The 57,671-nt window shown below is 62.0% G+C and carries 46 protein-coding genes and 1 tRNA gene (2 of these 47 cut by a window edge); 25 read left to right on the top strand and 22 right to left on the bottom strand.

The window, feature by feature from the left end; translation table 11 throughout:
- Window positions 1-839: the 5' portion of an APC family permease gene (locus tag LVY65_RS12730; protein WP_235068627.1), read on the bottom strand. The gene continues 511 nt to the left of window position 1, outside the view; only the first 839 of its 1,350 coding nucleotides appear in the window; the start codon lies at window positions 837-839; its stop codon lies off the left edge, out of view.
- Between the two features lie 138 nt (window positions 840-977).
- Between LVY65_RS12730 and LVY65_RS12725 the strand changes: the two genes are divergently transcribed.
- A complete protein-coding gene (locus LVY65_RS12725; RefSeq protein ID WP_235068626.1) occupies window positions 978-2,147 on the top strand; it encodes a DmpA family aminopeptidase in 1,170 nt (389 codons plus the stop codon).
- Window positions 2,148-2,161: 14 nt separating this feature from the next.
- On the opposite strand, the gene LVY65_RS12720 is transcribed toward LVY65_RS12725, so the two are convergent.
- The 7 genes from LVY65_RS12720 to LVY65_RS12690 are packed head-to-tail and all read right to left on the bottom strand — an operon-like array spanning window position 2,162 to window position 12,627.
- Entirely contained in the window at window positions 2,162-4,198 is a 2,037-nt protein-coding gene (locus LVY65_RS12720) for a S9 family peptidase (RefSeq protein WP_235068625.1), read from the bottom strand.
- Window positions 4,195-6,741: a CehA/McbA family metallohydrolase gene (locus LVY65_RS13400; RefSeq protein ID WP_235068624.1), complete on the bottom strand. Its 2,547-nt coding sequence runs from the start codon at window positions 6,739-6,741 to the stop codon at window positions 4,195-4,197. Before LVY65_RS13400 ends, LVY65_RS12720 begins: the two co-directional genes overlap by 4 nt.
- Window positions 6,742-6,745: 4 nt before the next feature.
- Window positions 6,746-8,095, bottom strand: coding sequence for an acetyl ornithine aminotransferase family protein (locus LVY65_RS12710; protein ID WP_235068623.1), 1,350 nt, complete (start codon window positions 8,093-8,095; stop codon window positions 6,746-6,748).
- Complete coding sequence (locus LVY65_RS12705) at window positions 8,092-8,877, bottom strand: CoA-transferase subunit beta (protein ID WP_235068622.1); 786 nt, start codon at window positions 8,875-8,877, stop codon at window positions 8,092-8,094. The genes LVY65_RS12710 and LVY65_RS12705 overlap by 4 nt, the downstream gene beginning before the upstream one ends.
- Window positions 8,874-9,719, bottom strand: a complete 846-nt coding sequence (locus LVY65_RS12700) for a CoA transferase subunit A (protein ID WP_235068621.1) — start codon at window positions 9,717-9,719, stop codon at window positions 8,874-8,876. The genes LVY65_RS12705 and LVY65_RS12700 overlap by 4 nt, the downstream gene beginning before the upstream one ends.
- A 4-nt stretch (window positions 9,720-9,723) precedes the next feature.
- The gene (locus tag LVY65_RS12695; RefSeq protein ID WP_235068620.1) at window positions 9,724-11,292 is read right to left on the bottom strand and encodes an aldehyde dehydrogenase family protein; all 1,569 of its coding nucleotides are present in this window, start codon (window positions 11,290-11,292) and stop codon (window positions 9,724-9,726) included.
- 6 nt (window positions 11,293-11,298) lie between these two features.
- Window positions 11,299-12,627 carry an aminotransferase class III-fold pyridoxal phosphate-dependent enzyme gene (locus LVY65_RS12690; RefSeq protein WP_235068619.1) on the bottom strand — a complete coding sequence of 443 codons (1,329 nt, stop codon included), beginning with the start codon at window positions 12,625-12,627 and terminating at the stop codon, window positions 11,299-11,301.
- Window positions 12,628-12,723: 96 nt separating this feature from the next.
- On the opposite strand from LVY65_RS12690, the gene LVY65_RS12685 reads away from it, so the two are divergent.
- The 4 genes from LVY65_RS12685 to rfbA all read left to right on the top strand — a co-directional run bounded on the left by LVY65_RS12685 (window position 12,724) and on the right by rfbA (window position 16,134).
- On the top strand, window positions 12,724-13,542 hold the full coding sequence (locus LVY65_RS12685) for an IclR family transcriptional regulator domain-containing protein (protein ID WP_235068618.1): 819 nt from the start codon (window positions 12,724-12,726) through the stop codon (window positions 13,540-13,542).
- A 119-nt stretch (window positions 13,543-13,661) separates the two neighbouring features.
- Window positions 13,662-14,237 (top strand): dTDP-4-dehydrorhamnose 3,5-epimerase, encoded by a 576-nt coding sequence (gene rfbC / locus LVY65_RS12680; protein WP_235068617.1) that lies wholly within the window; start codon window positions 13,662-13,664, stop codon window positions 14,235-14,237.
- Complete coding sequence (gene rfbB / locus LVY65_RS12675; protein WP_235068616.1) at window positions 14,228-15,268, top strand: dTDP-glucose 4,6-dehydratase; 1,041 nt, start codon at window positions 14,228-14,230, stop codon at window positions 15,266-15,268. Before rfbC ends, rfbB begins: the two co-directional genes overlap by 10 nt.
- On the top strand, window positions 15,265-16,134 hold the full coding sequence (rfbA, locus tag LVY65_RS12670) for a glucose-1-phosphate thymidylyltransferase RfbA (protein ID WP_235068615.1): 870 nt from the start codon (window positions 15,265-15,267) through the stop codon (window positions 16,132-16,134). Before rfbB ends, rfbA begins: the two co-directional genes overlap by 4 nt.
- Before the next feature lie 30 nt (window positions 16,135-16,164).
- Here rfbA and LVY65_RS12665 read toward each other — a convergent pair whose 3' ends face one another.
- Both LVY65_RS12665 and LVY65_RS12660 read right to left on the bottom strand, forming a co-directional pair.
- Window positions 16,165-17,184: a histone deacetylase family protein gene (locus LVY65_RS12665; protein WP_235068614.1), complete on the bottom strand. Its 1,020-nt coding sequence runs from the start codon at window positions 17,182-17,184 to the stop codon at window positions 16,165-16,167.
- Window positions 17,185-17,204: 20 nt separating this feature from the next.
- The gene (locus LVY65_RS12660; protein WP_235068613.1) at window positions 17,205-17,852 is read right to left on the bottom strand and encodes a helix-turn-helix domain-containing protein; all 648 of its coding nucleotides are present in this window, start codon (window positions 17,850-17,852) and stop codon (window positions 17,205-17,207) included.
- Here LVY65_RS12660 and LVY65_RS12655 point away from each other — a divergent pair.
- From LVY65_RS12655 to LVY65_RS12620, 8 genes are all read left to right on the top strand, one after another.
- Window positions 17,851-19,971 (top strand): serine hydrolase domain-containing protein, encoded by a 2,121-nt coding sequence (locus LVY65_RS12655; protein ID WP_235068612.1) that lies wholly within the window; start codon window positions 17,851-17,853, stop codon window positions 19,969-19,971. The genes LVY65_RS12660 and LVY65_RS12655 overlap by 2 nt on opposite strands.
- Window positions 19,971-20,981: a dipeptide epimerase gene (locus LVY65_RS12650; protein ID WP_235068611.1), complete on the top strand. Its 1,011-nt coding sequence runs from the start codon at window positions 19,971-19,973 to the stop codon at window positions 20,979-20,981. The genes LVY65_RS12655 and LVY65_RS12650 overlap by 1 nt, the downstream gene beginning before the upstream one ends.
- Window positions 20,978-22,234, top strand: coding sequence for a peptide MFS transporter (locus LVY65_RS12645; RefSeq protein WP_235068610.1), 1,257 nt, complete (start codon window positions 20,978-20,980; stop codon window positions 22,232-22,234). The genes LVY65_RS12650 and LVY65_RS12645 overlap by 4 nt, the downstream gene beginning before the upstream one ends.
- 149 nt (window positions 22,235-22,383) lie before the next feature.
- On the top strand, window positions 22,384-24,708 hold the full coding sequence (locus tag LVY65_RS12640; RefSeq protein WP_235068609.1) for a TonB-dependent receptor: 2,325 nt from the start codon (window positions 22,384-22,386) through the stop codon (window positions 24,706-24,708).
- A 29-nt stretch (window positions 24,709-24,737) separates the two neighbouring features.
- Entirely contained in the window at window positions 24,738-25,778 is a 1,041-nt protein-coding gene (locus tag LVY65_RS12635; protein ID WP_235068608.1) for a DUF1611 domain-containing protein, read from the top strand.
- A gap of 4 nt (window positions 25,779-25,782) precedes the next feature.
- A complete protein-coding gene (locus LVY65_RS12630; protein WP_235068607.1) occupies window positions 25,783-26,910 on the top strand; it encodes a YkvI family membrane protein in 1,128 nt (375 codons plus the stop codon).
- Window positions 26,907-28,484: a serine hydrolase gene (locus LVY65_RS12625; protein WP_235068606.1), complete on the top strand. Its 1,578-nt coding sequence runs from the start codon at window positions 26,907-26,909 to the stop codon at window positions 28,482-28,484. Before LVY65_RS12630 ends, LVY65_RS12625 begins: the two co-directional genes overlap by 4 nt.
- A gap of 23 nt (window positions 28,485-28,507) precedes the next feature.
- Window positions 28,508-30,247: an N-acyl-D-amino-acid deacylase family protein gene (locus tag LVY65_RS12620; RefSeq protein ID WP_235068605.1), complete on the top strand. Its 1,740-nt coding sequence runs from the start codon at window positions 28,508-28,510 to the stop codon at window positions 30,245-30,247.
- Between the two features lie 26 nt (window positions 30,248-30,273).
- Here the strand turns inward: LVY65_RS12620 and LVY65_RS12615 are convergent.
- A tRNA-Thr gene (locus LVY65_RS12615) sits at window positions 30,274-30,349 on the bottom strand.
- A 161-nt stretch (window positions 30,350-30,510) separates the two neighbouring features.
- Here LVY65_RS12615 and LVY65_RS12610 point away from each other — a divergent pair.
- From LVY65_RS12610 to LVY65_RS12600, 3 genes are all read left to right on the top strand, one after another.
- Window positions 30,511-31,857 (top strand): PAS domain-containing protein, encoded by a 1,347-nt coding sequence (locus LVY65_RS12610; protein WP_235068604.1) that lies wholly within the window; start codon window positions 30,511-30,513, stop codon window positions 31,855-31,857.
- A gap of 96 nt (window positions 31,858-31,953) precedes the next feature.
- The gene (locus LVY65_RS12605) at window positions 31,954-36,603 is read left to right on the top strand and encodes an NAD-glutamate dehydrogenase (protein WP_235068603.1); all 4,650 of its coding nucleotides are present in this window, start codon (window positions 31,954-31,956) and stop codon (window positions 36,601-36,603) included.
- The gene (locus LVY65_RS12600) at window positions 36,603-37,448 is read left to right on the top strand and encodes an ATP-grasp domain-containing protein (protein WP_235068602.1); all 846 of its coding nucleotides are present in this window, start codon (window positions 36,603-36,605) and stop codon (window positions 37,446-37,448) included. The genes LVY65_RS12605 and LVY65_RS12600 overlap by 1 nt, the downstream gene beginning before the upstream one ends.
- Here the strand turns inward: LVY65_RS12600 and LVY65_RS12595 are convergent.
- Genes LVY65_RS12595 through LVY65_RS12575 form a run of 5 tightly spaced genes read right to left on the bottom strand, consistent with a single transcriptional unit; the run spans window position 37,429 to window position 43,222 of the window.
- The gene (locus LVY65_RS12595; RefSeq protein WP_235068601.1) at window positions 37,429-37,662 is read right to left on the bottom strand and encodes a ribbon-helix-helix domain-containing protein; all 234 of its coding nucleotides are present in this window, start codon (window positions 37,660-37,662) and stop codon (window positions 37,429-37,431) included. The genes LVY65_RS12600 and LVY65_RS12595 overlap by 20 nt on opposite strands.
- Window positions 37,662-38,384 carry an acetoacetyl-CoA reductase gene (phbB, locus tag LVY65_RS12590; protein ID WP_235068600.1) on the bottom strand — a complete coding sequence of 241 codons (723 nt, stop codon included), beginning with the start codon at window positions 38,382-38,384 and terminating at the stop codon, window positions 37,662-37,664. The genes LVY65_RS12595 and phbB overlap by 1 nt, the downstream gene beginning before the upstream one ends.
- A 34-nt stretch (window positions 38,385-38,418) precedes the next feature.
- On the bottom strand, window positions 38,419-39,426 hold the full coding sequence (gene hemH, locus LVY65_RS12585) for a ferrochelatase (protein WP_235068599.1): 1,008 nt from the start codon (window positions 39,424-39,426) through the stop codon (window positions 38,419-38,421).
- The gene (locus LVY65_RS12580) at window positions 39,423-41,552 is read right to left on the bottom strand and encodes a molybdopterin cofactor-binding domain-containing protein (protein WP_235068598.1); all 2,130 of its coding nucleotides are present in this window, start codon (window positions 41,550-41,552) and stop codon (window positions 39,423-39,425) included. Before LVY65_RS12580 ends, hemH begins: the two co-directional genes overlap by 4 nt.
- Window positions 41,552-43,222 carry a class I adenylate-forming enzyme family protein gene (locus LVY65_RS12575; protein WP_235068597.1) on the bottom strand — a complete coding sequence of 557 codons (1,671 nt, stop codon included), beginning with the start codon at window positions 43,220-43,222 and terminating at the stop codon, window positions 41,552-41,554. Before LVY65_RS12575 ends, LVY65_RS12580 begins: the two co-directional genes overlap by 1 nt.
- Before the next feature lie 62 nt (window positions 43,223-43,284).
- Here LVY65_RS12575 and lgt point away from each other — a divergent pair, with 62 nt between their 5' ends.
- From lgt to LVY65_RS12550, 5 genes are read left to right on the top strand one after another with little or no spacing between them, the layout of a single operon-like run.
- The gene (gene lgt, locus LVY65_RS12570; RefSeq protein ID WP_235068596.1) at window positions 43,285-44,175 is read left to right on the top strand and encodes a prolipoprotein diacylglyceryl transferase; all 891 of its coding nucleotides are present in this window, start codon (window positions 43,285-43,287) and stop codon (window positions 44,173-44,175) included.
- Window positions 44,172-45,152, top strand: coding sequence for a class I SAM-dependent methyltransferase (locus LVY65_RS12565; protein WP_235068595.1), 981 nt, complete (start codon window positions 44,172-44,174; stop codon window positions 45,150-45,152). The genes lgt and LVY65_RS12565 overlap by 4 nt, the downstream gene beginning before the upstream one ends.
- Entirely contained in the window at window positions 45,149-45,658 is a 510-nt protein-coding gene (locus tag LVY65_RS12560; protein ID WP_235068594.1) for a GNAT family N-acetyltransferase, read from the top strand. Before LVY65_RS12565 ends, LVY65_RS12560 begins: the two co-directional genes overlap by 4 nt.
- Window positions 45,655-46,419 (top strand): peptidoglycan editing factor PgeF, encoded by a 765-nt coding sequence (pgeF, locus tag LVY65_RS12555; RefSeq protein WP_235068593.1) that lies wholly within the window; start codon window positions 45,655-45,657, stop codon window positions 46,417-46,419. The genes LVY65_RS12560 and pgeF overlap by 4 nt, the downstream gene beginning before the upstream one ends.
- A 47-nt stretch (window positions 46,420-46,466) precedes the next feature.
- Complete coding sequence (locus tag LVY65_RS12550; RefSeq protein WP_235068592.1) at window positions 46,467-47,750, top strand: cystathionine gamma-synthase family protein; 1,284 nt, start codon at window positions 46,467-46,469, stop codon at window positions 47,748-47,750.
- On the opposite strand, the gene LVY65_RS12545 is transcribed toward LVY65_RS12550, so the two are convergent.
- From LVY65_RS12545 to LVY65_RS12535, 3 genes are read right to left on the bottom strand one after another with little or no spacing between them, the layout of a single operon-like run.
- Window positions 47,747-48,412 (bottom strand): HAD family hydrolase, encoded by a 666-nt coding sequence (locus LVY65_RS12545; protein WP_235068591.1) that lies wholly within the window; start codon window positions 48,410-48,412, stop codon window positions 47,747-47,749. The two genes, LVY65_RS12550 and LVY65_RS12545, sit on opposite strands and share 4 nt — an antisense overlap.
- Window positions 48,409-49,176, bottom strand: a complete 768-nt coding sequence (locus LVY65_RS12540) for an NTP transferase domain-containing protein (RefSeq protein ID WP_235068590.1) — start codon at window positions 49,174-49,176, stop codon at window positions 48,409-48,411. Before LVY65_RS12540 ends, LVY65_RS12545 begins: the two co-directional genes overlap by 4 nt.
- Complete coding sequence (locus LVY65_RS12535) at window positions 49,173-50,228, bottom strand: CDP-alcohol phosphatidyltransferase family protein (protein WP_235068589.1); 1,056 nt, start codon at window positions 50,226-50,228, stop codon at window positions 49,173-49,175. The genes LVY65_RS12540 and LVY65_RS12535 overlap by 4 nt, the downstream gene beginning before the upstream one ends.
- 169 nt (window positions 50,229-50,397) lie before the next feature.
- Here LVY65_RS12535 and LVY65_RS12530 point away from each other — a divergent pair, with 169 nt between their 5' ends.
- The 4 genes from LVY65_RS12530 to LVY65_RS12515 are packed head-to-tail and all read left to right on the top strand — an operon-like array spanning window position 50,398 to window position 53,820.
- A complete protein-coding gene (locus LVY65_RS12530; RefSeq protein WP_235068588.1) occupies window positions 50,398-51,501 on the top strand; it encodes an MlaE family lipid ABC transporter permease subunit in 1,104 nt (367 codons plus the stop codon).
- Window positions 51,498-52,277: an ABC transporter ATP-binding protein gene (locus tag LVY65_RS12525; RefSeq protein ID WP_235068587.1), complete on the top strand. Its 780-nt coding sequence runs from the start codon at window positions 51,498-51,500 to the stop codon at window positions 52,275-52,277. Before LVY65_RS12530 ends, LVY65_RS12525 begins: the two co-directional genes overlap by 4 nt.
- Window positions 52,278-52,282: 5 nt before the next feature.
- Window positions 52,283-53,236 carry an MlaD family protein gene (locus tag LVY65_RS12520; protein ID WP_235068586.1) on the top strand — a complete coding sequence of 318 codons (954 nt, stop codon included), beginning with the start codon at window positions 52,283-52,285 and terminating at the stop codon, window positions 53,234-53,236.
- The gene (locus LVY65_RS12515; protein ID WP_235068585.1) at window positions 53,233-53,820 is read left to right on the top strand and encodes an ABC-type transport auxiliary lipoprotein family protein; all 588 of its coding nucleotides are present in this window, start codon (window positions 53,233-53,235) and stop codon (window positions 53,818-53,820) included. Before LVY65_RS12520 ends, LVY65_RS12515 begins: the two co-directional genes overlap by 4 nt.
- Before the next feature lie 34 nt (window positions 53,821-53,854).
- On the opposite strand, the gene pepN is transcribed toward LVY65_RS12515, so the two are convergent.
- The 3 genes in view from pepN to LVY65_RS12500 are tightly spaced (at most 10 nt apart) and all read right to left on the bottom strand, a layout consistent with a single transcriptional unit that may run on beyond the window.
- A complete protein-coding gene (gene pepN / locus LVY65_RS12510) occupies window positions 53,855-56,458 on the bottom strand; it encodes an aminopeptidase N (protein WP_235068584.1) in 2,604 nt (867 codons plus the stop codon).
- A gap of 10 nt (window positions 56,459-56,468) precedes the next feature.
- Window positions 56,469-57,401, bottom strand: coding sequence for a DMT family transporter (locus LVY65_RS12505; protein WP_235068583.1), 933 nt, complete (start codon window positions 57,399-57,401; stop codon window positions 56,469-56,471).
- Window positions 57,398-57,671, bottom strand: partial view of a threonine aldolase family protein gene (locus LVY65_RS12500; protein WP_235068582.1) — the final stretch only. It continues 728 nt past the right edge of the window; the window shows 274 of its 1,002 coding nt (coding positions 729-1,002); its start codon lies off the right edge, out of view; the stop codon is at window positions 57,398-57,400. The genes LVY65_RS12505 and LVY65_RS12500 overlap by 4 nt, the downstream gene beginning before the upstream one ends.

Genomic DNA, 57,671 nt, shown 5'->3' with positions numbered 1-57,671 from the left:
CGGTTCAGCAAGTCGACGAAGGGCGCGGTTGATTTGGCCAGCTCCGCTTGCGGGATGAGCAGCATCGGAATGGCTGAAACCGTAATATAGATGACTGCAGTGAGCACTGTGCCTGCCAGCGTTGCGCGAGGGATCGTGCGGCCCGGATCGCGGACCCGACCGGCCGGTACGCTGGCGGACTCAAAACCGAGCATCGCGAACAGTGCGATCGTGGATGCCGCCATCACCTGCGGCAGCGCGATCGGCGTTGCCGGCAAGTTGCGCACATAGGCGGTAGGTTCGCTGACGAGCAGCCAAATGCCGAGAATGATGACGGCCGCCATCGGCAGCAGCTTGAGCGTGGTCATCAGGATCTGCACCGGGCCGCTTGCACGCACACCGAGCAGGTTGATGGCAACAAATAGCCAGAGGAGGCTGAGTGCTGACAGCCATGGGGGCGCGACAGTTGCAAGCCCCGGCACGACGGCGTGGAGATAGCCAACGACGCCTACCGCGATTGTTGCGTTGGTGATCCACAGCGACAGCCAGTAGCACCAGATCGCAAGGAACGCCGGGCGGTCCCCGAGAGTGCGGCGAATGTAGCCATAGGGGCCATCGGCGTCGGGAAAGATCGTGGCCAACCGAGCGAACGCCCGGGCAAGCACCAGGCAACCGGCGACGGTCACGCCCCAGCCAAGCAAGGCGTTCAAGCCAAAGGGAGCAAGCACTGACGGCAAAAGGAAGATACCGATGCCGATGGTGTTGCCGACCACAAGGGCCGTGCAGGTCCAGAAACCCAGAAGGCGCTGCTGGGTCACCCCGTCACCCGCCGTACCGCTGGATTGAGGGGGTCTCGGCATATCTGTCTATCCTTCAAAGTTCTGATTTCGATACCGCTAGCCAAGGCTGAACCAGTTGTCCGTCTTTCCGGGCTGGATTCAACATTGTTCGTCGCTTAACCCACGTTGATCAAACTCTTGAGGCTGGGGCGCAACGACATGATGAAAGCCATTCTTGCCGCGGCCTTGCTGGCTAGTTCTGTTTGCGCCCAGGCTTCGCCGCGCGCGCGCGATCTCGGCGTACCGTTCGACGGCACGCCCGGCCCGCTCAACGCCATCACGGACGTCGCGGGCGTTACGGTCGGCCAGGTCACGCTGATCGGCGATGTTGCCGGCGAACCGTCCAAAGGTCGCAAGATCCGCACGGGTGTCACCGCCATCCTGCCGCGCGGGCGTGACAGCCTGAATACGCCCGCATTCGGGGCATGGTTTGCGCTGAACGGCAATGGGGAGATGACTGGCACGGCCTGGCTTGAAGAATCCGGGCAGTTGGAGGGGCCGGTGCTGCTCACCAACACGCACAGCGTTGGTGTCGTTCGGGACGCCGCAATCGCCTGGCGCGTCCGCGAGGGCGGCGCCGACGCCAGCGGTTACTGGTGGTCTTTGCCGGTAGTAGCCGAGACCTGGGACGGCCATCTCAACGACATCAACGGCTTCCATGTTCGTCCCGAACATGTTCAGCAGGCGCTCTCCGGAGCCAAGGGTGGCCCGGTTGCCGAAGGCAATGTCGGCGGCGGCACCGGCATGATTTGCCATGAATTCAAATGCGGCATCGGCACCGCTTCGCGGCGGGTTGCTGACGGCACCAACAGCAGCTTTACGGTGGGAGTATTGGTGCAAGCCAACTACGGGTTGCGCGACAGCCTGCGCATTGCTGGGGTGCCTGTCGGCCAGCACATCCGGAACGACCGCGTCTACAGCGAACCCGACCCGAAGGCGGCGGACACCGGCTCGATCATCATCGTGGTCGCAACCGACGCGCCTTTGCTTCCTCACCAGCTCAAGCGGCTGGCCAAGCGGGCGGGGATGGGGCTGGCTCGCATGGGCAGCTATGCCGGCAATGGATCGGGCGACATTTTCATCGCTTTCTCTACTGCCAACCGCGATGGGCTGACCGGAGCTGCGAAGGGGCGAGCGGAATTCCTCGGCAATGACGGGTTGGATCCCTATTTTGCCGCTACGGTTCAAGCGACTGAGGAAGCGATCGTGAACGCGATGGTCGCGGCGCGCGACATGGTGGGGACCGAAGGTCATTACGCCAAGGCTATTCCCCATGACGAGTTGATTGCCTTGCTCAAACGCTACGGCCGCTATGCGCCGCCGCGCTGATTCAAGGGTCCGTTTCAAGGCGTCGTTTCCGCGATAGTCCCGGCCTGCGGTTCGCCCGGCTTGAGGAAACGGTCGTACCAGCCGAGCAGGCGCTGCATGCGGTCGTGCAAATAGCTTGGCACGGTCAAGGGGTGGTTCTCGCCCGGGTAGATCACAAGCCGGGTTGGAATGCCACGCGAGCGCAATGCCTGATACATTTGCTCGGTTCCGAGGCAGGGCACGTTGAAATCCTTCTCCTCGCAATAAAAGAGCGTCGGTGTGGATATCAGGTCGGCGTGGAGGAACGGATAGCTGGCGCGATCATAGGCTTCGCGATTGGCCCAGGGAGTGCCCAGCTCCAACTCATATTCACGCGTGTATTGGTCGTAGCCATACATGCCGAGCATGTTTGCGGAACCAGCGCCACTGACCGCCGCCTTGAAGCGCTGATCGCGGGCGATGACATAGTTGGTCAGGATCGACCCGTAGCTGCGTCCGCCAATCCCGAGCCGGGCCGGGTCGGCGACACCCAGTTGGACAACATGGTCGACCGCAGCCAACACGTCCTCGACGTCCTTGTTGCCCCAGTCGGCGTAGATTGCCCGGGCGAAGTCGAACCCGCGGCCGGAGCTGCCGCGCGGATTGGCGGCGACAATGGCAAAGCCCCTGGCCGCATAGGCTTGCCAGTCGGGCATGAATTCATCGCTGAATTGATAAACCGGTCCGCCGTGGATCCTCAGGATCGTTGGGTAGCGCCGCCCCGGCTTGTAATCGATCGGCTTGACCAGGAAGCCTTCGATCCTGGTTCCGTCCGCGCTATTGAATTCGATGTGCTCGATCGGGGCAAGGCGCTTGGTCTTGAGCCAATCGTTATGATCGGTAAGCGCACGCGGGCCATCAGGCCCGATCGCGGATAGCTCGGGCGGATGCAGAGCGTCGCCGCCTAGCACGGCAATTCTCCCATCGGCCGCGACTGAAAAGTCGATGTCGAAGCGCCGCCCCTGGGTCAGCGGCGAAACGGTGCCGTCCTTGATGTTGATCCGCGACAGTTGTGTCACCCGATTTTGCTCGACCAGGGCGAGCACATAGCGACCATCTGGCGACCAGCGGGGCTTATAGAAATTGCGATCGATCGGGGCTGGCAGGCTTTCCTTGCCGCTTGCCACATCGACGAGCGCTAGCTGCCAGGGCGCATAGTAGATCCACTTGTCCTCGCCACTCTTCAAATAGGCGATGGTCTTGCCGTCGGGACTCCATGTTGGCCGCGATTCCCAATAGGGATCGAGATCCGATCCAGGAAAGCGGGTCAGCTGCCGCTCCTTCGCTCCGGCTTCGGATGCGATCAGATAGATGTCGTAGTTGAGTGTCCGGTCCGGATCGCTGCCGCGTTTAGTGACATAGGCGATCTGGCGGCCGTCCGGTGACCAGGAAGGCAGCTGCTCGTCATGGTTGCCCGGCGTCAGCAGCTCTGCCTTTTTTGAGGCGAGATCGAACAGATAGAGATGCTTCCGGCGCGAAGTCAGGTAGCCGGTGAAGTCTTCCTTGAACTGATAACGGTCGGTAACGATTGGCGGCGGGTTCTTGGGCTTTTTCGCGCCCTTGGGTCGTTCGGGATCCCACGCAATGATCGCAAGCCGCTGGCCGTCCGGCGCCCAGACGAAATCCTCTACGCCTTCGGGGAAGTCGGTGACTTGGCTCGGTGCACCGCCCGAGATGCCCATGATCCAGACCTGAGTCTTGGCGTCGTCACCAACGCGGTCGGAAAGAAAGGCAATGCTCTTGCGGTCGGGACTCCATTGCGGGTGCGTTTCATTCGTGTCCGGTGTCTGCGTAAGGGGTTTCCGCTCTTTCCCGTCCCAATTAACCCGCCACAAGTCAGACTGCTTCTCGTCGGCATCGACGTTGGTCGTCGTAACGGTGTAGGCGAGCCAGCGGCCGTCGGGCGATGCTTCGGGTTCGGTTACGTCAGCGAGCCGCGCCAGGTCGTCGGGGCCAAAGCGATTGTTGGCTGACTCCGCAAGGGCGGGAGATGCGAGCGTCGCCGCAAACAGCATGGCGGTCCGGAGTCTCACTTGTCCCCAACCTTTTCGGCGCGAGCAAGGCCGCGATAGCGATCTAGCGCATGCCGGAAATAGGCTAGCGTCTCCTCGCGTTCGCGCGGCGTATTATAGTCGTTGCGCGCTGCCGCTTCGCCAATCACTCGCTCTAGCCAAGTTACGAAATAGGCTGCGTCCGCGGAAGCGGTCGCTGGGCTGCCCGGCAGGTCCAGATAGATCGGGCTGGTGGTGGCGTAAGGGTAAATGTCGAGCACTTGCGGGTCCGCGCCGTCGTTCCATGCGCGAAGCAGCAACCAGCCGCCGGAGTCTATTTCCAGCTCGCCTTCCGCATCCAGCGTTCGGCGATCGCCCGACAAGCGGAAGCTTTTCACAACCTGCCCGTTGCGTACCAACTCCAGATGATCGACCGCTACCGGCGAGCGCAGTGCAATCCGGTAGGGGATTTTGCCGGGAGCTTTCGGGGCAAGGCTATCTCCGGGCCGCTTTCCATCCAGTTCCAGTCCAAGCAGCGGGCCATTGGTTGCGAAGCTGCGCCCCGCCTTAAGCGCATCGCGCGCCGCCTGAGGGGTTGCCGAACCGCCTGTATCGAGGAACACGCGATTCATTCCGACTGGCCCGCGTAGCGACGCATAATTGGCCATGGCATCAGTGCCCGCCCCGGCAGGCAGGTGAAAGCCCAGGTTGAGCAGGCGGTACCACACATTTGCGGTCGCCTTATGATCTGAGAAACCAACGATCTCGATATAGTCGACCTTGCCCGCGGCGACGTCGGCCGGAAGGGCGTTGGTAAGCGATTTTTCTTTTGCCGGATCGATCTCCCAGTCGAACGGGTGCACATAGCCGACCAGCGCTCCCTGCTGGTGCGCTAGATCGGCGATGACGCCGTTATGGGGATAGGGGCTGGCGAGAGCAGTGTGCTGATAGGCCGAGAAGTCGGGCGTCAGCAGGTGGTCTGAAAGATGGAGCAGCCCCAAATGCCCCCAATAGCTGGTATGATATTCCTGCGATTGGAGGATCAGCGCGTCATTGCCGCCATCGGGGTCAGGATCGGACCGAAAATAGCCGATATCCGGGACTCGCTCCTCCTTGTTGACGATCGTGTTGTAGACGATGTCCAGGTCCTCGGCTCGCGCCTGTTTCGCCAGATTTGATGGTGTGTTGCGGTAAGCGCCTCCGTAATTCATATGAACATGGAGGTCGGCGCTGCGCCAGCGCCCGAATGACGCCGGGAGGTCGTTTGGCTTGAGCGCGACCGGTAGTCGTAAATCGGCGCCGGCGGCCAACTTCACCGTCTTGCGCCAAGGTAGATAGCGAAAGCCGTGCTGCACCCAGATTGCCGTTTCGCCGGCCGGCACATTCAGCGTGCACGGCGAGGCGCATTCGAAATAGCGCGCTTCGGACTGCTGTAACGCACGATCGAAGCCGTCGTCGGCCTGCATCCAAGCCGACTCAGGCGCGGCCGCGCGCTTGTCACTGCCAACAACCGCCACCCGTGCCGAAACGCTCAGTCCTCGGTCGTCGCGGATGTCCAGCGTCAGCCGGGCTTGAGCAACTTTATAGCGCCGCTGCTGCGCGGCAATTGGCGTTTGCGCACCGCCAACCACATCCTGGACGATCAGGCCGGTATTGCCATGTTCGTTGCTGATGTAGGCGATGCGCGTGCCGTCCGGAGACCAGCGTGCGTTGCTGCGATCATATTCGCCGAAGGTCAGCGGCAGCGGAGCGGCGCCTTCTGGAGTGGTCAGCCACAATTGGCGCCACTGGCGGCCGTGGTAACTGGCGAACAATATGCGTCGACCGTCCGGTGACGGCTCGGGCCGGGCGGTCCATGACGTCTCTTCGCTGAGAAGCTTGCGACGATCGCTGGGATCGATGACCGATACCGACCAGATGTCGCCGGTGCCCCAGGCAACTTCATTGTTGCTGACATATGTGATGCGCTGACCGTCAGGCGTCCATGCCGGGTTTATCGCGTGGTCGAAGGCCGAATAATAATAGCGCGAAATGGCACTCTTGCGCTCACCTAGCAACGGGCGCGCGTTGGCCAAGCCAGCGGGCCCGATGTCGGCGATGAACAGGTTGAAGTGGCCCGTGCCCTGGGTTGAAACCCAAGCAATGCGCTTGCCGTCGGGCGAAATCCGGGGTTCGACATTGACCGCGCCGCCCGACGTCAGCTGCTGTTCCCGGCCGCTGGCAAGATCCAGTCGCCAAAGCTCGAGCGCATTGCCATCGTAGCGGCTGAATACCAAACTCTGCCCGTCGGCGGCGACGTCAGGCTGATAGTCATAAGCGCCGACGGCATGAGTCAATTCCACTGCCTCGCCCGACCCGATCGCCTGGCGCCACAAGGATCCCGCCATGCTGTAGATCAGTTCGCGGCCGCTGGGCATGAAGGCGACGCTCGACGGGCCCGTCGTCACCTGGGGCAGGTAAAGTTCACGCCAATAATAGCTGTGCGGAAGGTCGACCTGCTTGAACACCGGCTCGCGACCGGCCTCGGCCGTGCCGGTCAGGGCGAGCAGCGTCGCCGCAAGGATCGAAATCGTCCCCCCGCGCACCAACCTAGCCCTTCGGTCCGGCAATGGCCTCGTCCAGCGCCGATCGCAGATAGGACATCGCCTCGTCGACTTCGTCCTTGCTCAGGCTGAGCGGCGGCATGAACCGCACTGTGCTGACGCCGCACGACAGTAGCAGCAGGCCATGGTGGAACGCACGGGTGATCAGCGTGTCGCAAAGCGCCTTGGCAGGCGAGCCATCGGCCTCGACCAACTCCATGCCGATCATCAGTCCGCGGCCACGCACTTCCCCGATGCACGGGTAGTCGTTGGCGAGATCGCGCAGCCGGTTCATGAAATAAGCGCCGACGCTCTCCGCGTTAGCGGCATATTCGCTTTCGACCAGGTCGAGCGTCGCGATTGCCGCGGCGCAGGTGATCGGGTTGCCTCCAAAAGTGTTGCCATGGGCGCCGCGCTTCCATTGTTGCATTAGTCGCTTCTTGGCGACCACCGCCCCGATTGGGAGTCCCGAGCCGAGGCCCTTGGCGAGAGTCATGATGTCGGGAGCAACGCCCTCATGCTGGCAAGCGAACATTCTCCCAGTGCGCCCGACTCCTGACTGCACCTCGTCGAAGATAAGCAGGATTCCGTGCTCATCGCACAGCTTACGCAACCCGGCGAGAAAGCCGGGTGGCGGGACCAGATAGCCGCCTTCGCCCTGAATCGGTTCGATCAGGATGGCCGCGACGTCCGACGGAGGTACGCTACGCTCGAACAGCATGCGGATATAATCGAGCACGGCTTCGCCCTGGTCCGCGCCCGCAAACAGCGGCCGGAACGGGTCGGGGAACGGCACGTGCGTCACCCCCGGCATGGTCTGCCCAAAGCCCTTTTGCTGGGTATATTTGCTGGAGGTGAAGGCGAGCGATCCCATGCTGCGTCCGTGGAAGCCGCCAAGGAAGCCGATAAAGCGCGGCCGGCCGGTCACGTAACGGGCGAGTTTGATCGCCCCTTCGACCGCTTCGGTGCCCGACTGGCAAAGGAAGCTCATCGCCGGTTCGCCCATCGGCGCCAACCGGGCAAGGCGCTCGGCCAGTGCGATCATCCGTTCATGCCAATAATCGCTTGAGATGTGCAGGAAATCCCCGGTGGCGTCTCGCACCGCTTCAACAACCTTTGGGTGGGCATGGCCGGTCGCGCAGACGGCAATCCCGGCAGCGAAATCGAGGAAGCGGTTGCCGTCGACGTCCCACACCTCGGTCCCGCGCCCATGCGACATGACGAACGGATAATCGCGCGGATAGGATGGCGAGATCACCTCGGCGTCGCGCGCAATCATCGCTCGAGCCTTGGGGCCGGGCAGTTCGGTCATGATGTGGGGGTGCACGATAAATCCTTGTGTTGCAGTCTGGGTCATGCCGGAAGCTCCACTGGGCGACGGTGCGCTTCGGAAGTGCGTTCGTTAAGCGCACGCAGCGTCGCCAGTTCGTTTGGGGTCGGTGGGTCGAGAATTTCCAACTCATCGGCGAGGGCAAGCTGCCAGCCGACCGCGGCGCGCGCCGCTTCGACGGTGGTATCGGGGAATAGCGCGGTCAGGGTAAGCTCGCGGCTGTCTTCGGCAGGGGTGAGGATACCGAAATCGGTGACGACCGCTTTGGGGCCTCCGCCACGCGCCGAAGTTGCTTCGCGCGCGCTACCGCCGCCCAGGAAACCCGCGCTGGTGTAGAAATCGAGCTTGCTGACAAAGCTGCGGGGGCTAGCTTTCATAACGACGAAAGTCTGCCGTGCATGGGCGGCGATTTCCGGTGCGCCGCCAGCCCCGGGCAGGCGCGTGTGCGGGGCATCATATGGGCCGATTACGGTGCTGTTGAGGTTGCCGAAGCGGTCGATCTGTGCGGCGCCAAGGAAACCGACGTCGACCCGTCCTCCTTGCAGGTAATAGCTGAATATCTCAGGTAGCGGCACGACGCAGGCGGCAGTCTCGGCCAGCTCGCCGTCGCCGATCGACAGCGGCAGCACATCGGGGCGCGTCCCGATCGTCCCCGATTCATAAATCAGCACGATGTCCGGGGCATAGGTCAGCCGGGCGAGATTGCACGCTGCGCTGGGAAGGCCAATGCCGACAAAGCAAACGCAGCCGTCCCACAACATGCGCGCCGCCGCGATGGTCATCATCTCGTCGCGGGTCCAGCCGGTCATGCCGCTTCGCCCAGGCTTGCGAGAAACGATTTGTGATCGGGGCGGGCAAGAACGTGCCGTTCCATCCATTCGGTAAAGCTCGCACGGTCGCGGGCGATCGCATCCCACTGCTGGTAAAAGGAGTTGTCGCGGGCATAACAGCCTTGCGCGTACGACGGATAGGCTCCGCCGGGGCAATGCACGACCGCGCTGACCAGCCAGTGGGGCAGTACGACGGAGTTCATTGCCGGTGGCAGCTCGTCGACGATTTCTTCGACCGTGACCACCAGCGCGGTAGCGGCCAGCGCTGCCTCGCGCTGGGCGCCGACAATGCCGTGGATGGCGACATTGCCCTTTCGATCGGCGCGCTGCGCATGGAGGATGGTGACGTCGGGATTTATTGCTGGAACGGTTGCCAGCTCTTCGCCGGTGTAAGGACAGGTGATGCTACGGATCGCAGGATTGACGGTCACAAGGTCGGCGCCGACATAGCCGCGCAGTACGCCGAAAGGCAGCCGCGCCGCCCCGGCACAATAGGCTGCGGCCATTCCGGCATGGCTGTGTTCGTCAAGCTCGAGCGGCCGCGGCCAACCATGCTCGACCGCGTCGCGAAGTCGATGCAATGAGCCAACGCCCGGATTGCCGCCCCATGAGAAGGTCAGCCTGGCCGCGCAGCCCATCCCGATCATCTGGTCGTAAATCAGGTCCGGCGTCATCCGGATGAGGTGAAGGTCGCGGCGCTGCTGGCGGATGATCTCATGGCCGGCAGCGAAGGGAATCAGGTGGGTAAAGCCCTCAAGCGCGACCCGCGCACCGCTCGGAACGAAGCGCTCGACGGCTTGCCGGAGTGAAAGATGCTCCATTGCCTTACTCGACGACCGTGCGCGATTGCTCTCGCATATACTGGGCGAGGTAATAGAAAGACGCGATCGCTTTGCCGGTCGAGCCCGAACCCTTCCACCCGCCGAACGGCTGGTAACCCGGCCAGGCGCCGGTGGTCGCTCCCTGGGCGCGGTTGGCGTAGGTTACGCCAGCCTCGATATTGTCGTGGAACCAGGCAACGTCCTCGTTCGATCCGTAGATGCCGGCGGTAAGGCCCATTTCGGAATCATTGGCCAGCCGCATAGCTTCGTCACGCCCGGAGACGCGGTGCAACATCAGGATCGGCAGGAACATCTCATGCTTCCATAGCGAATGCCCGACCGGGGCCTCGGCCAGCACCGGCTCGACATAATAGCCGCGCGCCAGGTCGCCGTCGGTCAATTGTCGGCCGCCAGAAAGAAAAGTTGCTCCGTCATCGCGGAGTTGCCCAACATAATCCGCATAAGCATCATAGGCTCTGCGGTTGACCACTGGCCCAAGCCAATTTTCGCGAAGGCAAGGATCGCCGATGCAAACCCCTGCCATCTGCTGCTGCAGCTTCTCGATCAACACATCGGTTATGTTTTCGTCGACATAGAGCCGCGACAATGCCGAGCATTTCTGCCCACCCATCCCGTAGGCCGAGCGGACGATGCCGGTGGCGGCGCGATCCAGGTCGGCGCTGCCGGTGACGATACAGGCGTTTTTGCCGCCCATCTCGGCGATGCACGGCCGTGGGTAGGTGCCGCCGGCCATTTTGCGAACTAGCTCCATGCCGACAGGCACGGATCCGGTGAAGGTGATGCCGGCAGTGCGGCGATCGCCAACCATCGCCTCACCGACATCGGCGCCCGAGCCCGAAAGATAGTTGAACACGCCCGGCGGAAGGCCGGCGTCGCGGACGCAATCGGCCAGAAGCCGCCCTGCCCAGGGCGTATCGCTGGCGCATTTCACGACCACCGTGTTTCCGGTGACCAATGCCGCGGCAACTGGACCTCCCGCTAGGGCCAGCGGAAAGTTGAACGGAGCGATTACAGCCCACACGCCATAAGGTCGCATCGTGCTGCGATTGTGCGATTTGACGCCGTCGAGCGGGTCGTCGGGAAGCACCCGGTCATAGCCCCCGGCGCCCTCGAAATCGTCGGCATAATGACGGAAGAAATCGACCGTCTCCTGCGCCTCGCCGAGAGCCTCCATGCGGTTCTTGCCGACTTCCAACGTCAGCGCCGCCGCGATCTCGTAGACGCGCTCCTCCATAACGTCGCCAATCCGGCGGACCAGTCGCGCGCGCTCAGTCGTCGGGGTTGCCCGCCACGCAGGGAAGGCTGCCTGCGCCGCCGCCATTGCCGCCTCGACGTCGAAAGCGTTGGCTAGGGCGAAATCGCCGAGATGCATGTCGGTGTCGATCGGGCTGACCCTGTCTGCATGATGGCTTGCGTCGCGGTCGGCGCCGTCGATGAACAGGGCATGCCGGCTACCCAGGGCTGCACGCACCGTTTTCATCGCGGCCTCGAAGCGCTCGTGCATCGCTTCGGGCGGGTTGAACATCGTGGCGTATGTCAGGCGGAAGCTCATGGTGGTTCACTTGGCAGGCGGGAAGAATCGGGCGAGCAGGCGATCGAGCAGCGAGAGCGCATCGGCGAGCTCGGCTTCTGTGATTACCAAGGGCGGCGCGATGAGGATCAGATTGCCGCGCGTGGCCAGCGATACGCCCTCGCCGAGCGCCGCATCCACCAAAGCCTTCAACTGCTGCGGCTGCTGCGGCCAGGGTGCCAGCGGTGCGCGAGTGGCGCGGTCTGCGGCCAGCTCGACCACCGCGAACAGGCCGTGCCCGCCGCGCACATCGCCGATAACCAGGTGGCGCTGTTTCAACCGTTCAAGTTCGGAGAGCAGGCCGGCGCCCATCGCGCGCGACCGTTCGATCAACCCCTCTTCCTCATAGGCGGCGATGGCTGCAATCCCGGTCGCGCAGGCTAGTGGATGGCCGCAATAGGTCAGGCCCGCATAAAGCATCTCATGCTCAAGCCGGTCGGCTACCGCGGATGACATCACCACCGCGCCGAGTGGAACGGCTGCGCCGGTCAGGCCTTTTGCCAATGTCATCAAGTCCGGGCGGCCCGCCTCGCCATGGCGCTGCCAGGCAAACCATTCGCCACAGCGCCCGAAGCCGCTCATTACCTCATCGGCGATCAGCAACACGTCTCGCTCTGCGGTATGCCGGCGCAATGCCGGCCAATAGCTGTCGGGGGCGACCATGCCGTTGGTGCCGGCGTCCGGCTCCATCAGCACGGCTGCCACCCGACCGGCCCCGCTCTCGTCGATGCATCTCCCCAGCGCATCGGCTACCCGGAGGCCGAACTCATCATCTCCCTCGTCTTCATGCTGGTCGCGATAGGCATAAGGTGGCTGAACATGGCGCACACCCATCGCCTCGGCGTCGACCTGCCAGTTCGTGCGGCTGTCACCCGAGAGCGCCATGCCCATGTAGCTCGCCCCATGGTAGGAGCGTTCGCGGGTTAAGATCAGGCCCTTAGGCTTGGCCGCCGCCTGTCGAGCGAACTTGACCGCATGCTCGTTGGCGTCGGCCCCGCCGAGGCTGAAGAACACTCGGCCACCCTCGAAGCCCGACAAGTCCAACAGGCGACGTGCGAGCTCGGCCCGCGGCTCGGCTCCCCACGCATTGGCAATGTAGCACAATCGTTCCGCCTGCTCGCGGATCGCCGCAACGACACGCGGATGCTGATGGCCAAGATTGCTGCATTCAGCTTGGCTGCTGAGATCGAGGATCGAGCGGCCGTCCGCGAGGATGAATCGCGCCCCTTCGCCGCCGACCACCGTCGGCGCGTCCCAATCGGCTTGCACGCACCAGCTGTGCAGCACGTCTCGCCGTTCCGACGAATCCAGATCCACTCCCCTTGAAAATGTGCGATAATCGCACGGTTGACCGTATTACGCACAATGCTAGGATTACCAATATTTTCTGTCAACGCCGCTTCAGCATTGAAAATGACCGACGAAAAAAACGACAAGGGCTTTGAAAGCAGTCCCGACTACGTGCAGTCGCTGGCCCGAGGCCTGGCGGTCCTGCGCACATTTGATCGCGACATGCCGCGCATGAGCCTTGCCGCCGTTGCAGCGCGATCCGGCTTGTCGCGCGCTGCCGCCCGGCGGTTGGTATTGACGCTGGAGCACTTGGGCTACGTCCGGGCCGACGGCCGGGACTATACGCTGACGCCGCGGGTGCTGGAACTGGGCTATGGCTTTCTCGGCTCGCTCAAACTGGGCGACCTGGCTCAGCCGCTGATGGAGGAGCTGTCCCACCGCGTCGATGAGAGCTGCTCCATGACCGTGCTCGATGGTCAGTCGATCGTATATGTTGCCCGCGTCCCCGTCCGAAAGGTGATGACGGTGTCGTTGGGGGTCGGCGCGCAGCTGCCCGCCTATTGTTCATCGATGGGCCGCGCTTTGCTCGCCGGACTTGACGATGCCCAGCTAAATAACTGGTTGAAAGCCTGCAAACCTGTCCGTCGCACGGAATATACCATCACCGACCGATCTCAGTTGCGCCGGGCCATCGATGAGGTTCGCACTCAGGGTTTCGCCTATGTCGAACAGGAACTTGAACGCGGCCTATGCTCGATCGCGGTTCCGGTCCGAAACCGCGAGGGTCGTGTCGCAGCGGCGCTTAATATCGGGATGCGTTTCGATGCCGAAGCTCGAACCCGCGCAATAGACGTGCTGGCGCCGGCGCTGCGGGAAACGGCGGTCGCCATCGAGCAGCGCACGCCACCTGACTGGCTGCCCGCAGTGACAGGGACGCAGTGAATCGCAAAACTGCCCATTGAATCGGACAAGAAATCGGAAAAGGATGGGTGTGGGTTGGCCAGCCTGGCTCACCGCAGGGTCGTGCGAGCTGAAAGGCTGGCAGGCAAGTTGGGACGCACATGAAATTTCGAGCATTTGATCTCGAGGGGCCGCTCGAAATTCTTCCCCGCAAGATCGAAGATGAACGCGGCTATTTTTGCGAAACGTTTCGCCAGTCAATATTTGTGGAAAAAGTGGGTCCGGTCGCCTTTGTCCAGGACAATGAATCGTTCAACATCGCTGCGGGAACGATCCGGGGAATTCATTTCCAGATTGATCCGTCCGCCCAAGGAAAGCTGATTCACTGTACAGCCGGTCGCATCCTCGACATCGCCGTGGACCTGCGAAGCGGCAGTTCGACCTATGGCCAGTGGATCGGTACCGAGCTGACTGCCGCCCTCGGGAATCAGCTGTGGATTCCGGTCGGGTTCGGGCATGCCTATTGCACTCTCGAGCCTAATTCGATCGTCAGCTATAGAGTGACGGCCTACTATGACGCCGCAGCGGATAAGGGCGTGGCGTGGGACGATCCGGATATCGCCATCGACTGGCCGGCCATCGCTGACCCGTCGACTCTGTCCCGAAAGGACCTCCAGCAACCGTCCCTCGCGGACCTCCCGTCGTATTTTTCGAAGGCGGCATATTCATGCGGGTGATTGTGACTGGCGGGGCAGGGTTCATCGGCTCAGCGCTCGTTCGCCACCTTGTCCTCGACAAGGGCTACGACGTCCTCAACATCGACGCACTGACCTATGCGGGCAACCTCGCCTCGCTCCATGAGGTCGAGGACAAGCCGAACTACCGTTTCGTCAAGGCCGACATCTGCGATCGGGAGGAGATGGCGCGTCGCTTCGCCGAATTTGCGCCCGACCGAGTGATGCATCTTGCTGCCGAAAGTCACGTCGACCGGTCCATCACCGGCGCCGACGAGTTCATTCGCACCAACGTGCTCGGAACCTTCACGCTGCTAGAGGTAGCGCGTCATTACTGGAATGCGCTTGTGAACGGGCCGAGGCAGGCCTTCCGCTTCCTTCACGTGTCGACCGACGAAGTGTACGGATCGCTGGGGGCCGACGGACTCTTTTCCGAAGAGACACCTTACGACCCGAGCTCGCCTTATTCAGCTTCGAAAGCCGCATCGGATCACCTCGCAAAGGCGTGGCATCGCACTTACGGCTTGCCGGTCGTGGTATCGAACTGTTCCAACAATTACGGGCCGTACCATTTCCCGGAAAAGCTGATCCCGCTCACGATCCTGAACGCTCTTTGCGGCCAGCCGTTGCCGGTCTACGGCAGGGGTGAACAGGTCCGCGACTGGTTGTTCGTCGAAGATCATGCTCGCGCTCTCGATCTGATTGCGGAGCGCGGCGAGCCCGGCGAGACTTACAATGTCGGCGGCCGTAACGAGCGGACTAACATCGACGTCGTTGGCCGAATCTGCGACATTCTCGACCGGCTCGTTCCAAAAGGTCGTCCTCATCGTGAGCTGATCGAGTTCGTCCCCGATCGGCCCGGCCATGATGCGCGCTATGCGATTGACGCGACGAAACTTGAGACGGAGCTTGGGTGGCGCGCCAGCAACGACTTCGACAGTGGAATCGAGAAGACCGTCGCCTGGTACCTCGAAAACGAGTGGTGGTGGCGGCCCCTGCGGCCCGACGAAGACAAAGGTATCGAGCGACTATGAAGGGGATCATACTTGCCGGCGGCAGTGGCACGCGTCTCTATCCGATGACGCTCGCCGCGTCGAAGCAGCTGATGCCGGTCTATGACAAGCCGATGATCTACTATCCGCTCAGCACGTTGATGCTGGCGGGGATTCGCGACATCCTGATAATCACGACTCCACAAGAATCTGGCGGATTTCACCGTCTGCTTGGCGACGGTTCCCAGTGGGGAATCAGCCTGTCATACGCCGTGCAGCCCGAACCCAAAGGGTTAGCCCAGGCCTTTATCATCGGGGCGGATTTCGTATCGGGAGGGCCCAGTTGCCTTATCCTGGGCGACAATATCTTCTTCGGCCACGGCCTTTCCGAGCTGCTGGGTCAGGCTCGGTCGCGCGCGGAAGGGGCGACGGTGTTCGCCTATCAGGTGAAAGATCCGGGGCGATATGGCGTCGTCGCCTTCGACAGCCAAAGACGGGCCATCAGTATCGACGAAAAGCCGTCTGATCCCAAGTCCAATTGGGCAGTCACGGGACTCTATTTCTACGACGGCAAGGTCGTCGACATCGCCGCCAATATACAACCGTCGGCGCGCGGCGAACTCGAGATCACGGACGTCAATCGCGCCTACCTGGAAAGCGGCAGCTTGTCAGTCGAGCTAATGGGTAGGGGCTTCGCCTGGCTGGATACTGGCACGCCGGACAGCCTACTCGACGCGAGCGAATTCGTTGCCACGCTGGAAAGGCGCCAAGGCATGAAGATCGCTTGCCCCGAAGAGATTGCTTGGCGCGAAGGCTTCATCGACGATGCTCAACTGGAGCTCGCAACGGATCGCTTGGGTAAGGGCGAATATGCCGATTATCTTCGGCGCCTGGCTCGATATGGCTGACGGCGTTCGGCAGGATCAAATGCTGGACGGCTAGGCACTTAAGCCAGCCAAAAAGGCTTCAACGTTCAGTCCAAGCGCGTCGACGGCGTAGCCGCCTTCCATGATGACTAGGATGGGTAGTTCGAGTGAAGCAACGCGGGCGGCGATTTTGGGATAATCATCCTTCCGCAGCCGAAAGTAAGAGATAGGATCATCCTCGAACGTATCGGCTCCAAATGACAGGACGATCAGGTCTGCCTGGTGCGCCGCAATGGCATTCAACGCCACGCCCAGGGCTTCTTGGTATCCCATGACATCCGTTCCGCGTGGAAGCGGAAGGTTCAGCGTTTTGCCCTCGCCCGTTCCTTCGCCTCGCTCGTCCGCATGCCCCCAAAAGAAGGGATAGTCGGTCACCGGATCGGCGTGGATGGATGCGAAGAATATGTCCGGGTCATCGTAAAAGATGTCCTGCGTCCCGTTGCCGTGATGATAGTCAAGATCGAGGATCGCGACGCGCCGCCCTTGCCGGCGGGCTCGCTGAGCTGCAATCGCGGCATTGTTCAGGTAACAATAGCCGCCGCAATAGTCGCGGCCGGCATGGTGCCCCGGCGGCCGGCACAGGGCGAAACTTGTACTCGCCTCACCGTCGAGCAGCGCAGCCAGCGCCGTAAGTGCCGTTTGTGCGCTCCAGTAGCTGGCCACCCAAGTGCCCTCTGCGATAGGCGTCGCGGCATCAAAGCTGTAGCGGCCAAGCTTGGCGTCAATTCGATCCAGCTTGAGCTCCCGCCGGCGAACAACTGGCCAGGTGTAGCCGATTGCATCGCCCTCCCGGCCCGCGGCTATCCATTCCGAATGGGCAATGCGCAGGAAGTCGACATAGCCGCCATCATGCACGTCCAGCAGCGGGCCGAGCCCGAAATCCCTCGCCGGATTCAGGTTGGCCAGGCCGGCCGCGATCGTCCCGGCCCGGGATGATTTCTCGGCGTAAGTAGCCCAGCCGCCATTATGCAGCTCTTGGTGCGGCTCATGCGCGTACTGGCGCTCGTCAAAATAGGATGGAATCGATTTCATGCTCACCCAGACCGGAAGCTTTAGAGGCTTTGGCTGCTGGTCGCCTGTTGCCCTTCATGGATGGACATGAGCGACTGCAACAATTCCTCGTCGGCGCTCGACATTACGGCCAGGACAACCGCCTCGTCGCATCCCTCGGAAGCCAAATAGGCATGACCCATGCTGGAATCGATGTAGATCGACTGGCCTACCTCCAGAGTCACCGCATCATAATATTCGGTGTTGACGGTAACCCTTCCGCTTAGGACGTAGATGAACTCCTCGCCGGCGTGGCGGGCCATTTCACCGAACTCCTCCGATGTCTTCGCCCGGATCTTGGAGATGACCGGAATCATGCGCTTTCGGCGAAGGTCGGTGCATAAATAATAATAATCGTAATTGCGCGTCTCGACGCGTACCGCGTGGTCGATGTCGCACAGGCTCCGGCGCGCCGTAATCGCGGCCGGCGCGTCATCGGTCGATTCGGCGAACAATTCCGACATTCGCATGCCGAGACGTTGGGCGACCTGATAAAGCTTGTCGTATGTCAGCGTCAGCCGGTCATGCTCGACCTTGGAAAGTGTCGAAACCGGAATTCCGCTTTTTTCACTCATCTGCTTCAGCGTCCAGCCTTCGCGATTGCGTACGCCGCGGAGCAACGCGCCCAAGGTCGGAGCGGATGACGGCATGTGGAGCGAATCCTTTCCAGTTGACGAATTTTCCAATCAGGATAACAACGTCCCAATCAGAACAATAGGGTTACTCTATTGGCTGGCGCTGGCCGGGGCAATCCCGGTCACTGGGGAGGATTCAGTGATGGTCAAATGGCGAGGCTTTACATTCGGGATGCTGGCAATCGCCGCCGGCACTGCATTGGCGCAGGAGGCGGTCAAGCTGTCACCGCCGAGCGCAGTCGGGAAGGTAGCGGCGCCATTAACGGCACCGGCATCGCCGGCCGTCACAGGCGGGCATGCGCTGGACAAGGTCGACGTTGACGCCTGGCTGGACGGGTTCATGCCCTATGCCATCGCACGCGGGGATATCGCAGGCGCTGTCGTCGTGGTTGTGAAGGACGGTCAGGTCCTTACCGAAAAAGGCTATGGCTTCTCCGATGTCGAGAAGCGCAAGCCGGTATCGCCGGAGACGACGCTTTTCCGTCCCGGCTCCGTGTCCAAGCTGTTCACCTGGACTGCGGTCATGCAGCTGGTCGAGCAGGGCAAGATCGACCTGGACAAGGACGTCAACACGTACCTCGATTTCAAGATTCCTCCGCGCAACGGCAAGCCGATCACGATGCGCAACATCATGACGCACACGTCAGGTTTTGAGGAAACCGTTCGACATCTCATCCATGACGATCCCAGCAAGGTTGTTCCGCTGGAACGTTATGTGAAGGAAAGCCTGCCCTATCGGGCCTTCGATGCGGGCTCGACCCCGGCCTATTCCAACTATGCGACGGCGGTTGCGGGCTACATCGTCCAGCGCCAGTCGGGAATGTCATTCGATGACTATGTCGACAGGCACATCTTCCAGCCTCTCAACATGCGTTATGCCAGCTTCCGGCAGCCGCTGCCGAAGCAGCTCCAGCCCTTTATGTCCGAGGGCTACAAGGGCGCGTCGGGGAAACCAGAGAAATTCGAAATCGTCGACCCGGCGCCGGCTGGGAGCCTGTCGGCGTCAGGCGCGGACATGGGTAAATTCATGATTGCGCATCTCAATAACGGTGCCGGAATTCTCAAGCCGGAGACCGCCAAGTTGATGCACAACTACCGCCTGGACGAGATTCCCGGGCTGCATCGCATGGCGCTCGGCTTCTATGAGCAGAACATCAATGGCCATCGCGGTATCGCCCACGGTGGTGACACCACCCTGTTTCACTCCGACCTGTCGCTATTCATCGACGATGGCGTAGGCCTGTTCGTTTCCGTCAACAGCGCGGGTGGAGAGGGTGCGCCTCGAGCATTGAGGGAGCGTCTGTTTGACGAGTTCGGCAACCGCTACTTCCCGGGTAAGCCAGTCACTAGCGCAGTCGATCCGGAAACCTCGAAGAAGCACGTCCAGCAGATGGCGGGCAGCTACTTCAACAGCCGCGGCTATCGCTCCAAGTTCCTGCATATCCTGGACCTTGTTAGCCCGATCGCCATCGGTCCCGACGAGGACGGGAAGCTGTCGGCGCCATTCGTCACCAACACGGGCAACAAGCCCCGGCGCTGGGCCGAGATCGCGCCTTATGTTTGGAAGGACCTGGATAGCGACGAGAAGCTCGCTGCCAAGGTTGAGAACGGCCAAGTCAATCGCTGGAGCTTCGACACGGTGTCGCCATTCATGATGTTCGACCGGGTGCCTTGGTACAAGGACCCGGCGTGGCTCGCCCCTGCACTCTATACCGCCCTCGGCCTGCTTTTCCTTGCAGCGCTTTCATGGCCGGCCGGAGCGATTGCCAGGCGGCGTTTCAAGGTTGCGAAGCTCCATGAAGGCGCCAGGCTGCGCTCGCAGCGCATCTGGCACGGCTGGCAGTGGCTTTCCCTGGCGACAATTGCAGGCTGGGTTACCTTCATCGGAGTCGGTTTCTCGACCCTTTCCCTGCTGGGCGGCCCACTGGATCCGCTGTTGCTCACCCTCCAAGTCCTAACGCCAATCGCTTTCGTCGGCTATTTGGTGCTGGCCGGGTGGAATTTACGCCAGGCATTCACCGAAAAGCGCAGCTGGTTCTCCAGGCTGTGGGCAATCGCCCTTCTTTTCTCTTCCGTGATTATCCTGTGGGTGGCTCTTTCATACCACCTCGTCGGATTCGGAACGAACTACTGATGGGACGGCTGGCGCTGGACGTCGCGGTAGAGACGCTGCGGCTGGCCCAGCCGTTTCGAATTTCCGGTTATGTTTTCACCCATTCGGATGTCGTCGTCGTCACCCTCCATGATGGCGAGCTCAAGGGTAGGGGAGAGGGGGGCGGAGTCTACTATCTTGGCGACGACGTCCCCCATATGCTCTCGGAAATTGGCGCAGCCAGAGCCGCAATCGAAGACAACCCCACGCGGGATGAATTGCGGTCGATCATGCCGCCAGGCGGAGCGCGCAATGCGGTCGATTGCGCCCTTTGGGAGCTGGAAGCTTTACGGGCGGGCATGCCGGTGTGGCAACTCGCGGGCCAATCGGCTCCCAAGCCGCTGTGCACGACTTTCACCCTCGGCGCGGACGATCCCGAAGTCATGGCGAAAGGGGCGCTCGCTTACCGTGATGCGCGGTCGATCAAGGTAAAGCTTACCGGTGACATCGACCTGGATATCGCTCGGGTAAAGGCAATCCGGGCCGCCCGGCCGGACGTCTGGCTCGGCGTCGATGGTAACCAGGGCTTCGTCATCGATGTGCTCGACCGACTGGTCGCCGCTCTGGAGGAGCAGGATGTTTCGCTGCTCGAGCAGCCATTGGCTCGCGGGCGCGAGGCCGACCTCGACGGCTACAACTCGAAGGTTCCGATCGCCGGCGACGAAAGCTTGCTGACGATCGAAGATGTTGCCGGTGCCGTTGGTCGGTTCGATGTCGTCAACATCAAACTCGACAAGTGCGGCGGCCTCACTGAGGGACTGATGATGGCCGCCGATGCACGCCGGCTCGGGCTCGGCGTGATGGTCGGCAACATGGTCGGAACAAGCCTGGCCATGGCGCCGGCCTTCGTCCTCGGGCAGGGGTGCGACATCGTCGATCTCGACGGACCGACCTTCCTTGCCGAGGACCGCAAGCCCAGCGTCCACTATGAGGCCGGCACGATCACCGCCGGACCCGAAGTGTGGGGTTCGGGGAAAGTGATTGTGGAATGACGGAGCAGCCGACCTGGTTCGGTCAGCCGCGCGGCCTGACGGTCCTGTTCCTGACCAACATGTGGGAACAGTTCTCCTACTTCGGAATGCGGGCCTTGCTGGTCTATTACATGACCAAGCAGCTGTTGATCGGCCAGGCACAATCCTCCTTCATCTACGGCACTTATACCGCCTGCGCCTATTTCACGCCGATCGTCGGCGGGGTTATAGCCGACCGTTATCTGGGCAAGCGAAAGGCAGTGATTATCGGCGCAAGCATAATGGCGCTTGGTCATTTCATGATGGCCTTCGAGCCGCTGTTCTACGCGGCGCTTGCGGCAATTGCGATCGGCAACGGGCTGTTCCTGCCAAGCCTGCCAAGCCAGGTCGGCGACCTCTATCAGCGTGACGATCCGCGCCGGAGCTGGGCCTTCAACGTCTATTATGTCGGGATCAACATCGGCGGGTTCCTGGCACCGCTGATCTGCGGGACGCTCGGGGAACTCTATGGGTGGCACTATGGCTTCGGCGCGGCCGGTGTCGGGATGGTCGCGGGGCTGATCATCTACCTGGTGGGTCAGCGTCACCTGCCGCCGGAGCAGCTGCGACCGGCGGAAAGGAAGACCCAGGCCCGGCAAGGCTTCGACCGGCACACTATAATGGTCCTGCTCGGCATTGGCCTTTCCGTTACCGTATTCCGGGCGGCCTATGAGCAGGTCGGTAATACGGTTGCGCTATGGGCTGACAGCGGCGTCGATCGTGCCGCCGGCGCCTTCCAGATTCCAATGACCTGGTTTCAGTCATTGAACCCGTTGTTCGTGATGCTTTTGACGCCGCCGTTGCTGGCCTATTGGCGTCGGCACAGCCACAAGGATACGAACCAAACGCTTATCCGGAGAATGGCGTTCGGAGCATTGATCGTTGGTTCGGCCTATCTGCTGTTGGCGGCCGTAACTGCCCTGAGCGGCGCAGAATTGTCCGGTTGGATCTGGCTCGCCCTGTTCTTCCTGGTCCTGACTTTCGGCGAGCTGTTTATTCTTCCAACCGGCCTGGGCCTATTTGCCCGGCTTGCCCCGCCGCATCTTGGAGCAACGACGGTGGCGTCTTGGTTCCTCGTCATCTTCTCCGGAAGCCTAACAGCCGGCCTAGTCGGTACATTGTGGAGCCGCTTCGACCCGGCCATTTACTTCCTGTTGCTAGCTGCGATTGCGGCCACATCGGCATTCCTGCTTCGAGTGTTGAGCGCATTCGCTGCGCCGCGGACACCGGCGTGAAATTATCCGCCGAATCCGATTGACAATTTTCTAATCAGGACAATAGTGTCCTTATCAAGATTGAAACGGGAGCGGCGCGAGGGCGCCGCCTTCCGGGCGCAAAGCAGGCGAAGACCATGCGACGGCGTCCGGAAATGGGGAGAGAATCGATGATCAACTGTCGCACTGCACTATTTCTGTCTACCGGCATCGCCGCATTGCTTGCGAGCGCGCCTGCCCTAGCGGCTCAGCAAGCTGCTGGCGAAGGCCAGCCTCCGGCCGCCGAGGCGCCTTCCACGGCGGAAGGCCAAGAAGAAGGCGGCGACTTGATCGTTGTCACGGCTCAGAAGCGGACGCAGGTGCTGATAGATGTTCCCCAGTCGATCACGGTAGTCAGCGGCGCTACGCTCGAAAACCAGCAGGCGACCAATTTCCAGGATTATCTGAAGCTCGTTCCTGGCCTGCAGCTCGACCAGAGCAATCCGGGCGAGGGCCGGCTCATCCTACGCGGCCTTAACACTGGTGGTGTCGCATCGACCGTCGCGGTCTACCTGGACGAGACGCCGTTTGGGTCGAGCACCGGCTTAGTCAATGGCGGCGTCCTTGCAGGCGATTTCGACACTTTCGACGTGGCTCGCATCGAAGTCCTCCGAGGGCCTCAGGGCACTCTCTACGGGGCGAGCTCCCTTGGCGGCCTGCTCAAATTTGTCACCAACGAGCCCGACACAACCAAGGTGGAAGCGCGTGGCCGGGTGGCACTCGAAGACACTAAGGGCGGCGATCTGTCCTACCGCGGCAATGCGGTGATCAATGTTCCGCTAAGCGACACGATCGCGTTCCGCGCCTCGGGCACGTATCGCAAGGAAGGCGGATTCATCGATTCCAACGGCGACAGCTTCGTAACTCCGATTGACACGGTGGTTACGTCCGATGACAAAAATAACATCAACAGCGTGAAAAGTTATGGCGGCCGCGCCTCGCTGCTTTTCAAACCCAGCGACGTGTTCGACCTGCGCTTGAGCGCCTACCTGCAGAACATTCGAACGAAGTCCCCGACAATTGTCGAAAGCGATCCGGATACGCTGGAATCCCTCTATGGTGGCCCTACCCAACATCGTTTTGCTGAGCCGTACGGAGACCTCGATTATCGGGTCTACAATGGCTTGCTGAATTATGATCTGGGTTTCGGCACGCTCACTTCGTCAACCAGCTACAGCAAGCAAGACCAAACGCGCCGCCAGGACCTCACGTTCAACTTAAGCTGGCTCATCGAGCTGTTTTCTGGCGTGCCGAATGAGCTCGTTCTCGACCAGAAGACGAACAACAAGAAGTTCACTCAGGAAATCCGGCTGACGTCGCATGACAACGACCGGTTCGAATGGCTCGTCGGCGGATATTACACCCATGAAGACGGCCTGATCTTCCAAGAGTATAATACGCTCGCGCCGCACACGAATACGGAGATCACCACTCCGCTTGGCGTGCTCGCCCAAGTCAGCCTCGATTCCAAATATAAGGAGATCGCTGGCTTCGCGAACGCCACGGTCCATCTTAGCCAGCAGTTCCATCTCGATTTCGGCGGCCGCTACAGCCACAACAAGCAGGATGCCGCGCAAACGGGATTTGGCGCCCTTGTCGGCGGCTTGCCGATCAATACGGACCTCCACTCCTCCGACAATGTGTTCACCTATTCGGTGGCGCCGAGGTACGAGATCAACGATCACGCGTCCGTTTATGCGCGAGTTGCAAAGGGCTATCGCCCGGGCGGTCCCAATGTCCTGCCACCGAACCCGCCCGCTGGCTTGCCGTCCACTTTCGATCCCGATACCGCCACCACTTATGAGGTGGGCTTCAAAGGCGAGACAGCGGATCGCAAGGCAAGTCTTGATGTGGCCATCTATCACATCAGCTGGAATGACATTCAGTTGGTGACATCGATCAACAACTTCGGCCTCAACATCAATGGCGGCAATGCCAAGTCTGACGGTGCCGAATTCACTGCCACGTGGCGGCCGATCCGGGGCCTGAGCACCTCGATCAACGGCGCCTATACTAATGCGCGGCTGGCCGACGACCTGCCGCCCGTTGGTGGACAGGTGGCAGCATTTGATGGCGACAGGCTGCCGTTCACGCCAAAATTCTCGTTGGGCGTAAACGCCGACTACAACTGGTCGCTAAGCGGGACCACAGAAGCCTATGTTGGTGGCTCGCTCCGTGCTTTGTCGAAGCAGACAGCCGATTATGACGCCGACTTCTTCGAAGCCAATGACCATCACCGCAAGATTGATGGTTATTCGGTCGTCGACCTGCGTGGCGGCGTCAATTTTGGCAGCTTCAGTGTCGAGGCCTATGCGAAAAACCTGTTCGATGCACATGGCAGGACTTCTACTGTCGGGCCGAATGCGAACGGAGCTCCGATCTATCCCAATGGTGCGATCGGCACGGGCGTCATCCGCCCACGTACCATCGGGCTTAGTCTGACTGCGAGCTACTGATCGCAATGGTTCGCGTTGCTGCCGATCCAGTGGACCGATCGACGTCCCTCAGATCGGAACCGGCGGCCCCGTTCGGCCCGTATCTGCTATTCCTCGGCGATACGGTCGAGCGGGGTTATGCCAAGACTGCCTTTGGGTTGCGCGATTGGGCGCCCGACCGCTGTGTTGGAGAGCTTGCACTGCCAGCCGGAACGGTGACGACCGGCATCCCGCGACTGGGACCGGTTGAGGCATATGCAAGCGGAGCACGTGCACTGCTGATAGGGGTGGCAACCCCGGGCGGGTCGATCCCTGAACATTGGATTCCCACGCTGCTCGACGCGCTTGCGGCGGGCCTCGATATCGTTTCCGGGATGCATGCCAGGCTGGTTGAAATCCCCGAGCTTACCGCAGCGGCCAAGTCCCTCGGTCGTCGCCTCGTGGATGTTCGCGTGCCGCCGGCCGACATTCCGATCGGCAGCGGCAAGAAGCGGACGGGAAAGAGGCTGCTTACCGTTGGGACCGATTGCGCACTCGGCAAGAAATATACGGCCTTGTCAGTCGCCCGCGGCCTCGAGGCACGCGGGGTCGACGTCACCTTTCGAGCGACTGGCCAAACCGGCATCATGATCGCGGGCGCCGGGATTCCAATCGACGCAGTTGTATCCGATTTCATTGCAGGCGCGGCGGAGATGCTGACGCCGGCGGCCGCGCCGGGTCATGTCGATGTCATTGAGGGGCAAGGTTCGCTATTTCATCCCGCCTATGCGGCAGTTTCATTGGGACTGCTGCATGGCAGTCAGCCCGACATGTTCATCGTCTGCCATGAGCCCGGCCGAACCCATGTGCTTGGCTATCCCGATTTCAGATTGCCCCCGATCGAAGAGGTCATTGCTCAGACGACCGCGCTTGGCAGCCTCACGAACTCGGCCATTCGCTGCGTCGGCGTCAGCCTCAATACGTCGGACCTGGCGCATGACGAAGCGGAGCGGCTGATCGCAGCCGAGTCGGACCGGCTGGGGCTTCCGGTGGCCGATCCCATTCGAGGTGGTCCGGCGTTCGAGCGATTGCTCGATCGTTGCCAGGATTGACCTGGTGACGCCGACCTCGCACGAAACATCGACGCGATTCCAGCGCTTCCTGTTGCCGGGTTTCGCGTTCAAGGCAGTGGTTATCGGCGGAGGCTATGCCACCGGGCGAGAACTTGCGGAATTTTTCCTGCCCAGCGGCACTTGGGGCGGCCTCGCCTCAATGGCGCTTTCTACCGTCATTTTCAGCCTGGCCTGCATCGTCACCTTCCTGTTCGCGCGACAGGTCGGAGCGCGCGATTATGTGACCTTTTTCAGGCAGCTGCTGGGCCCGGGCTGGGTGATATTCGAAGGCGCCTACATCCTCTTCATCGTCTTGATACTGGCGGTCTATGGCGCAGCAGCCGGGGCGATCGGCGCTGCTATATTTGGCGTTGCGGAGCTGTGGGGGACGCTATTGCTCGCAGTGGCGATCATCTCGATCGTGACCTATGGAAACGAGTCGGTCGAACGGATGTTCGCCTATGTTTCCTACCTCCTTTACGCTGTCTACGCCCTGTTCGTTATCCTGGCGTTCAGCCGGTTCGGGGGCGAGATCCAGGCGGCCTTTTCGCGCGATACCGCGGTCGGCAATTGGGCGGCGGGTGGAACCATATATGCCAGCTACAATCTGATCGGCGCAGTAGTAATCCTGCCTGTCGTCAGGCACCTGACCAGCAGCCGGGACGCGGTGATCGCGGGGATGCTTGCCGGACCTCTTGCGATGTTGCCGGGGGCTTTATTCTTCACCTGCATGGTCGCTTTCCTGCCCGACGTCGCGGCGGCCACATTGCCATCGGACTTCATGCTCCAACGCCTCGATATTCCCTTGTTCCACCTGTTGTTCCAGCTGATGATCTTTTCGGCACTGCTCGAAAGCGGCGCCAGCTCGGTCCACGCCATTAACGAACGCATTGCCAAGGCGCTGCGGGTCCGGCGCGGGATGGAGCTGAGTCATCGCGCGCGATTGTCAATCGCAATTGCCCTGCTGGTTGGATGCATGTTCCTTGCCGAACGCTTTGGCTTGGTTGCGCTGATTGCCAACGGTTATCGGGCGCTGGCCTATATCCTGCTCGCCGTGTTCATCCTGCCGCTCATGACCATCGGTGTCTGGCGGCTTCGGCGCGATCAATCGATACCCGTGGAGGTTGCATGAGAATCCCTATTGCCGCTGCGCTCATCGCGCTGGTTGCCGCCTGCCCGGCTCTCGCCGCGCCGCCGGCCGACCTCGATCAGCGCGTGGAACAGCTTCGCCAAAGTTCCGGGCTGCCGGGCATAGCCATTGCCATCGTTGAAGACGGCAAGGTCGTGGTCGCCAAGGGATATGGTGTCCGGAAGCTCGGCGGATCGGAAGCGGTCGATGCAAACACCATCTTCATGACCGGGTCGACCGGCAAGGCCGTCACCGTCGCCGCTCTTGCGACCCTGGTCGACGCCGGAAAACTCGGCTGGGACGACAAGGTGGTCGACCGCCTGCCAGGTTTCCAGATGTATGATAGCTGGGTCACCCGGGAAATGACGGTGCGCGACCTGCTGGTACATCGCAGCGGCCTGGGCCTTGGCGCCGGCGACCTGATGTTTGTCCCGCGGAGCAACCGGACCCGCGCGCAGATGCTGGAAGGACTGAAGCACATCAAGCCGGCGACCAGCTTCCGCAGTGGCTATGCCTATGACAACATTCTCTACACGGTTGCAGGTGCGCTGATCGAAGCCGTCAGTGGCCAGACCTACGAAGCTTATGTCCGCGACCATGTCTACAAGCCCGCCGGGCTTCTGACCGCGACCAGCGACGAGCCGAGCCGACTTGGCACCATCAATCGCGCCTATCCGCATGGCCGTATCAGTGGGCCTGTACGCGGCCTTGGCCCGCTTCAGCTGCTTGATGAGCGCGACCAGCTTGGCGCTGCATCCACGCCCGCAGGATTGCTGGCCATGAGCGCAAACGACCTCGCAAAATGGCTTAACATCCAGCTTTCGCACGGCAAGACCGCCGACGGTGGCCGTTTGTTCAGCGAAGAGTCTTCCGCAACGATGTGGGAGCCGCAGGTGATCGAGCCGAACCCGCCGCCGCCGCCGGGCTTTGAAGACACCAAATCGATGTTCAAGACCTACGCGCTTGGCTGGGAAGTCTCCGACTATGGCGGTGCCAAGATCGTTTCCCACTCCGGTGGCGTGTTCGGCTTCATCACGATGGTCGTGCTGATCCCCGAGAAGAATGTCGGCTTCGCAATTACGATGAACGCTGAAGAAGGCGCCGTGCGTCGTGGGCTCACCAACGAGCTAATCGATCATTATCTCGGCCGTCCGAAGGTCGACTGGGCCGGCCGTTATGCGAAGTTCCTGGAAGCCCGGCTAGCCGGGGCACAGGCCGCCGTGGAGGCGAAGGGCGCAACTCCGGCCAAGGTCGGGCCTTCATTGTCGCTCGACCGCTATGCCGGCCAGTACAAGGACCCCTGGTACGGCAAGATTACCGTCTCGCAGGGCAAATCGGGCCTCAACATCAATTTCGACGAAACGCCGCGCATGGGCGGCCCTTTGGTGCATTACCAATATGATACCTTCATCGCGCGCTTCTACGATAAAGGCATCGAGCCGGCCTATGTCACCTTCGGCCTCGATGCCGAGGGCAAGGTCGACCACATCACGATGAAGCCCGTGTCGCCAACCGCCGATTTCAGTTTCGACTATCAGGATCTGGATTTCAGGCCGGTGGCATCGGCCGCACGTTGATCAGAAACTAGCTGGAGGCTGTCATGTTCATGCGTACCGGTATCGCGGTGGCCGCGCTCGCGGCCGCCCTGCTGCAAGGCTCTGGCGCCAGTGGCGCGGAGCCGGCGGCCTATGATGTGCTCATTCGCAACGGGGAGATCTACGACGGGAGCGGAGGGCAGCCCTTTGCCGGCGATATCGGCATCAATGGGGGCCGGATCGTCTACGCGGGCCCTTCGCGCCCGGCGTCGGCCGCCAAGGTGGTGGATGCCAAAGGCCTGGCCGTCGCGCCTGGCTTCATCAACATGCTGAGCTGGGCGACTGAATCGCTGCTCGTCGATGGTCTGGGACAGAGCGACCTCAGGCAGGGAGTCACGCTTGAGGTAATGGGCGAGGGCTGGTCGATGGGCCCGCTCAACGACCGGATGAAGAAGCAGGCGGTCGAGCAGCAGGGCGACTTCAAATATCCGATCGAATGGACGACGCTCGGCGATTATCTGAACCTGATCGAGCGGCGCGGGACGGCAATGAACGTCGCATCCTTCGTCGGTGCCACGACAGTCCGCCAGCATGAGTTGGGTGACGATGATATCGACCCGACCCCGGATCAACTGCAGAGAATGCGCGCCCTGGTTCGCCAGGCGATGGAGGAAGGTGCGCTTGGTGTCGGCTCGTCGATCATCTACCCGCCGGCGACATTTGCCGAGACTGATGAGCTCGTCGCACTGACCACCGAAGCGGCACAATGCGGAGGCAGCTACATCAGCCATATGCGCTCTGAAGGCGATCGACTTCTCGAGAGCATTGACGAGCTCATCGAGATTTCGCGCCGCTCCGGCGCCCCCGCGGAAATCTATCACCTGAAGCAGGTCGGTCGCGCCAATTGGGGCAAGATCGACCAGGCAATCGCAAAGATCGAAGCTGCCCGCGCGGCTGGCCTCAAGATCAGTGCCGACATGTACACTTACACCGCCGGCGGGACGGGACTTGCCGCTTCCATGCCGCCGTGGGTCCAGGATGGCGGCAATGAAGCCATGCTGAAGCGCCTAAAGGATCCGGCAACGGTCGAGCGCATCAAGAAAGAGATGCTGCAGCCTGGCAAGAATTGGGAAAATCTCTATTTCCATGCTGGCCCTGACGGCGTTCTCATCGCGAGCATGACGGAGCCGTCATTGAAGCCGCTGATGGGCAAGACCGTGGCTGAAGTCGCCAAGATGCGCGGGGTCAGCGCCGAGCAGGCGGTGGTCGACCTTGTTCTGGCCGATCAGGGTCGGTCCGGCGCCATCTATTTCCTGATGAGCGAGGAAAATGTCCGGCGGCAGGCAGCAATCCCGTGGGTCAGCTTCGGCTCGGACGCCGAGGCTTCGGCGCCTGAGGGCGTGTTCCTCAAAAGCAGTACGCATCCCCGCGCCTATGGAAATTTCGCACGCTTCCTGGGCAAATATGTGCGCGACGAAAAGGTGGTATCTTTGGCCGAAGCTGTCCGCCGCCTCTCCGCTCTTCCGGCCAGCAATCTCGGGTTGCGCGACCGTGGGCAGCTCAAGCCCGGAATGGTTGCCGATGTAGTGCTATTCGACCCGGCGAAGATCGCCGATCACTCCACCTTCGCCAAGCCGATGCAATATGCGACGGGCGTTCGGGACGTGTTCGTCAATGGCGTCCAGACGCTGAAGGATGGCATTCCGACGGGCGCCAAGCCGGGCCAATTCGTTAAGGGGCCGGGGTGGGTCGGTTGGCCCGGCGGCGGGGCCTGCCGCAACGGAGGCAGGCGAGCTGGCGCCTAGGCTTTAAGATCGCCAGCAAAAAGGAGTGGTGCCGCTTAGGTGACTCGAACACCTGACCCCATCATTACGAATGATGTGCTCTACCAGCTGAGCTAAAGCGGCTTGGCCTGACGGCTGCAGCGCCCCTACACGGGCCATCCGCCACGGGCAACCCTGTCCTCAGCCTGTCGAGATCGGCTCGGATTTGCCGAACATGCTTAACGGTTTCGCAACGCTTTCCGTTGAAACTGTACCGGAAACGGAGATTTGCGGGAATTTTGCGCGTGGATAGCTATTCCGACCATCCGAGTGAGTTCGAGCCGGCGTCCGTGCCGGAACCGCAGCCCGATGTCGCATCGGCAATCGGCGCCGACGAGCGCCGAATGCACGTCCGCGCTTACAATTACTGGTGTTCATTGCTGGAAGGTCGTGATTTTCCCTCTATCGAGGACCTCGAGCCGGGTAACATCCAGGATTTCGGACCGCACTCGGTGCTGCTCGACTTCACGGAAGGCAGCGACAATCCGGCGACACCCTACATCGGCACCGCCATCCGCGAGGAGTGCGGGCTTGGCGATGACATCAAGTCGATCGCAGACGTGCCCAGCCGGTCGCTGCTGTCGCGCCTTACCGACCATTATATGCAAATCATCGCCAACCGTGCGCCGGTCGGCTTCGAGGCCGAATTCGTCAACCAGCGTGGCCGCAACATCTGTTACCGCGGGATCCTCATGCCGTTTAGCTCCGACGGCGATACGATCGATTTCATCTATGGGGTGATCAACTGGAAGGATGTCGGCGAAGCCTCGGAGATTTCGCAGGTCATCCGCCCTGCCCTCGCGCCGCTTGAGCCGGAAACGGCCGAGGCTGACGAGGAGGAAGAGATACTCGAACTGGTCGTGCCGATGCAGTCCGGGCCGGAACCCGAGTCTGAAACGGTACTGACGACTCCCCATCTCGCCTGGGAGGACGGCCCGCTGGCCGATCCCGAGCCGCTCCCGGATCCGATTGACGAAGCAGTTGAGCCCGTCATCGAACTCGATGCCGAAGCCGGCCTTGCGGATCGCCTTTGGGCCGCGCGCGAAAGCGCCGAGGTCTGCAAGCAGCAGGACGGCCGTAGTCGCGCTGCACTCTATCGTGCCTTGGCCATGGCATATGATTTCGCGGTGGCCGCCAAGCGCGTGCCTGCAGACTACGCCGAAATTCTTGACGACGCCGGGGTCAAAACGCAGGCCCGAGCCCCGATGACTCCGATCGTCAAGCTTGTCTTTGGAGTAGACTACGACAAAACCCGACTGACGGAGTTCGCCGCTGCTCTGAGCTTTGCGGAACGCGAAAATGTCGACTTTGGCGGATTCCAGACGTTCGTCGAACAAGCCGAAGGCGGACTTAAGGGCCTGGTGGCCGCCGAACGAAAGGCGCGCCGACCTGATCGGCCGATCGAGGACAAGGTTGAGGCCGGTAAAGTTGCGCTTCGGGCCGCGCCCCCGCTCGCGCTGGCCCAGCTTCCGACCAATCAGGAATTTGCGCTGGTTCTTACCCGCCGCAACGCCGACGGCGTCCATGAAGTTGTCGAACTGGTCGCTGATGGCGCCATGCTCGATCGAGCCTTGCGCTGCGCCGCGCGCTAACGCCGACCTATTACTTTAGCGTCCCGGCTGTTGCCTAAAGCGGCGTGCGGGACTAGGCCCCGCCGCATCGCGAGACAGGCGGAGCAATAGCAGGACATGACGGTAATCACGCGGACGGAAGCCTCAACGGTTGACGGCTTGCGGGAGGCGCTTCTCAGCAATGCGCTGGCAGGCGAGCTCGACGGGTTCAACGCCGACGAACAGACCGAGGCTGCGCGCTTCATTGCCGATGTCGCGCACAAGCGCCGCCGTGGCGAAGTCTCCATCCGCCTGGAATCCACGGGTGGCGAAGCAGGCCGGCGCCGCATGCGGCTCGGCATCATCAATGATGACATGCCTTTCCTGGTCGACTCGATCGCCAACGCCATCGCCGGCCGCCATCTTACCATCCATCGCCTGCTTCACCCGGTATTGTGCGTCGACCGGGACGAGAAAGGGGTGCTGCAATCCCTGGAAGGCCTTTGCGGCGACATAAGCCGCCGCGAATCGATGATGTACATCGAACTCGACCGTGCCGATGCGCGCGGCCGGCGTGAACTGGTCGAGGATTTGCATGCCGTTCTGGCTGATGTTCGGGCAGCTGTTCGCGACTGGCCAAAGATGCAGGCGCAGATGCGCGAAGATGCGGCCAAGGTCGATGACGCCGAAGGCTCGGCGCTTCTCAGCTGGTTCGCTGATGGCGCGCTGACCCTGCTCGGTTACCAGGTCGAACGCCCGGGCGAGGAGCCTTCGAGCACTCTTGGCATCTTTTCAATCCCGGGCGCGCCGACCGACAAGGGCGGCTCGGTAGGCGCCATTCGCCATTTCGAGCGCGGTGGCGCGGTGCCGCTGATCGCCAAGGCCGAGCGCAAGTCCACCGTCCACCGCCGGGTACCGCTCGACCTGATTGTCGTCCCGATCCGCGAAGGCGGAAAGATAACCGGTATCGGCGTCCATGCCGGCTTGTGGACCAGCCAGTCGCTGATCCAGCCGACCGAGGAAGTTCCCGTGCTCCGTCGCCGCCTTGAGGAGCTTGACCGGGAATTCGGTTTCGATCCCAGGGGCCATAGCGGCAAGGCATTGAGGCATGCGCTCGGGTCCGTGCCGCGCGACCTGCTGGTCAATCTCAGCGAGGAAAGCGGCCGCGACCTGATCACCATGGCCATGTCGCTCGCCGATCGGCCACGGCCGGCGATCTTGCTCCTTCGCAGCATCCTCAAGGGTCATTTGTTCGCTTTCGTCTGGCTCCCGCGCGATGATCTCAACACCGAGCGCCGACTGGCCATTGCCGACCTCCTTGAGCATGCAACCGGCCGGCCGGTCACCAGCTGGTCTGTGGAGCTGGGCGAAGGCGACCTGGCGCTCATCCGCTACACCCTCGACATCGAGGCGGACGACCCAACGCCGGATATGAGGGAGCTCAACCGCCGGTTGGACGAGATGGTCCGCGGGTGGGAACCAGGGGTCGAGGAAGCGCTGATCGCGCGCGTTGGCGCCGGCCGCGCTACGCGCCTGACCCTGACCTATGCGGGGAGCTTTCCCGATTATTATCGCAACCGGACCAGCGCCGACGAAGCGGCATTGGACGTCCTTCGCCTGAATGGATTGGCTGACAACAGCGAGCGCGATGCGCGCCTTTTTGTCGAGACCGTTGGAGGTGAGCAGCGACTCCGCCTCAAGATATACCGCCGCGGCGGCCTGATAGCGCTTTCCGATGCGATCCCGGTGCTGGAAAATTTCGGCTTTCGCGTACTGGCAGAGATCCCGATCGAGCTGTCTGGCGAGGATAAGGCGCATATCCACGATTGCCTGCTCGAACTGGCCGATGGCGTAGCCATCGACGAAGTGCTTTCTCGCGCCGACATTATCGAGCGCGCGATCTCCGACGTACTATGCGGCGGAGCTGAAAACGACGCATTCAACCAGTTGGTACTCTACGCCGGTCTTGAGCCCCGGCCGGTCGTCTGGCTGCGAGCATGGTTCCGTTATATGCGCCAGACCGGTGTGGCATTCAGCGTCGCGACCGTGGTCGATGCGTTGCGTCGCGCACCCAAGGCTACAGGTGCTCTCATCCGGCTGTTCGGGGTAGCGCATGATCCCAAGGCGGCCAGCGGCCGCGAGGCCGCAGTCAAATCAGCCTCCGGCAAGTTCGAAGAGGCCCTGAAGGACGTTCGCGGCATCGATGACGACCGCATCCTGCGGCAAATGCGGGCTGTGGTCGACGCGACGCTGCGTACAAATGCCTTTGCTCCGGCCGCCGCCGAAGCGCTGGCATTCAAGATCGAGTCCAGGAAGGTGCCGGGCCTCCCGGCGCCGGTCCCCTATCGCGAGATCTGGGTCTACAGCCCGCGCGTCGAGGGTATCCACCTGCGCGGCGGCCCGATCGCCCGTGGCGGCTTGCGCTGGTCCGACCGGCGCGACGATTTCCGCACTGAAATTCTCGGGCTGATGAAGGCCCAGCTGGTCAAGAATGCCGTCATTGTCCCGACCGGAGCCAAGGGCGGCTTCTACCCCAAGCAATTGCCGAATTCTGCGGTCGACCGCGACGGCTGGCTGGCCGAGGGAACCGAAAGCTATCGGATCTTCATCCGTTCGCTGCTGTCGGTCACCGACAATATCGTCAAGGACAAGGTCGTTCATCCGGCCGACGTCGTCATTCACGATGGCGACGATCCCTATTTCGTGGTCGCCGCCGACAAGGGCACCGCGACCTTCTCCGATGTTGCCAACGCGATCGCACTTGAGCGCGGTTACTGGCTGGGTGACGCCTTCGCCAGCGGTGGCTCCAACGGGTACGACCACAAGGCGATGGGCATCACCGCCAAGGGCGCCTGGATTTCGGTCCAGCGCCATTTCCTTGAAATGGGCGTCGACGTCCAGGAACAGACGGTTCGGGTTGTCGGTTGCGGCGACATGTCGGGCGACGTGTTCGGCAACGGTATGTTGCTCTCAAAGGAGCTCAAGCTGGTTGCGGCGTTCGATCACCGTCACATCTTCATCGATCCCGATCCCGACCCGGCCAAGAGCTGGAAAGAGCGCAAGCGGATGTTCGAACTGCCGCGGTCAAGCTGGGACGACTATAACCGCAAGCTGATGTCGAAGGGCGGTATGATCGTGCCGCGCAGCCAGAAGTCGATCGAGCTTACGCCTGAGGCACGTGCCGCATTGGATATCGAAGCAGAGACAATCGATCCCACGAGCCTGATCTCGGCAATCCTCAAGGCTCCGGTCGACCTCATCTGGTTCGGTGGCATCGGCACTTACATCAAGGCCAGCTATCAGACCCACGCCCAGGTCGGCGATCCGGTCAACGACCCGCTGCGAGTCGATGCCAGCGAGGTGCGCGCCAAGGTTATCGGTGAGGGTGCAAACCTTGCCATCAACCAGGCCGGGCGCATCGAATTCGCGTCGCAGGGTGGACGAATCAACACCGACTTCATCGACAATTCGGCGGGCGTCGATTGTTCCGACAATGAGGTGAACATCAAGATCCCGCTCAACCGGGAAATGAGCGAAGGCCGCTTGGGTGAGGCAGAGCGGAACAAGCTGCTTTCCAGCATGACTGAAGAGGTCTCCGAGCTGGTCCTGGAGGACAACCGCCTCCAATCGCTGGCGCTCTCGATCGCCGAGTCCCGGGGCACGGCGGGAATTCCGGGCTTCGTTCGCACCATCGAGATTCTCGAGGCATCCGGCCGTCTCGACCGCAAGGTTGAAGGGCTCGACTCAAGCGAGGCCCTGCTCAGGCGGAAAGTCGACGGGCTCGGCCTGAGCCGTCCGGAGCTTGCCGTCGTGCTTTCGATGTCCAAGATCCACCTGAAGGATGCCGCCGAAGAACTAAAGCTCGCCAACGATCCGACTATGGAAGGCGAACTGATGGCCGCCTTCCCCGAGCCGATGCGGAAGAAGCATGCGGATGCGATCCGCGCCCATCGACTGAGGCATCAGATCGTTTCGACCAAGGTCGCCAACCGGCTGGTCAATCGACTTGGCCCAAGTCTCCCGCTCGACATGACCGAAGAAGAAGGGGTTGGCCTGCCACAAGTCATTACCGCCTTCCTGGTTGCCGAACGGCTGCTCGATCTCCAGTCGCTATGGGCTCGGATCGAAGATGCAAAAATCACGGAAGAATCGCGGATTGCGCTTTTTGCGGTCGCCGCGAAAACAATTCGTGCGCATATCGGCGATGTGATCCGTGCCGCTGCCGGCGAAACCAGCGTCAAGGATGTCGTCGAGATGTTGAAGCCCGGCCTCGACAAGGTCGCGGCCAAGGCGACCGGCCTCATACGTGCCGAGGTCCGGGGAGAGGCGGCTGCCCGCCGCTCCGAGTTGACGGCGCTGGGGGCTGACAAGGCCATCGTCGACCGACTGGTCAAGCTCTACGAGCTGGATGGTGTGTTCGGCATTGCCGGACTGGCATCTCGCCGGCGTCTCGATGAGCTGTTGCTAACCCGCGCCTACACTCGCCTTGGCGAGGTGCTCGGCCTCGACTGGGCCCAACAACAGGTTTCACGCTACGTGCCGACCGACAATTGGCAGCGACTACTTGCTGCCGGCTTGATCCGCGACTTCGAACAGGTTCGGATCGATTTCCTTAGCCGCACCCGCAGCGATGACCCGGACCAAAGCGTCGAGCGCTGGGTCGAGACCAATCCGCGGCGCATCGCCCAGTTCCGTGCGCTTGTGGAGCGGGCCAAGCTTGCCGGGTCGGTCTCGGCGCCGATGCTGGCCCAGATCGCCAGCCAGGCGCGAATCCTGCTTTCTCGCTAGTGCGTACGGCGATCCTCACCCCTGCTCCGGATTATCCGGAGGCCTGGAACTGGGCCTATGACGTTGAGGCCGACGTGCTTCGGCGCTCCGGAATCGAGGTCGAACCACGGCCTTGGACTAATCCCGGCGAACTCAGTGTATTCGACCTCGTCATGCCGCTTGTCGCATGGGGCTATCACCTCGATCCACCGCGCTGGCATGCACTGCTCGACCGGTTGGAAGGCGATGGGCCGAAGGTACTGAACCCCGTGCCACTGCTCCGGTGGAACAGCAACAAGCGCTATCTGGCGGAGCTCGGGCAAAAGGGTATCGCAGTTATTCCAACGCGTCTGGTCGATGCGCTCGACGAAGCTGCGCTAGCCGATGCCCGGGCCGAATTTGGAAGCGAACTGGTGATCAAGCCGCCGGTATCAGCTTCGGCAGATGGTACTTACCGGCTGGGTCCCGGCGATCCTTTACCCGCCAGCTCCCACCAGCGGACAATGTTGGTTCAGCCCTTCCTGCGTTCGGTCGCGGATGAAGGCGAATATTCGATCATGCTGTTCGGCGGTCGCTTCAGCCATGCGATAGTCAAGCGGCCGAAAGCCGGCGACTACAGGGTCCAGCCGCATCTCGGCGGAACAGAGCAGCCCTGCCAACCGCCAACCGGCGCGATCGAACTTGCGCAAGCCGCCCTGGCCACCGCGCCGGCCGAAGCGGCATATGCACGGGTTGATATGGTCCGCGATGAATCGGGTGCGCTGGCGATTATCGAACTGGAACTGATCGAACCATCGCTTTGGCTTCAGCACGCCCCGGATGGCGGCGCATCCTTTGCCGAGACCGTCATCGCTGCGCTTCCATAAGGAACAGCCACTGGCGTATCGCCGACGTCAAATTGGGTGCGCCGCCAGGCGTATCAAGCCGCTCAACGTCGATCCGCGCAATCAATGCGTTGATCGGCAGGCCTTCCGCCATCGCCGCACGCTCAAGCGCCTTCCAGAAAAGCGGCTCCAGGCTGATCGACGTCTCATGTCCGGCGATCGTCACTGACCGCTTTGTCGGAGGTCCGAGCGTCATCAATACATATGCTGGCCGCCGTTGATCGACAGGGTCGAACCGGTGATGAAGCCGGCATCTTCGTCAACCAGGAAGGCGACGCCCCTCGCAATCTCTTCGGCCTTGCCAAGACGTTTGACCGGGATACGCGCGACGATCTTGGACAACACGTCTTCCGGGACTGCGGCAACCATGTCGGTGTCGATATAGCCGGGCGCGATCGCATTGACCGTAACATTGTTTCGCGCGCCTTCCTGCGCCAGCGCCTTGGTGAAGCCGTGGATGCCTGATTTGGCGGCGGCATAATTGACCTGGCCATATTGGCCGGCCTGGCCGTTAATCGAGCCGATGTTGACGATGCGGCCGTAATTGCGCGACTGCATCCCTTCGAACACCGCCTTGGCCATGTTGAAACAGCCGCCAAGATTGGTGTCGATGACGTCCTGCCATTTCTGGTGATCCATCCGCTTCATGGTCGCGTCGCGGGTGATGCCAGCATTGTTGACCAGCACGTCCACCGGCCCGAGTTCTGCCTCAACCTGCTCGACGCCTTCCCGGCAAGCGTCGCAATCCGCGACGTCCCATTTGTAGGCGGCGATTCCAGTTCGTTCGGTGAACTCTCGCGCGCGCTCTTCATTGCCGGCGTAAGTCGCGGCGACCTTCATTCCCTTATCCCTCAGCGCGACGCTGATCGCCTCGCCGATCCCACGGGTTCCGCCGGTTACGATCGCCACTCGCGCCATGACTCGTTCTCCTGATCTATGTTGTGCCGCTGCGTTAGGACGACGGCCACCATCCGGCAAGTTCGCGCCGGATCAGGCCTTCCAGCATCGCCATTCCCTGATCGCCGTCGTTGAGGCAATCGAGCCGCGCGAAATGAGTTCCGCCCGCCGTGAGGAAGTTTTCGCGTTCGCGAATTCCGAGTTCCTCCAATGTCTCAAGGCAATCCGCCGAAAAGCCGGGGGCGGCGATGGCAATCCGTTTTACGCCCTGCTGCGGATAGGCGGCGAGTGTGACGTCTGTTGCCGGCTCCAGCCATTTGGCCCGGCCGAAGCGCGACTGGAAGGCGACGTCGACGTCAAGCCCGATCGCCTCGCCCAATAGACGAGCGGTCTTGCGGCAATGGCAATGGTAGGGATCGCCAAGCTCCAGCGTCCGCTGCGGCATTCCGTGGAAGCTCAGCAGCAAGCGATCTGGAGTGAAGTCCAACTCAGCAATCTGGCGTTCGAGGTCGGATTTCAGCGCACCAATATAGAGCGGGTCGTCAAAATAGGGTGGCAGGGTCCCCAAGGCGGGTTGCCAGCGCTGGGCGGCAATGGCTGCGAAGGTCGCGTCCATCGCGCTGGCGGTCGTTGCGGCGCTATATTGCGGATAAAGGGGGGAGGTCAGAATCCGGGTGACGCCTGCGTCGATCATGCGGGCAATCGCACCCTCGATACCGGGGTTGCCATAACGCATTGCCCAGTCGACGGTCACTTCGTCGCCCAATCGGGCTTGCAACTTGGCGGCTTGACGAGCGGTGATTGCGGCAAGCGGCGAACCTTCCTCGCTCCATACCTGGGAATAGGCATGCGCGCTCTTCTTGGGCCGCGTGCGAAGGATGATTCCATGAAGAATCGGCTTCCACGCCCAGCGCGGAATCTCGATGACCCTAGGGTCCGACAGAAATTCGGCGAGGTAGCGCCGGACCGCATTCGGTTCGGGAGCATCCGGCGTGCCGAGATTGATCAGCAGCACGCCGATGCGCGGCTTCGGGATAGGGGGGTGGTTGTCCGGCCTAGTCATGCCGCGCTCATCGGGTCGAACGGCAGGTTGCGCAAGCGCTTGCCGGTGCCGGCAGCAAGTGCATTGGCCACGGCCGGGGCGAGGACCGCCATTCCGAGCCCGCTGACCCCGCCCGATGATTCGTCGCTGCCAATGATCTCGACTTCGATTTTCGGCACGTCGTGCAACCGCTCATAGCCACGGCCGCGCAAGGGCGTCGCTCGCGGCATTCCCGCCACCCATTCGGGCGCCGGGATAACGGCGGCGGCCAATGCCGAGAGCAACCCCCCTTCAATCTGCTGTCGAACCAGTCCGGGATTGACGATCCGCCCGGCATCGACCGCCGCAACCAGTCGCGACACTTTCAGTCGCTGGTCAGCGCCAAGCGTCGCTTCGGCCAGGAGGCCGATGTACGAACCGTAAAGCGACGCACATGACAGTCCCATATTGCTACCCGGGGCGCCACCGTCCCAGCCGCCGATTGCCGCCGCCGTGGTGATGGCCCGCGCCAGTCGGGGCGAACCCCCGAGGAGTCCAATGCGATAAGTGAGAGGCTCGGCGCCCAATGCTCGCGCCATCTCGTCTACGAAGCTCTCAGTTGCAAAAGTCATCATCGCTTCGTCGCCGCCGCGCATGTAGCCGGTGCGAGTGGGCAATTTTGCATCGACTGCATCGATCCGGATTGCAGGGATCCCATAGGGCGGGGTCGCTCCTTTGGGAGCGAAGGCGGCAACAGGTTTGCCCGTTGCGCGGGCCAGGTCAGCCTCAAGTCCTGGCGCGCCGGCGATGCGGGCACTCCAGGCGGCAATCGTGCCGTCTGGCGCAGGAAGTGCGGACAGGCGCGCCAGGATCGGCGAGCGAGCCGTGTCCTGGTTCTGGGCAGTCGCAGGTGGCAGGGCCATGCTGACCGGACGGCCGGAATGTTTCGCCAGCTCGACGGTAATGGCGACCGTGCCGACATCCATTCCACTTCCCGACCCGTCGCCGATTGGCATGGCGTATAGCGATACCAATTTCTCGGAGATCCCCGCGGCACTAGCGGCGGCGGCGCGGGCGAGATCGGGCATCTGCGTCGCGGCCCACACTTCCAAGCGGTCTCCGGTAAAGCGCGCCACCGCTGCCGGTGCCTCGATCGGATGATGTGGTGTCGCGGACATCGCATAAGTAGCCGACAGCGGTCGCGAGTCCTTTGTGGCTTTGTAATAGTCGCCACGCTTGAACAGGCGCTTCGCCTTGCCGCTGTCCAGGCTGTCTGAAAGGAGAGCAGACAGGTCGCCCCGGCTTTCGCCGGAGAAGCGGGCAGAGGCGCGGGTCAGCGCATGGTCGGCGGCCCACCAGGTTTCGCCTAACGCGGCAATCCATTCTTCGCGCACGACCAGGTCGATCAAGCCCGGTTGCTGCTTCGCGCCGGCACGCGAAAATCCGCGAAGGCGCCCGCCCGGCGGGGCCATCCGGACCGAGGCGAAGATCATTCGCGGCAGGCGCAAGTCGGACGCGAAGCGCAAACTGCCGTCGGATTTGGCGGGCAAATCCAGCCGCGGGAGCGCTTCGCCGAGCAGCTTTCCGGTTCCGACGGGCCTGAGTTGGGGTGCTTTGGGCGGTTGCAAGCTTGCGGCGTCGGCCGCGACTTCGCCGAAGCTCAGCCTTTTGCCTTCATGAACGACAAACCCGCCCTCGGTATCGCACTCCTCGGCAGCGACACCCCAGCGCCCTGCAGCTGCTGCGCAAAGCAGCGTGCGAGCCGCCGCCGCCGCCGCGCGCAAGGGTTGATCGAATGCGCGGATCGAGCTCGATCCGGCGGTGATTCGCGTTTTCACCTGATAATCATGCGTAATCAGTTGGTTGATATAGGCGTCCCCATGTGGGGCCGGCTCGACGGCCATATTTTCCCACGCTGCACCGAGCTCGTCGGCGGCAATCTGCGCCAGTCCGGTCCAAATGCCCTGACCAACCTCCGTTTGAGGCACCGCAAGCGTTACGCGCCCGTCCGTGCCAATACGCAGGAATGGCCCAAGCACTGCTTCCCGCGGCCCGGCGCGAAGCGGGCTGCCATCTTGCCGCGGCCAGGCAAGGAAGGCGACGATCAGGCCGACGCCCGCACCGCCGCCGATCAACAAGGTGCGGCGCGAGACGCCGGGCAACTGCATTAGCCGGCGTATCGCTGTTTGAGCGCGACCCGGTCGATCTTGCCGGTGCCGAGCCGGGGAAGTGGCTCGTCGGAAAAGACGATCCGCCCCGGAACCTTGAACGCCGCCAGCCGCCCATCAAGGAACTTGCGCAATTCCTCCTCGCTGAGGCTGCTGCCCTCGCGCCGATGGAGGATCGCCACCGGTATTTCTCCAAGCCGGTCGTCGGGGGCGCCAAACACCGCTGCCTCGGCAATGCCTTCGCAGCCATAGAGGGCGGCTTCGACCTCGGCGGCGGAGATATTCTCGCCGCCGCGGATGATAATGTCCTTCTTGCGATCGACGATGAACAAATATCCGTCCTCGTCGACGTAACCGACATCGCCGGTCTTGAGGAAACCGTCGGCTGTGAATGCGGCGGCCGTTGCATCCGAATTCTTCCAATATTCCTTGATATTGGCCGCTGATCGCATGGCGATTTCGCCGCGCTGGTTGCGGCCGAGATGGGTTTCATCCTCACCCAATATGACCAATTCGACGAACGGCACTTGGGCGCGCCCGGTCGAGGCCGGCTTGGCCGCATAATTATCCCAGAAATTGCCGCACCCGACGGCGTTGGTTTCGGTAAGGCCATATCCCAGTGCGGGCTGGGCTGCGGGGAAAGATCGGCGCAGTCGATCGACATGGGCAGCCGGTCGCGGAGCTCCTCCTGCGGCGATGTCGGTCAGCGTGCTGAGATCGTAATTGCCTCGGTCCGGATGATTCATGAGCTCCAGGCTCATCGTCGGGACGCCGACGAAATAGGTGATCTTTTCCTTCTCGATCAGTCGAAGCGCCTCCGTTGCGTCCCATTTGGGCACCAGCACCATTCCCCGCGCAATCACGAAGCTGTTGAGCATCACCGGCACTTCACCGGTAACGTGAAACAATGGCACGACGACCAAGGTCTTAAGCGGATTAAGCGGCGGCCGGCCTTCGGATTCAAGGATCCCGCGAAGCACCATCAGGCTTGTGGCATAGGCATAGACGCCAGTAGTCACTGCGCGGTGGGTCGATACTGCGCCCTTGGCCTCGCCGGTCGAGCCGGACGTGAAGAGGATAGTTGCATCGTCCTCGGGACTCACCTCGGGCAATTCGATGCCGTCCGAACCGGCGCCGAGCAGGTCGGCGAACGCCTCTTCGCAATGAGCTTCTATGGCGATCGTCTCGACGATGCAGGTCGAACATGTCGCCGATATTCGCTTGGCGCGCGGAGTATCGGCCAGGATCAGCTTCGGTTCCGTCAACTGCAGAGCATGTTCCAGCTCTTCGGACTGCCACCAGCCATTCAGCAATGTGGCGATCGCCCCGGCCTTGATCGCCGCCATGTAGGACAGGATCCAGGCGGGGCAGTTGCGCATTGCGATGCCCACCCGGTCCCCTTTGCCGACTCCGCGCGCGATCAGACCCCGTGCCAGCCGATCCGAAAATGCGTCCAGTTGGGCGAACGTGAGCCGTTCGTCTCCGGCGATGATCGCTTCGACCTCTGCATTAAGCATGCAGAATGTCTTGAAGAACATCGGCAGCGTGGCCGGAAAATTGGCGACGATTACCCTGCCTTGATCATCCCGCTCGAGGATTACCCGCCCGCCCGGTCCGGTGACCGCGGCCATTTCCGCGTCAAATTTCCGGTCGAGGTCGGTCAGGGCCATCCGTCTGTCCTTGGAGTTTTGTTTTGGCCACCCTATGAGGCGGCAACGATGAGGGGAAGCCCATGAGTTTGTTGGTATCGACGGTCGCGGCATCCACGGCGATCGCCTTCCCGGATCTTGGGCTGAAGCCGACTGTGTTCGAGATCGGCTGGTTCCAACTGCGCTGGTACAGCCTTGCCTATCTGGCCGGTATTTTCATCGGCTATTGGTATTTGCTGAAGCTGTTGAAGCAGCCCGGCGCGCCGATGGCCCGCCGTCACGCGGACGATCTGGTATTTTATTCGGCTCTCGGCATCATTCTCGGCGGCCGGCTTGGGTATGTGCTGTTTTACAACCTGCCTTTTTACCTGGAACATCCGCTCGACATCTTGAAGCTTTGGGATGGCGGGATGAGTTTTCACGGCGGCGTGATCGGCACCTCGCTCGGCATCCTCTACCTCGCGCGCAAGGAAGGGCTGCCTTGGCTTCGAATGCATGATTATGTCGCCTGCTGCGTTCCATTCGGCCTGTTTTTCGGCCGGCTAGCGAATTTCGTGAATCAGGAGCTTTGGGGCGCTGTGACCAACGTGCCATGGGCGATCCGGTTCGAAGAGATCACGCCCTACGGCAAGCTGCTAGGCCCGCCCCGACACCCCAGCCAACTCTACGAGGCTGGGCTCGAAGGCCTGGTGCTGTTCGCCATCCTTTGGTTGCTGTTTTGGCGGACCCAGGCGCGCTACCAGCCGGGTAAGCTCGTCGGCGCCTTCATCTTCTTCTACGGCGTCTTCCGCTTCGGCATCGAGTTCATCCGTGAACCGGATTCGCAACTAATCGGCTTTGCCCAGGCCACGGGTCTGCACATGGGCCAGTGGCTGACCGTTCCAATGATCGCTGGCGGAATCTATCTAATGGCTACGGCCAACAAGCGGCGCATTCGGGTCGAGCCGACGGTAGGCTCGGCCAGCGTGGCTTGAGCGAGGTCGGTGACCTGCTGGCGGCCCGAATCGCCGCCGAGGGACCGATCGGAGTCGACGAATATATGGCGGCGGCTAACTCGCATTATTATGCGACCCGCGATCCATTGGGCGTATCCGGAGACTTCATTACTGCACCTGAGATCCACCAGATGTTTGGAGAGATGCTGGGCGCTGTGCTGGCCGATTGCTGGGTCCGGGCTGGCCGGCCGGTCGACGCCGTTTATGCCGAGTTGGGACCTGGCCGAGGCACGCTGGCCAATGATGCACTGAGCGTCCTTCGGCGCGCAGGATTTACTGGTGAAGTGCATCTGGTCGAAACCAGCCCAGCACTAAAAAGGGCACAGGCGAAGCTGCTGCCTGAAGCCAACTTCCACGACGAGATTGACTCCCTCCCCAAAGCGCCGCTGTTGCTCGTCGCCAATGAGTTCTTCGACGCATTGCCGGTCAAACAATGGGTTGGCGATGAGGAGCGTCGCGTCATCCATGACGGGACCGCGTTTGCCTTCACGATTTACGGCCTCATCCGCGAAACTTCCCCTGCCCGTGACGAGGCTGCCCAAACACTCGCCAAGCGTCTCGCGGCCTACGGGGGCGTGGCAATCGTCATCGATTACGGTCATTCGAAGGGCGAACAGGGCGATACGTTGCAGGCAGTTCGAGACCACCGCTTCTCCAATCCTCTCGATGAGCCTGGCGAGCAGGACATCACCAGCCATGTCGATTTCGCCGCATTGTCAGAAGCGGCTCGGTGCGGAGGCGCGACGGTGAGCCGCATTGCCAGTCAGGGCGCATGGCTGGAAACGCTTGGAATCGGCGCAAGGGCGATGGCGCTAGCCGCCAAAAACCCGCAGGATACGGAACGGATTGCCGCTGCCCGGCGGCGGTTATGCGATGAGGCGGAGATGGGACGACTGTTCAAGGTAATGGCGATGAGGGCGCCGGTATGGCCCGAGATAGCGGGATTAGAGGCATGAGCGTGACCTTCCGTACCGCGACGGTCCGCGATGCGGAGGCGCTCGCGGCGCTGGGCACCGGCACCTTCGTCGCGACCTTCGGCCATCTCTATCAGCCAGGTGACTTGGAGATATTCCTCGAGAACCACTCGCCCGATGTTTGGGCGAAGGATCTGGCCGATCCGGCGTTCGCCGTCAGGGTCGCAGAGCTGGACAGAAAGATGGTCGCCTACGCCAAGCTCGGCCCGCCGCACCTGCCGTTCGAGCCGCGGGGCGAAGCAGCCGAGCTTCGCCAGCTCTATGTCGTTGAGGAAATGAAGGGGCAGGGCGTAGCCCATGCATTGATGGACTGGGTCATCCAAGGCGCACGCGATCGCCGTGCCGACCATCTTTATTTATCGGTCTTTACCGACAATCACCGCGCACGCCGCTTCTATGAAAAGTTCGGGTTCGAACCGGAGGGGACCTACGCCTTCATGGTCGGGACCCATGCGGACGAGGATATCGTCATGAGGCTCGCTCTATGACCCTCGACATCGTCCGCGCGGCAGCGCTCGACGGGATTCCCCATGGTTTCTTCGGTCGCAGTGGAGGGATTTCTACAGGCGCGGTTGCGGGGCTCAATTGCGGGCTTGGCAGCGGAGACGATCCCAAAGCAGTCGAAACCAATCGCCGAATGGCCGCTGACGCCATTTTGCGGAGTGCACCGCTGGCCAGCGTCTACCAGATTCATTCGCCAACGGCAGTCATTGTCACAGCTGCCGCGCCATATTCCGAGCGCCCTCAGGCCGACGCGCTGGTCACCGACCAGCCGGGCTTGCTGCTGGGGATCGTCACCGCGGACTGCGCGCCGGTATTGCTTGTCGATGCGGAAGCCGGGGTGGTTGGCGCAGCTCATGCGGGCTGGCGTGGCGCCCTGGCTGGAGTAACCGACCAGGCGATCGCTGCAATGATCTCGCTTGGCGCAAAGATCGACCGGATCGCTGCGGCAGTCGGGCCGTGCATTGCCCGCGCGTCCTATGAGGTTGATGATAGTTTTGCCGAACGGCTGTTGGTCGACGATCCCGGCAATGATCGCTTTTTCGCCGAAGGGAAGGGCGGCAAGCCGCATTTCGACCTGGAAGCCTATGTCGCAGCCCGCCTCGCCGCGGCCGGCATAGGCAGGATCGAGACGGTTGGCCTCGATACCTATGCGCTGGAAGATCGGTTTTACAGTTATCGCCGCTCTACCCACCGCATCGAGCCAACTTATGGGAGGCAGCTCAGTTTGATTGGCCTCGCCAGCTAGCGCGCTCCACCACCAGCGGCTAATGCGCTCGGCCAAGGAGACAATCTGTGACCGAGAGCCGCCCCCCAAAGGAATTCGAAACCCATATCGGCAACCACAAGCTGGACCCGTCGACCTTGATGATGGGCTATGGCTTCGACCCCGCGCTTAGCGAAGGATCTCTGAAGCCGCCGATATTTCTCACTTCGACCTTCGTGTTCCAGACGGCGGCGGAGGGGAAGCGCTTCTTCGAGGGCATTACCAACAAGCACGGTTCGGGCGGCAAGGCTGAGGGGCTGGTCTATTCCCGCTTCAACGGGCCCAATCAGGAGATTCTCGAGGATCGGCTGAAGCTCTGGGAAGAAGCGGAAACTGCGCTGACCTTTTCCAGCGGGATGACCGCGATCGCGACCCTGCTCCTGGCCTTTGTCCGGCCCGGCGACGTCGTCGTCCACTCGGGCCCGCTCTATGCGGCCACCGAAACCATCATCAACAAGATACTGACCCAGTTCGGCGTGCACTACGTCGACTTCCCGGCCGGCGCCACGCGCGACGAGCTGGACGACGTGATGGCGCGCGCCAAGGCCAAGGGCCGGGTGGCGATGATCTACCTTGAAAGTCCGGCCAATCCGACCAATGCGCTGGTCGATGTAGAGGCAGTCGCCGCCGCCCGCGCCGCGGCATTCGAGGGCGAGCTGCCGCCGATCGCGATCGACAACACTTTCCTTGGGCCACTTTGGGCAAAGCCCCTGGATCAAGGCGCGGACATTAGCGTCTACAGTCTGACCAAATATGCCGGCGGCCATAGTGACCTGGTCGCAGGCGGCCTGGTCGGCAAGCGTGCGCTGCTCGACAAAGTGAGGCTGATGCGGAACGTCATGGGCGGGATATGCGATCCCAACACCGCCTGGATGCTCATGCGCAGCCTTGAAACTTTGGAGTTGCGCATGACCCGGGCCGGCGAAAGCGCGGAAAAGGTTTGCGAATTTCTGCGCGACCATCCCAAGGTCGAAAAAGTTGGCTATCTCGGCTTCCTCGAGCCGGGCTCGCGCCAGGAAGATATATATAAGCGCCATTGCACTGGGGCGGGGTCGACCTTCTCGCTTTACCTGAAGGGCGGCGAGCGCGAGGCGTTCGCGTTCCTCGACGCGCTGAAAATTGCCAATCTTGCTGTCAGCCTCGGCGGCACCGAAACATTGGCCTCAGCACCTGCGGCAATGACTCATTTGTCGGTGCCTGACGAACGCAAGGCCGCATTGGGCATCAGCGACAACCTCGTCCGCATCTCGATAGGAGTCGAAAAGGCGGAGGACTTGATCGCAGATTTCGATAACGCGCTGCAGGGCGTCTAGCCCCAGTCCTCCACGCGCCAGCCGCGCTTGGCGGCGAGGACTTTGAGCTTGTCATGCGGGTTCACGGCAACCGCCTCGTCGGCCCATTCGAATACCGGCGCATCGCTGGCATGGTCGGAATAGAAGCGGACGTGCGCTCGTTCCAACTCGGCCACCGTCAGCCAATCCTCGATCATCCGTAGCTTCGCCGGGCCATAACAATTCTCGCCATGAATTTTGGCGTGAACCCGATCGTCGAGGCCGAGGATAGACTTGGTCCCGATGCAATCGTCGAAGCCCAGCCGTTCGGCGATTTCGCGCGCGTAGAAGCGGTAACTGGCGGTGGCCATCACGACGCGCCGGCCTTCGGCCTTGTCGCGGGCGATGGCGGCACGGGCTCCGGGCCGAATGTTGGACTTTAGCGTTGCCTCCGCAAAGCTTTCGACAAGCGGCTTAAGCTCGGCAGGGTGGCGGCCGTGGCCTAACAGCAAGCGATGGTTGATTTCCTTCAATCGAGCGCGGTCGATCAACTTTGCGACATAAGCGATCATCGAAAGGATCACGAAGGGCAGGAGGAGCAGCCGCCATGGCGCCCGTCGCACCGCGCAGTGCAACAGGAACGGAGTATATGTCGCATGGCGGGTAACGGTCCGGTCCATGTCGTATATCGCAAGGTCGGTCATGCGCGGCCTTCGAGGATTGCGGTAACCAATGCATGGTCTTCCGGCTTGTCGACGTCGACCGCTGCTAATGGATTGGCCAACTCGACCTTGCGGATAGCGAGGTCGAGCCGGCGGCCCACCGCTTCGAGAGTTTGGTCAATGGTTCGGACCCGTAATACGGCGCCGAGCAGCAATGCCGGCCCCAGCGCGGCAATCATCCGCCAGCCTTTCTTGCGATCCTGCTCGACAGAGCGCCACAGGGCGACGGCCTGCGTCGCCCGCGCGCTACCGAATGCGAACAGGTTCGCCCCCGAATAGGCGCCACCGCGAAAGCTCAGCCAGGTTCGCTTCGTGACAGCCAGGCGCGCGGTCAGCGCACGCCGCTCGACCATTCCGATGGCCACGTCGACGCCGGCGGCTCGCCCGCAAAAGTCCGCGATCATTTGCGGATCGAGAAGGGCATGATCTGCGGTGGTTACCAGTAGCGGGTAGCGAGTTGAAGGATCGGCCAGGATCGCTTCAAGGGTTGCCGCAATCGTGACCCCGGACAGTTCCAACGATAACCGTGGATCGTCGGGCAGTGCGTCGGCGATCCGCTCGGGCTGTTGGGTAAGGACGCGCACCCGGTCAATATCCGGCGCGGCGAGCAGCGCTGCGGCGGGCCGGGCGATCATCGGCATTCCGCCTACCGGAATCAGCGCCTTCAGGTTGGTGCCATAAGCCTGAGCGAAAGGGTCGGTCCCGGGCCGGGACCCGGCGAGCAACAACGCAGTCCAGCGGTTCATGCCAGCCAGCTGACGACCGGTCCGTTTCGGTCGCGGCGCGCATTGGCCTGTGCCAGCCGAACCGCGTGGAAGATCAACGAAACCAGCGTCCACAGCGCCACAAGTTCGATACCGAGATCAGGCCGTGCGATGAGTAGGGAGGCCACCAGAATGACCATGTTGGGGTTACGCCGGGCAGTAATCAGCCGAAATTTGCTGTCGATTTGCCGCCAGACGTGGATGTGCATTCCGAAACGACGGACGAAAATGCCCTCAATGATACGCTGCGCGACATAGCCGAAGACAATCGCGCCGACGATGAGCAGTTCGTAGACTCGCTCGAAGGGTCGACCATAGGCTTCAAGACCTTCCGACCATGCCCACCACCAGAATGGCGGGTGGATGAGGTCGAGGCCGTGGTCGAAAATATTGCCCCAATAGGAAGACTGACCCGTGCATCGCGCAAGCTTGCCATCGACGGTATCGAGCACCATGAAGCCGAAGGCAGCCGCGACGCCGGTCCAGTACCATGCGTTGTAAAACAGGAAAAAGGCCGCGACGCACAATATCGCTCCGACCAGGGTCACCATATTTGGGCTCATTCCGGCACGTGCCGCCCAACGGGTCAGGTAAAATGCCGGCCGCCGCCACAAATATAAGGTCAACGCATCGGTCACGCCCTTATAGCTGGCGTCATAGGCAGCACGCTCGACCGGCTCGGGGTCGGCGGGGTCGAGGCGCATGACGAATGGCCGGTCGCGCTTTCTCAGATTTTGATAGCTGAAATAGACGCTATCGGCGTCGATCTGCTCCAGCGATCCTTGATAGCGATCTGCGGACAGCATCGCGGCCAGTACGGCCGACGGGTCGCCTCCGACGGGAACATGGGCGAGTACGGGGTGGCCATCCTTGGTGAGGACGCTTCCCGGCGCCTCGGCCAGCGCAACCAGCCATTCCGGGTCCCAGCTCCATTCAAGGTCGGCATAAACCGCCGACCGGCCCGGCGTGGATTCGCTGGCGGGATCGAGCCGCGCCTTGATGGCAAGGGCGCGGGCGCGATCCGCGGCGTCCATGCCAAACGGGCGGGCGGAGTTCTCTCCGACCGTTAAGAATAATGGCTTGGCTGAAGTGGGCGCATCATTCGGCATGATGTTCGCGCTATACGGCATCAACTCTGGCAACAAAGTGGCAAAGTGCACTCGGGCTTGCCGCTCATATCGATTTCGCGCAGGGTCGGTCGCGATGGGGGAACAGTCGACCACCTCAGAACCGGAATCCGGCGCTAACGTCTATCGCTGCGTCGGCTCGATTACGATTGCGCGCGCGGGATCGACCCAGCGCGAGCTGGAAGCCGTGCCTGACCCGCTGACGATCGATCTTGGCGGCGTCGAGAAAATGGACACCGTCGGGGCCTGGCTTATTTACCGCAGCGTCCGCGATCGCGGGGCAAAGGTGATCAACGTTAGCAGCGAAGTCTGCGGCTTGCTCGACCAGGTCGCGGATTTCGATACGCCCGTGCAGATCCGGCCGGAAGAACGGCCGGGGCCACTCCGGATTCTCGACGAAGTAGGCGGATGGGTGTCCGACGCCGGCGAAACCCTGGTCGGCCTGGTCGGGTTCCTGGGCTCGGTTTTGCTGGGGTTCGCAGCCATCGTTCGCCGGCCCAAGCGATTCCGGATCAATGCCGTTATCCAGCGCTTTGACCTGGTCGGTGTCAGGGCGCTGGGGATTATCGGCCTGATGAGTTTTCTGATTGGTATCGTGATCGGCCAACAGGGCGCGGTGCAGCTGCAGCAGTTCGGCGCCGAGATTTACACGATCAATCTCATCGGCCGAATCACTATTCGCGAACTCGGTACGTTGATGACTGCAATCATGGTTGCCGGCCGCTCCGGCTCGGCCTTCGCCGCTCAGCTGGGAACCATGAAACTGACCGAGGAAATCGATGCGATGCGAACGATTGGCGTGTCGCCGATCGAAGCATTGGTCATCCCGCGCATGCTGTCCGCGGTCGTAATGATGCCGCTGCTTTCATTTTATTCGATGCTCATCACGATCATCGGCGGCGGCATATTCTGCTGGATCAGCCTTGACATACCGCCGCTGACCTACGTCCAGCGGCTGCAGGAAGTCGTGCCGATGCGCGACCTGTGGATAGGCCTGATCAAGGCGCCGGTGTTCGGGTTCATTATCGGCCTGGTCGGCTGCTTCCAGGGCATGATGGTAGAAGGCGATTCGGAGCAGGTTGGAACGCGCACTACCGCCGCGGTGGTTCAGGCGATCTTCCTGGTGATCGTCCTCGACGCCGTATTTGCGGTCTTCTTCAGTTCAGTCGGCTGGTTATGAGCGACGAAATCATCATTACCATCCGAGGCCTTCGCAACAGCTTCGGTGAACAGGTCATCCACGAGGATCTCGACCTCGACGTGAGGCGCGGGGAAATACTCGGTGTGGTCGGCGGCTCAGGTACCGGAAAGTCGGTGCTGATGCGCTCGATTATCGGCCTGCAGACGCCAGACGAAGGTGAGGTCGAGGTTCTCGGCGAGAATATGATCGGCCGCGAAGAGGATGAAGCAAAGAATATTCGCCGGCGATGGGGAGTACTGTTCCAGAACGGCGCCTTGTTCTCGACCCTAACGGTCGCCGAGAATGTTGAGGTGCCAATCCGGGAATATTTCCCCTTCATCAAAGAGCCGCTGCTGGACGAGATTGCCGGCTACAAGATCGCAATGTCGGGACTGCCTGCAAATGCCGGGCCCAAATATCCGTCAGAACTTTCGGGAGGCATGCGCAAGCGCGCCGGCCTCGCTCGCGCATTGGCACTCGATCCCGAATTGCTCTTCCTCGACGAGCCGACCGCCGGTCTCGACCCGATCGGCGCCGCCGCATTCGACGAGCTGATCGAAGGGTTGAAGGAACGACTTGAGCTTACCGTTTTTCTTATCACCCACGATCTCGACACGCTTTGGGCAATTTGCGACCGCGTGGCAGTGCTGGCTGATCGGAAGGTCGTTGCCGTGGGAACGATTGAAGAATTGCTCGCCTTGGACCATCCTTGGATTCAAGAATATTTTAACGGGCCCCGCGGACGCGCGGCTCTTGCCGGGTTGAAGGGGCGCTAGCGCAGATGGAAACGCGTTCGAACCATGTCCTCGTTGGGGCTGTGACCTTGGCCCTGCTGGCAGGCCTGCTGGTATTTATCGTCTGGCTTGCCGGCCTGTCGAACAAGACCACCAAGTGTTTCGACATCTACTTCAGCCAGGGCGTCGAGGGGCTCAACAAGGGTTCGTCGGTCAATTTCCAGGGCGTACCGGTTGGCCAGATCCAGAAGATCAGCCTGTTGCCCGACCGCCCCGAATTCGTCTGGGTGCGGGTCGAAGTCGATGCCCAAACTCCTGTGCTCCAGGGTACGACTGCGCAGATCAAGGGCGTCGGTTTCACCGGGGTCAGCGAAATCGCGCTTGAGGGGGCGGTTAAGGGAGGCCAGCCATTGGTGCAGGTCGGGCCGCAGGGCTGCCCGGTGATTCCGGCCAGCTCGGGCGGCCTTGGCGCGTTGCTCAATTCGGCGCCGGAATTGATCGACCGAATCCAGCGGCTCACGGAACGCCTGACCGAGCTCTTGTCAGACAAGAACCAGAATTCGGTTTCGGACATCCTCGAGAATGTCGACAAGACGACCCGAGTTCTGGCTGAGCGCGCACCCGACCTTGCGGATGCAATCGGCGATGCACGGATTGCTGCGCGCAATGCTGGCGTGGCCGCCGAGCGCGTCGGCCTGCTCGCCGACAGCACGACCAAGCTGGTCAATGAACAGGGTAAGCCAGCGGCAGAAGATCTGCGCAAGGCGATCGCGTCCCTGCAGCATACTGCCGATAACCTTGATGCCGTCATCGCCGATGCCCGGCCCGGCATTCAGAACTTCTCGAAGTCGACCCTGCCAGAGGCCAACCGCCTGGTTCGCGACCTGCGTGACCTGTCGGCTTCGCTTCGTCAGTTCAGCGACCGGCTGAACAATGATGGTGCCGCTGGCGTCCTCGGCCCCGAAAAACTTCCCGACTACAAGCCCGGAAAGACGAAATGATGCGTATGACCCGCCTGTCCCTCGTCGCGCTGGGCGCATTGTCGCTCGCTTCCTGCTTCGGCGGCAAGAAGGTTCCGCCGACGCTCTTGACCCTGACCAGCTCGGCGTCCGCGCCGGCGAGCATCAGCCGCGCCGCCGGGCCGGGCGATGCGATCACAATCGACGTCCCCGTCGTTCCCAAGGAACTGGCGACGACCCGCGTCCCAGCGCTCATCGGCCCGACCGCAATTGCCTACATCAAGGACGTGCAGTGGGTCGAAAGCCCTGATCGCCTGTTCCAGGACCTGGTGCAGGAGACGGTCATTCGCACCACCGGCCGCGTGGTGCTCGATCCGCGCCAGGCATCACTCGATCCGGGGCTACACCTCACCGGAACGCTAAGTCGCTTTGGCTATGATGCGCAGGAAGGGGCGGTGATCGTTCGCTACGATGGCGCGCTGGCCGCTGTTGGTGGCACGCGGGTCGAAACCCGGCGTTTCGAGGCACGGGAGCCTGCCGACGGCACGGCCGCCACGGTGGGACCAGCGCTCAACAACGCCGCCAACCGCGTCGCGGCTGAGGTGGCGCAGTGGGTGGGCGGCTGACCTAGCAGTACCCCGGCCGTCATCCCGGGAACTATTATGCCAAACTCTTGCTCGCCTGCTCGAACACATCCTTGCTTAGTCCTGGCGTCGCAACGATCCGTTCGAGCTCGGCGCGCATCAGCTTGGCGCGCGTTGGTTCGAAGCGACGCCAACGGCCAATCGACGGCACCTGGCGCGCGGCAACCTGCGGATTGATCCGGTCGACTTCCAGGATCATGTCGGTAACGAAGCGGTAGCCGCGACCGGAGGCATGGTGAAACGCCCATTGATTGGCGGCGAAATTGCTTACCAGTGCTCGCCATCGGTTGGGGTTGCGAACAGTGAAATCCGGATGTTTGGCCAGCGCTTCGACCACGTCGACCGTATCCTCGTGCTGCGCCGCTGCCTGGAGCGCAAACCATTTGTCGAGCACCAGGCTGTCGTCCCGGTAGCGTTCGAAGAATGCGGCGAAGGCGGCTTCCCGCTCCGGTCCGTCCATGCTGGCAAGCACCATCATCGCGCCCTGGCGATCGGTCATATTGTCGGCTGCATCAAACTGCGCCTTAGCCAATGCCGCGCCGCGTTCTGGATTCCCAGCGGCGAGCAATGAAAGCGCCACCGATTTGAGCCGACGGATGCCCTTGGCCTGCGGCGACAAATCGGCTCCGCTAATGCTGACCGATTGGGCACGGCCCAACTCGTCGGCCAACGCCGCCCCGATTGCCGAGCGCAGGGTTTCGCGACTGCTATGAATGGCGTCCGGATCGACCAGCTCCATCCGGTCACCGATCAGCCCCTCGGTCGGCAGCGACAGCGCCTCGCCCTTGAACGCCGGATCGAGCGCATTGGAAATAAGCGTGCCGCGCATCGCCGCAATGACTGAAGTGGAATCGGCAGATTCGCCGCGCGCGCCCGCGAGCAGCGCGCGCATCATCAGTTCCTGGCAAGCTTCATAGCGGGCGAATGGATCGGGATCGACTTCCGCCAGCCGCTCAAGTTCGCCGGCCCGCCGCTCGACATCGAGGAGGACCGGCGCCGAGAATTCTCGATTGATCGAGAGCAGGGGAGGCTCAACCACGCCCTCGAACCGGACGCTTGCCGAACCCTCCGTCAGAAGGACGAGTTGCTCTTCTCCCTGGGGAACACCGCTGTCGGCCCCGATCAACGCGGTCTTGAGGGGCAGCACCATCGGCGACTTGCCTGTCTGGCCAGGCGTGTCCGGGATGGATTGGGCAAGATGCAGGATAGCGGTCGCGTTGGATGCGTCATGCTCGACATGCGCCTTGACCCGCGGGGTGCCGGCCTGACTGTACCAAAGCCGGAATTGGCTGAGGTCGACTCCGCTGGCATCCTCCATCGCGCGAACAAAATCCTCGCAGGTGACGGCCTCACCGTCGTGCCGCTCGAAATAAAGGTCGCTGCCCTTCCGAAAGGCCTCAGGGCCGAGGATCGTCTGCATCATGCGGATCAGCTCGGCGCCCTTGTTGTAGACGGTCGCAGTGTAGAAGTTGGTGATCTCGATATAGCTTTCCGGCCGCACCGAATGCGCCAGCGGGCCTGCGTCCTCCGGGAACTGCGCTGCGCGGAGCAATCGAACGTCCTCGATCCGCTTGACCGCCTTGGAACCCATGTCGCCCGAAAAACTTTGGTCGCGGAAGACGGTGAAACCTTCCTTCAGGCTCAACTGGAACCAGTCGCGGCAGGTGACTCGATCGCCCGACCAGTTGTGAAAATATTCGTGCGCCACGACCCCCGCGATATTGTCGAAGTCGATATCGGTCGCCGTGTCCTCGTCCGCCAATATGTAGCGGGAATTGAAGATGTTGAGCCCCTTGTTCTCCATCGCGCCGAAGTTGAAGTCGTCGACCGCGACGATGTTGAACAAGTCGAGGTCATATTCGCGGCCATAGACTTCCTCGTCCCAGCGCATGGCGGCCTTGAGGCTCTCCATGGCGTGACCGGTCTTGGGAAGGTCCTTCTCCCGAACCCAGATGTTCAGTTCGACTTCGCGCCCGCTCATTGTCGTAAAGCGGTCGCGATTGGCGGATAGGTCGCCCGCAACCATCGCAAACAAATAGCTGGGCTTGGGGAACGGATCTTCCCAATCCGCCCAATGGGTCCCGTTTTCGCCGTCGCCGCTGGCGACAAGGTTGCCGTTGGCGAGCAAAATCGGGAAGCGCGCCTTGTCGGCGCTCATCCGTACCCGATAGCGCGAAAGGACATCGGGCCGATCGGCGTGAAAGGTGATGCGGCGAAAACCTTCGCTTTCGCACTGGGTGCAAAGCAATCCGCCCGAGGCGTACAGGCCCATCAGCTTGCTGTTGGCAGCGGGGGCAATATCGACCTCGGTCTCGATCGTCGCTTCATTCCCCGGCAGTTCGATGACGAGGGCATCTCCCCCCACCCTCCAGTCGGCATCGGCGCCGTTGGCACGCACGACGAGCGGCGTCAGCCCATTTCCGGCCAGCCGAAGCGGCCGGTCATGCTCGCCATTGCGCTTAACCGTCAGCCTCGAGCGCACGTGCGTGCGGTCCGGATCGAGATCAAAGTCGAGCGCAATCTCGGGCACCAGCCAATCGGGTGGCAGGTAATCCTTGCGGTAAATGGCGACATGCTCCGGCGTGGTGGGAGCTTCGGGATGTTCAAGGACGTCGGACATGAGGTCGGACTTAGGCGGCGTCGGGCGCGGTCACAAGCATCGGCCGCCTCCGCCCGGCGAGCGCAAGGAGCATCCCGCCGAGCGCCAGGACGCCGCCCGCCACCGCCAGCGCGCTCCAGCGATAGCCTTCAAAGGCAGTCGACAGGCTCATCGCGATGATCGGCACCATCACGCTCGAATAGGCAGCCTTGCCCGGGCCGATCTTCCGAACCACCGGGAAATACAGTGCGAAGCAGAGCACCGAGCCGAACAGCGCGAGGTAGAATATGCCGGCCCAATATCCCAGCCGCCCCTCAACCACCGGCGGCCCCGCCACCGTGTAGGCAAGCACGGCATCGAGCAGCGCTCCGATCGCCATTGACCATGCCAACAGCGCCAGCAGGGGATGGCGCCTCGCTTCCCTCCCCGCCTGATAGACATTGGCAGAAGAGGCACCCAGCAGCCCCAGCAGGGTCAACGCCAGGCCGATGGCAATATCGCGAGGCTCAGCTGTGCTGGAACGGATCTCATGTACAAACAGGAGTGCGACGCCGGCGATCGCGACCAGCCCGGCCATGAGGAAACGGCGGTTGGGCTTCTGGCCCAGAAAAGCCCAGGCAAGCAGGCTGTTGGGAATCAGCAGCAGCGCAAACACCGTCGCCACCACGCCCGAAGTGATGTAGCGCTCCGCCAGGTAGACGCTGTTGAAATTGACACTGAACTGGGTGACTCCGAGCACCAGCGCAGCGATTAGCCCCCCGCGGTCGAGCTTGAGCGATTGGCCCTTCCACTTTGCGACTAATGCCATCGCGACTGCAGCGATCATGAACCTGTACGCTACCGACCATTGCGGCGGCACCGTGCCGATCTGGTCGCGAATGACGATCCACGTCGACCCCCAAACGCCGGTGAAGATGATGAACGGGACGATGATCGACGCATCGATCCGAACGCCGTCCTTCACACGGCCTCGATCGCCGCCGCGAGCCGGCCGACCGCGTCCATGTCCTGGTCCCAGCTGGTAACCAGTCGAACTTCGTCTGGGCTCCATTCGTAAAAGTCGAAGCCCTGTTCGAACAGCGTCGCGACCTCTTCGGCAGACATGCGCACGAACAGTTCATTGGCCTCGACCGGGTAGATCAGGCGGTTACCGGCCGCCTTGGCCAGCACCGCCGCGGCGGCGTTGGCAGCACGGGCGTTGGTGAGCCACAGGTCATTCTCGAGCATCGCCAAT

The sequence above is a fragment of the Sphingomonas cremea genome (assembly GCF_021502585.1).
Classification (GTDB): Bacteria; Pseudomonadota; Alphaproteobacteria; order Sphingomonadales; family Sphingomonadaceae; genus Sphingomicrobium; species Sphingomicrobium cremea.
This window is presented reverse-complemented; position numbering and strand designations above follow the sequence as displayed.

Coding starts and splice junctions, on each gene's coding strand:
- LVY65_RS12700 (WP_235068621.1), bottom strand. CDS start 9,719: ATGGAGCATCTTTCACTCCGGCAAGCCGTCGAGCGCTTCGTTCCGAGC.
- LVY65_RS12625 (WP_235068606.1), top strand. CDS start 26,907: ATGAGAATCCCTATTGCCGCTGCGCTCATCGCGCTGGTTGCCGCCTGC.
- phbB (WP_235068600.1), bottom strand. CDS start 38,384: ATGGCGCGAGTGGCGATCGTAACCGGCGGAACCCGTGGGATCGGCGAG.
- LVY65_RS12725 (WP_235068626.1), top strand. CDS start 978: ATGATGAAAGCCATTCTTGCCGCGGCCTTGCTGGCTAGTTCTGTTTGC.
- LVY65_RS12705 (WP_235068622.1), bottom strand. CDS start 8,877: ATGACCGGCTGGACCCGCGACGAGATGATGACCATCGCGGCGGCGCGC.
- rfbC (WP_235068617.1), top strand. CDS start 13,662: ATGAAATTTCGAGCATTTGATCTCGAGGGGCCGCTCGAAATTCTTCCC.
- LVY65_RS12655 (WP_235068612.1), top strand. CDS start 17,851: ATGTGGAGCGAATCCTTTCCAGTTGACGAATTTTCCAATCAGGATAAC.
- LVY65_RS12535 (WP_235068589.1), bottom strand. CDS start 50,228: ATGGACGCCGCGGATCGCGCCCGCGCCCTTGCCATCAAGGCGCGGCTC.
- lgt (WP_235068596.1), top strand. CDS start 43,285: ATGAGTTTGTTGGTATCGACGGTCGCGGCATCCACGGCGATCGCCTTC.
- LVY65_RS12710 (WP_235068623.1), bottom strand. CDS start 8,095: ATGACCCAGACTGCAACACAAGGATTTATCGTGCACCCCCACATCATG.
- LVY65_RS12640 (WP_235068609.1), top strand. CDS start 22,384: ATGATCAACTGTCGCACTGCACTATTTCTGTCTACCGGCATCGCCGCA.
- LVY65_RS12580 (WP_235068598.1), bottom strand. CDS start 41,552: ATGCAGTTGCCCGGCGTCTCGCGCCGCACCTTGTTGATCGGCGGCGGT.
- LVY65_RS12525 (WP_235068587.1), top strand. CDS start 51,498: ATGAGCGACGAAATCATCATTACCATCCGAGGCCTTCGCAACAGCTTC.
- LVY65_RS12645 (WP_235068610.1), top strand. CDS start 20,978: ATGACGGAGCAGCCGACCTGGTTCGGTCAGCCGCGCGGCCTGACGGTC.
- LVY65_RS12695 (WP_235068620.1), bottom strand. CDS start 11,292: ATGAGCTTCCGCCTGACATACGCCACGATGTTCAACCCGCCCGAAGCG.
- LVY65_RS12595 (WP_235068601.1), bottom strand. CDS start 37,662: ATGACGCTCGGACCTCCGACAAAGCGGTCAGTGACGATCGCCGGACAT.
- LVY65_RS12650 (WP_235068611.1), top strand. CDS start 19,971: ATGGGACGGCTGGCGCTGGACGTCGCGGTAGAGACGCTGCGGCTGGCC.
- LVY65_RS12545 (WP_235068591.1), bottom strand. CDS start 48,412: ATGACCGACCTTGCGATATACGACATGGACCGGACCGTTACCCGCCAT.
- LVY65_RS12530 (WP_235068588.1), top strand. CDS start 50,398: ATGGGGGAACAGTCGACCACCTCAGAACCGGAATCCGGCGCTAACGTC.
- LVY65_RS12665 (WP_235068614.1), bottom strand. CDS start 17,184: ATGAAATCGATTCCATCCTATTTTGACGAGCGCCAGTACGCGCATGAG.
- pgeF (WP_235068593.1), top strand. CDS start 45,655: ATGACCCTCGACATCGTCCGCGCGGCAGCGCTCGACGGGATTCCCCAT.
- LVY65_RS12520 (WP_235068586.1), top strand. CDS start 52,283: ATGGAAACGCGTTCGAACCATGTCCTCGTTGGGGCTGTGACCTTGGCC.
- rfbB (WP_235068616.1), top strand. CDS start 14,228: ATGCGGGTGATTGTGACTGGCGGGGCAGGGTTCATCGGCTCAGCGCTC.
- LVY65_RS12620 (WP_235068605.1), top strand. CDS start 28,508: ATGTTCATGCGTACCGGTATCGCGGTGGCCGCGCTCGCGGCCGCCCTG.
- LVY65_RS12685 (WP_235068618.1), top strand. CDS start 12,724: ATGACCGACGAAAAAAACGACAAGGGCTTTGAAAGCAGTCCCGACTAC.
- rfbA (WP_235068615.1), top strand. CDS start 15,265: ATGAAGGGGATCATACTTGCCGGCGGCAGTGGCACGCGTCTCTATCCG.
- LVY65_RS12540 (WP_235068590.1), bottom strand. CDS start 49,176: ATGAACCGCTGGACTGCGTTGTTGCTCGCCGGGTCCCGGCCCGGGACC.
- LVY65_RS12575 (WP_235068597.1), bottom strand. CDS start 43,222: ATGGCCCTGACCGACCTCGACCGGAAATTTGACGCGGAAATGGCCGCG.
- pepN (WP_235068584.1), bottom strand. CDS start 56,458: ATGTCCGACGTCCTTGAACATCCCGAAGCTCCCACCACGCCGGAGCAT.
- LVY65_RS12660 (WP_235068613.1), bottom strand. CDS start 17,852: ATGCCGTCATCCGCTCCGACCTTGGGCGCGTTGCTCCGCGGCGTACGC.
- LVY65_RS12560 (WP_235068594.1), top strand. CDS start 45,149: ATGAGCGTGACCTTCCGTACCGCGACGGTCCGCGATGCGGAGGCGCTC.
- hemH (WP_235068599.1), bottom strand. CDS start 39,426: ATGACTAGGCCGGACAACCACCCCCCTATCCCGAAGCCGCGCATCGGC.
- LVY65_RS12605 (WP_235068603.1), top strand. CDS start 31,954: ATGACGGTAATCACGCGGACGGAAGCCTCAACGGTTGACGGCTTGCGG.
- LVY65_RS12515 (WP_235068585.1), top strand. CDS start 53,233: ATGATGCGTATGACCCGCCTGTCCCTCGTCGCGCTGGGCGCATTGTCG.